The sequence below is a fragment of the Candidatus Anoxymicrobium japonicum genome (assembly GCA_002843005.1).
Classification (GTDB): Bacteria; Actinomycetota; Geothermincolia; order Fen-727; family Anoxymicrobiaceae; genus Anoxymicrobium; species Anoxymicrobium japonicum.
Genome location: PHEX01000005.1, coordinates 1 through 44,798 on the forward strand (window position 1 = coordinate 1; position 44,798 = coordinate 44,798).

40 protein-coding genes and 1 tRNA gene are annotated in these 44,798 nt (G+C 58.5%); 10 read left to right on the forward strand and 31 right to left on the reverse strand.

Translation table 11 applies throughout. From position 1 onward, the window contains the following. Positions 1 to 2: 2 nt before the first annotated feature. Positions 3 to 2,012 (reverse strand): DNA ligase (NAD(+)) LigA, encoded by a 2,010-nt coding sequence (locus CVT63_00880; protein ID PKQ28797.1) that lies wholly within the window; start codon positions 2,010 to 2,012, stop codon positions 3 to 5. A gap of 37 nt (positions 2,013 to 2,049) precedes the next feature. After that, positions 2,050 to 2,703, reverse strand: a complete 654-nt coding sequence (gene lepB, locus CVT63_00885; GenBank protein PKQ28761.1) for a signal peptidase I — start codon at positions 2,701 to 2,703, stop codon at positions 2,050 to 2,052. A 332-nt stretch (positions 2,704 to 3,035) separates the two neighbouring features. On the opposite strand from lepB, the gene CVT63_00890 reads away from it, so the two are divergent. Together CVT63_00890 and CVT63_00895 are read left to right on the forward strand one after the other, a co-directional pair. Next, positions 3,036 to 4,514, forward strand: a complete 1,479-nt coding sequence (locus CVT63_00890) for a hypothetical protein (GenBank protein ID PKQ28762.1) — start codon at positions 3,036 to 3,038, stop codon at positions 4,512 to 4,514. A 125-nt stretch (positions 4,515 to 4,639) separates the two neighbouring features. Then, the gene (locus CVT63_00895; GenBank protein ID PKQ28763.1) at positions 4,640 to 5,605 is read left to right on the forward strand and encodes a hypothetical protein; all 966 of its coding nucleotides are present in this window, start codon (positions 4,640 to 4,642) and stop codon (positions 5,603 to 5,605) included. A gap of 103 nt (positions 5,606 to 5,708) precedes the next feature. On the opposite strand, the gene CVT63_00900 is transcribed toward CVT63_00895, so the two are convergent. The 7 genes from CVT63_00900 to CVT63_00930 form a co-directional block, all read right to left on the reverse strand. Beyond that, the gene (locus CVT63_00900) at positions 5,709 to 6,362 is read right to left on the reverse strand and encodes a histidinol-phosphatase (GenBank protein ID PKQ28764.1); all 654 of its coding nucleotides are present in this window, start codon (positions 6,360 to 6,362) and stop codon (positions 5,709 to 5,711) included. 110 nt (positions 6,363 to 6,472) lie between these two features. Beyond that, a complete protein-coding gene (locus CVT63_00905; GenBank protein ID PKQ28765.1) occupies positions 6,473 to 7,180 on the reverse strand; it encodes a phosphoribosylformylglycinamidine synthase I in 708 nt (235 codons plus the stop codon). Next, positions 7,180 to 7,425: a phosphoribosylformylglycinamidine synthase gene (locus tag CVT63_00910; protein PKQ28766.1), complete on the reverse strand. Its 246-nt coding sequence runs from the start codon at positions 7,423 to 7,425 to the stop codon at positions 7,180 to 7,182. Before CVT63_00910 ends, CVT63_00905 begins: the two co-directional genes overlap by 1 nt. A gap of 30 nt (positions 7,426 to 7,455) precedes the next feature. Further along, entirely contained in the window at positions 7,456 to 8,760 is a 1,305-nt protein-coding gene (locus CVT63_00915) for an adenylosuccinate lyase (protein PKQ28767.1), read from the reverse strand. Then, a complete protein-coding gene (gene purE / locus CVT63_00920) occupies positions 8,757 to 9,224 on the reverse strand; it encodes a 5-(carboxyamino)imidazole ribonucleotide mutase (GenBank protein PKQ28768.1) in 468 nt (155 codons plus the stop codon). The genes CVT63_00915 and purE overlap by 4 nt, the downstream gene beginning before the upstream one ends. 43 nt (positions 9,225 to 9,267) lie before the next feature. After that, on the reverse strand, positions 9,268 to 10,533 hold the full coding sequence (locus CVT63_00925) for a phosphoribosylamine--glycine ligase (GenBank protein PKQ28769.1): 1,266 nt from the start codon (positions 10,531 to 10,533) through the stop codon (positions 9,268 to 9,270). A gap of 18 nt (positions 10,534 to 10,551) precedes the next feature. After that, positions 10,552 to 11,901, reverse strand: coding sequence for an adenylosuccinate synthase (locus tag CVT63_00930; GenBank protein ID PKQ28798.1), 1,350 nt, complete (start codon positions 11,899 to 11,901; stop codon positions 10,552 to 10,554). Positions 11,902 to 12,138: 237 nt separating this feature from the next. Between CVT63_00930 and CVT63_00935 the strand changes: the two genes are divergently transcribed. Both CVT63_00935 and CVT63_00940 read left to right on the forward strand, forming a co-directional pair. Beyond that, positions 12,139 to 14,529 carry a magnesium-transporting ATPase gene (locus CVT63_00935; protein ID PKQ28799.1) on the forward strand — a complete coding sequence of 797 codons (2,391 nt, stop codon included), beginning with the start codon at positions 12,139 to 12,141 and terminating at the stop codon, positions 14,527 to 14,529. A 59-nt stretch (positions 14,530 to 14,588) separates the two neighbouring features. Further along, entirely contained in the window at positions 14,589 to 15,056 is a 468-nt protein-coding gene (locus CVT63_00940; GenBank protein PKQ28770.1) for a hypothetical protein, read from the forward strand. Positions 15,057 to 15,074: 18 nt separating this feature from the next. Here the strand turns inward: CVT63_00940 and CVT63_00945 are convergent, their stop codons facing one another. Then, positions 15,075 to 16,052: a hypothetical protein gene (locus CVT63_00945; GenBank protein PKQ28771.1), complete on the reverse strand. Its 978-nt coding sequence runs from the start codon at positions 16,050 to 16,052 to the stop codon at positions 15,075 to 15,077. 50 nt (positions 16,053 to 16,102) lie between these two features. Here CVT63_00945 and CVT63_00950 point away from each other — a divergent pair, with 50 nt between their 5' ends. Both CVT63_00950 and CVT63_00955 read left to right on the forward strand, forming a co-directional pair. Next, complete coding sequence (locus CVT63_00950) at positions 16,103 to 18,559, forward strand: hypothetical protein (protein PKQ28772.1); 2,457 nt, start codon at positions 16,103 to 16,105, stop codon at positions 18,557 to 18,559. Continuing rightward, positions 18,552 to 19,178 carry a hypothetical protein gene (locus CVT63_00955; GenBank protein PKQ28773.1) on the forward strand — a complete coding sequence of 209 codons (627 nt, stop codon included), beginning with the start codon at positions 18,552 to 18,554 and terminating at the stop codon, positions 19,176 to 19,178. Before CVT63_00950 ends, CVT63_00955 begins: the two co-directional genes overlap by 8 nt. 34 nt (positions 19,179 to 19,212) lie before the next feature. On the opposite strand, the gene CVT63_00960 is transcribed toward CVT63_00955, so the two are convergent. Further along, entirely contained in the window at positions 19,213 to 19,608 is a 396-nt protein-coding gene (locus tag CVT63_00960; protein PKQ28774.1) for a hypothetical protein, read from the reverse strand. Positions 19,609 to 19,617: 9 nt separating this feature from the next. Continuing rightward, entirely contained in the window at positions 19,618 to 20,040 is a 423-nt protein-coding gene (locus tag CVT63_00965; protein ID PKQ28775.1) for a hypothetical protein, read from the reverse strand. Positions 20,041 to 20,188: 148 nt separating this feature from the next. Between CVT63_00965 and CVT63_00970 the strand changes: the two genes are divergently transcribed. Continuing rightward, the gene (locus CVT63_00970; protein ID PKQ28776.1) at positions 20,189 to 21,037 is read left to right on the forward strand and encodes a hypothetical protein; all 849 of its coding nucleotides are present in this window, start codon (positions 20,189 to 20,191) and stop codon (positions 21,035 to 21,037) included. 38 nt (positions 21,038 to 21,075) lie between these two features. On the opposite strand, the gene CVT63_00975 is transcribed toward CVT63_00970, so the two are convergent. From CVT63_00975 to CVT63_01020, 10 genes are all read right to left on the reverse strand, one after another. Further along, positions 21,076 to 21,978, reverse strand: coding sequence for a hypothetical protein (locus CVT63_00975; protein PKQ28777.1), 903 nt, complete (start codon positions 21,976 to 21,978; stop codon positions 21,076 to 21,078). A gap of 46 nt (positions 21,979 to 22,024) precedes the next feature. Beyond that, the gene (locus CVT63_00980; GenBank protein PKQ28778.1) at positions 22,025 to 23,605 is read right to left on the reverse strand and encodes a hypothetical protein; all 1,581 of its coding nucleotides are present in this window, start codon (positions 23,603 to 23,605) and stop codon (positions 22,025 to 22,027) included. A gap of 70 nt (positions 23,606 to 23,675) precedes the next feature. Further along, a complete protein-coding gene (locus CVT63_00985) occupies positions 23,676 to 25,463 on the reverse strand; it encodes a long-chain fatty acid--CoA ligase (protein PKQ28779.1) in 1,788 nt (595 codons plus the stop codon). A 45-nt stretch (positions 25,464 to 25,508) separates the two neighbouring features. Beyond that, positions 25,509 to 26,432, reverse strand: coding sequence for a hypothetical protein (locus CVT63_00990; GenBank protein ID PKQ28780.1), 924 nt, complete (start codon positions 26,430 to 26,432; stop codon positions 25,509 to 25,511). Positions 26,433 to 26,549: 117 nt separating this feature from the next. After that, positions 26,550 to 27,281, reverse strand: a complete 732-nt coding sequence (locus CVT63_00995) for an anaerobic ribonucleoside-triphosphate reductase activating protein (protein ID PKQ28781.1) — start codon at positions 27,279 to 27,281, stop codon at positions 26,550 to 26,552. Positions 27,282 to 27,299: 18 nt separating this feature from the next. Next, positions 27,300 to 27,617 (reverse strand): thioredoxin, encoded by a 318-nt coding sequence (trxA, locus tag CVT63_01000; protein PKQ28782.1) that lies wholly within the window; start codon positions 27,615 to 27,617, stop codon positions 27,300 to 27,302. Between the two features lie 92 nt (positions 27,618 to 27,709). Next, positions 27,710 to 27,928 carry a hypothetical protein gene (locus CVT63_01005; protein ID PKQ28783.1) on the reverse strand — a complete coding sequence of 73 codons (219 nt, stop codon included), beginning with the start codon at positions 27,926 to 27,928 and terminating at the stop codon, positions 27,710 to 27,712. Between the two features lie 31 nt (positions 27,929 to 27,959). Continuing rightward, on the reverse strand, positions 27,960 to 30,770 hold the full coding sequence (locus CVT63_01010; GenBank protein PKQ28784.1) for a hypothetical protein: 2,811 nt from the start codon (positions 30,768 to 30,770) through the stop codon (positions 27,960 to 27,962). Between the two features lie 24 nt (positions 30,771 to 30,794). Then, positions 30,795 to 30,870: transfer RNA gene (locus tag CVT63_01015), tRNA-Arg, on the reverse strand. Positions 30,871 to 31,079: 209 nt separating this feature from the next. After that, a complete protein-coding gene (locus CVT63_01020) occupies positions 31,080 to 32,840 on the reverse strand; it encodes a hypothetical protein (GenBank protein PKQ28785.1) in 1,761 nt (586 codons plus the stop codon). Between the two features lie 230 nt (positions 32,841 to 33,070). On the opposite strand from CVT63_01020, the gene CVT63_01025 reads away from it, so the two are divergent. After that, positions 33,071 to 34,141, forward strand: coding sequence for a fructose-bisphosphate aldolase (locus CVT63_01025; GenBank protein PKQ28786.1), 1,071 nt, complete (start codon positions 33,071 to 33,073; stop codon positions 34,139 to 34,141). Between the two features lie 227 nt (positions 34,142 to 34,368). Here CVT63_01025 and CVT63_01030 read toward each other — a convergent pair whose 3' ends face one another. Genes CVT63_01030 through CVT63_01040 form a run of 3 tightly spaced genes read right to left on the reverse strand, consistent with a single transcriptional unit; the run spans position 34,369 to position 39,576 of the window. Beyond that, complete coding sequence (locus tag CVT63_01030; GenBank protein ID PKQ28787.1) at positions 34,369 to 36,411, reverse strand: hypothetical protein; 2,043 nt, start codon at positions 36,409 to 36,411, stop codon at positions 34,369 to 34,371. A 37-nt stretch (positions 36,412 to 36,448) separates the two neighbouring features. Beyond that, positions 36,449 to 38,977, reverse strand: coding sequence for a hypothetical protein (locus tag CVT63_01035; protein PKQ28788.1), 2,529 nt, complete (start codon positions 38,975 to 38,977; stop codon positions 36,449 to 36,451). Further along, on the reverse strand, positions 38,977 to 39,576 hold the full coding sequence (locus CVT63_01040; protein PKQ28789.1) for a hypothetical protein: 600 nt from the start codon (positions 39,574 to 39,576) through the stop codon (positions 38,977 to 38,979). The genes CVT63_01035 and CVT63_01040 overlap by 1 nt, the downstream gene beginning before the upstream one ends. Before the next feature lie 186 nt (positions 39,577 to 39,762). On the opposite strand from CVT63_01040, the gene CVT63_01045 reads away from it, so the two are divergent. Beyond that, positions 39,763 to 40,542 carry a hypothetical protein gene (locus CVT63_01045; protein PKQ28790.1) on the forward strand — a complete coding sequence of 260 codons (780 nt, stop codon included), beginning with the start codon at positions 39,763 to 39,765 and terminating at the stop codon, positions 40,540 to 40,542. Here CVT63_01045 and CVT63_01050 read toward each other — a convergent pair. The 5 genes from CVT63_01050 to CVT63_01070 form a co-directional block, all read right to left on the reverse strand. Next, positions 40,470 to 41,636, reverse strand: coding sequence for a fructose 1,6-bisphosphatase (locus CVT63_01050; GenBank protein ID PKQ28800.1), 1,167 nt, complete (start codon positions 41,634 to 41,636; stop codon positions 40,470 to 40,472). The two genes, CVT63_01045 and CVT63_01050, sit on opposite strands and share 73 nt — an antisense overlap. A gap of 69 nt (positions 41,637 to 41,705) precedes the next feature. Continuing rightward, entirely contained in the window at positions 41,706 to 42,176 is a 471-nt protein-coding gene (locus CVT63_01055; protein ID PKQ28791.1) for a hypothetical protein, read from the reverse strand. A gap of 110 nt (positions 42,177 to 42,286) precedes the next feature. After that, on the reverse strand, positions 42,287 to 42,793 hold the full coding sequence (locus tag CVT63_01060) for a hypothetical protein (protein ID PKQ28792.1): 507 nt from the start codon (positions 42,791 to 42,793) through the stop codon (positions 42,287 to 42,289). Positions 42,794 to 42,824: 31 nt separating this feature from the next. Further along, positions 42,825 to 43,163: a hypothetical protein gene (locus CVT63_01065; protein ID PKQ28793.1), complete on the reverse strand. Its 339-nt coding sequence runs from the start codon at positions 43,161 to 43,163 to the stop codon at positions 42,825 to 42,827. 112 nt (positions 43,164 to 43,275) lie between these two features. Beyond that, positions 43,276 to 43,791, reverse strand: coding sequence for a gamma carbonic anhydrase family protein (locus CVT63_01070; GenBank protein ID PKQ28794.1), 516 nt, complete (start codon positions 43,789 to 43,791; stop codon positions 43,276 to 43,278). Between the two features lie 99 nt (positions 43,792 to 43,890). Between CVT63_01070 and CVT63_01075 the strand changes: the two genes are divergently transcribed. Then, entirely contained in the window at positions 43,891 to 44,316 is a 426-nt protein-coding gene (locus tag CVT63_01075; GenBank protein PKQ28795.1) for a hypothetical protein, read from the forward strand. Positions 44,317 to 44,506: 190 nt separating this feature from the next. Here the strand turns inward: CVT63_01075 and CVT63_01080 are convergent. Further along, positions 44,507 to 44,798 (reverse strand): hypothetical protein (locus tag CVT63_01080; GenBank protein PKQ28796.1); only part of this gene is annotated, 292 nt, incomplete at its 5' end.

Sequence of the window (44,798 nt, forward strand, 5' to 3'; positions counted from 1 at the left end):
ATTTATTTCACAACTGTCATGCGCTTGAACTCTTGCTCGTCTATGACCTGCACGCCCAGACCGATCGCCTTTTCGAGCTTGGATCCCGGATCGGCGCCGGCGAGCAGAAAATCGGTCTTCTTGCTGACGGAGCTCGAGACACGTCCTCCAAGGCCCTCTATTATCGCCGAAGCGCCCTCGCGAGTGAAATCCTCCAAAGCGCCGGTGAGCACAAACGTCTTGCCGGCAAGCGGGCATGCGCCCTCTGCGATCCGCTCGTCTGACATTCGCACACCGGACGCGCGCAACTTCTCTATCAACCGCGCGTTCTCTTCCTGGTGAAAGAAAAAGGCGATGCTCTTTGCGATGCGCGGGCCAATCTCCCTGACGCTCAGCAGATCGCTCTCGTCAGCGGCGGCAAGCGCTTCGATTGAGCGAAAGCGCTCTGTGACGACCTTCGCCACGTGACTGCCGACATGGCGTATTCCCAGCCCGAAAACCAGTCGCCAGAGAGGTCTGTCCCTTGCCGCGTCAATAGCGTTGACAAGGTTATCCGCGGCCCTGTCTTTGAAACCCGGGAGCTCACCGACACGCTCGCGTGTCAGGTTGAAGATGTCGCCGACGTCTTTGACAAAACGTTTCTCGAGGAGCTGCATGACGGTCGCCTCGCCAAGCCCCTCTATATCCATGGCGATGCGGCTGCCGAAATGCAGTATGCGCTCAAACGCCCGCCCGGGGCAGTTGACATTGACACAACGTGTGACAACTTCGACCGCCTCGCGCTCGATGCGCGATCCACAGACAGGGCATCGTTCGGGCATCCTCCAGGACATGGCACCCGCGGGACGGGCGTCCTCTATGACGCTCGCTATCTCGGGGATAACGTCTCCCGCTTTGCGAATAATCACGCGATCGCCCACTCGCACATCTTTTCGGCGAACCTCGTCCTCGTTATGAAGTGTAGCGTGAGTGATCGTCGAGCCAGCCACAAACACCGGCTCGAGCACCGCAACGGGAGTCAGGGCGCCGGTGCGTCCAACGCCGAGTATTATGTCGATAACGGTAGTGGACTTTTCCTCGGGAGGAAACTTGAACGCTATAGCCCAGCGAGGGCTCTTGCTGGTGGCGCCCAGCGCGGACTGCTGATCGAGCGAGTCAACTTTGATGACCACGCCGTCAATCTCGTACGCGAGCGTACGGCGCTTTTCCCGCCACGCGGCGCAAAACGCCATGGCTTCCTCTATATCCGCCACCGTTGCGCTGTGCTCGCCAAGCCTGAACCCCAACTCTCCAAGATAAGACAACATCTCGGAGTGCCTGGCAGGCAACGCCCCGGATGAGTACGTTATCCCGAAGGTCGCCATCGACAGATTTCTTTTTGTCGTAACAGCCGGATCGAGCTGGCGCAGCGAACCAGCGGCCGCGTTCCTGGGATTGGCGAACAGCTTCTCCCCACTCTCGAGGCGCTCTTCGTTCAGTCTCAAAAACGAAGCCTCGGGCATGTAAACTTCGCCCACGACCTCGATCACATCCGGGACCGCTTCCGTCAGTAATCTGAGTGGTATCGCCGGGATCGTCCTGAGGTTCGCCGTGATATCTTCGCCCACCTCTCCATCCCCGCGCGTCGCGCCCCGCGTGAACAGGCCGTTCTCGTAGGTAAGGGCCACCGCCAGGCCATCGAGCTTCAGCTCGCAAACAAACCCGACGTCAGACGCATCGTGGCTCAAGCCTTTACAAACACGCCCGGAGAACGCCTCGAGCTCTGAAGCGGACACGGCATTGTCCAGGCTCATCATGCGGCCCCTGTGCGCCACCGGCTTGAATCCGTCGGCGGGCGGAACGCCGACCCTCTGCGTGGGAGAATCGGACGTGACGATCTCAGGGTGTCGCGTCTCCAGATCGAGAAGTTCCCGGTAAAGCTCGTCGTACTCGGCGTCGCTTACAACGGGGTCGTCCAGCGCGTAGTACCTGTAGATATGGTAGTTGATATCCTTGCGAAGACGCCTGGCATGAGCCTGTACATCATCTGGCAACTGCTCGGTCACGCGCTGCTCCCGGCTGTAGCGTCCACTATAACTTCCTGCAATCTGTTGGAGGCCAGAATATGACAAGGGCCTTGCCGGTCACCTTGCTTTGCGGCACTGACCCAAACGTCCTCGAGTCAAAAGAGTTCTGCTCGTTGTCACCCATTACAAATATATGATCATCCGGGACAAGCGTTGTATACGCTTTCGGCACATATCTGTTCGTGCTCTTGTGAACATACCTGTCGTTGACCACTATCCGGTCGTTTTCTACTCTCACCCGGTCACCGGCAAGCGCGACCACACGTTTGATCAACAAGTCGGGGCTACCCTCAATGTCCTTGAGAACGACCACATCCTCACGACTCGGTGTGGTGTTGCCACGGTACGGAACAATGAAAACCCTGTCGCAATCGTGCAACGTCGGCATCATTGATTCGCCGTGCACGATATACGGCCGCCCTACAAAAGCAATCAAGAGGAACACCGCCAGGAGGATTAAAAATGGAACCAGCATTATGGCGCCGGCCCCGGCGATGCCGAGACGGCGCAATGCCGTTCTTTCAGACGATTCGGAAAGCTGAGCGGGCGGCACCGGTCGACCGGGATAAAAACGCGGCGGCAACTGGCTGCTTGGCGCGGGCGAGCGCCCCTGTTGCCATGACTTGTCTTGCCGGATAGGTTTTTTCGCTTTCCACATCAACTCTCTCAAGATTACCTCATATTCGTCTCGCTAATTCGTGGCTTAGTCCAGCAAGCTGAGGAATGGTACACAACGCCACGTTTCCTGCGCTCGTCCGGCAAGACAGTATCTTCCTGGTGAAAAAATTAATATATCTCCGCCAGGTGGTTGAATTCGTCAGTCATGTGGTATAAATTCTACGATTAGTGGTAAGCATGCGGCTTGCGATGGCGGATATTTGTGATGGGACTGAAAGCCCCCTTTCGAGGGCTTTCTCTTGAAAAAACGCAACACAGGGATCGTACCCCTGTGTTGCGTTTTGCTCTTTTTGTCTTGACAATGGAGAACACATGAAAACCATTCTAATCTCTGATTCGGCGGCGCTGGGCATAATGGAGGTCAGGCCGGAACCAGCCTGGCGGGTGCGGCTGACCGGCCTGCGCAACAAAGATCTCCTTGCGCCGGACTACGGCGCGATGCATGTGGCCGCGTTCCTGAAAGCGAGCGGGCGCCGGATTCATGTCGCCAACTTGATCGCCGATGTGCACGACAGCGCCGCGCTCTTCACCGAGCCAAACACGAAACCAGACGAACTCTCCGGCTCAGGCATAGCGAAGCATGAATCAGCGCATGCTTCCAGGCGTTACCTCTTTGATACACTTGCCGACATCGACCCGGACGTGATCCTGGTTACGCTCTCTACCTACAATCTGGCGCTCTACACACGCAGCCTTCTCGGGGAAATCAAAACCGCGTGCCCTGGCGCCACGCTTGTCACCGGCGGCATCTACTCCACCATGCACCCGGAGGAGATACTCGCAGACGGTCACGCCGACGTGGTCATCCGTGGCGAGGGAGAACTGACCGCATCAGAGCTTCTGGACCGGCTCGCGGGCGGCCGTGACCTCGATGGGCTAAAAGGGGTCAGCTATCGACAGGGTGCGCAAGCGTATCACAACGCGCGCCGATCGCCAATCGCAAACCTGGACGCTCTCCCGCACCCGTACACCGTCAGCGATGAGTTCAACATATCAACTCGCTTCAATATCCTGTCGGAGTTGCTGCCGGAGGGAGACTGGATTCCCGGCGCGGGCTTTCTGACCTCGCGCGGTTGCCCCGAGGGCTGCTCTTTCTGCCTGGATCCGGCGATCAACGGCAGGCGCGCGCGCTTCCACTCGCCCGCATACGTTCGCGAAGTTCTCGAGTTCTGCGCGGACAGGTTCAGCGGCGGGGCAGGCGCTTTCTTTTTTGGGGACGCGGCGTTCACCTTGAACAAAAAACGGCTTGCCCGAATGCTCGAAACGCTGAAAGGCCTGCCGTACACCTACCAGATCCAGACACGCGCCGATTACCTGGACACCCCAACCATCGAACGCCTCGCAGCCAATGGTTTCACCAACGTGGCAATTGGCGCGGAGACGTTCAACGAGGACATATTGCGCACAGTCGTGCGCAAGCGCCTCGAAGTGCGCGACGTGCTCAAGGCCGCGCGCGCCGTATCCAGAGCGGGCATGAAGCCGATCTTGACGTTTATAATCGGGCTGCCCGGTGAGACCCGCGAAAGCGTGATGCGAACCCTCGAGATACTTAGAGAGAATGGCCTTTACGACGCCACGTTCTTCCCGCTCGTGGTGTTCAAGGGCACGGCGCTGTTTGATGAGTTCAAGGCGCGTGTGACGCCAGAGGAGATGGAGAACCTGCGGCTGAATCCATCCAGCGAAGAGTTTATATCCGTGAGCGATGAGTTCCCGAGGGCGCAGGAGCTCATGGATTTCACGGAGCAGGTGAACACTGAACTGCTGTCGTCGCGCCCAACCGCATTACCGTGATGTTTCTCGACCAGGCCAAGTTCCGCGCCCAGCGGTAACAGGGCTTCCAGTCGAGTGAGCGCAAAGTTGTATCCAGAAAACCCGATGCGGTATATTAGACTCATGACGCGACACGGGAGAGACGATTGATGTCTGATTCGATGAAGTTTCAGGGGTGCTACCTGCATCCGCAAAGGCCGGCAGATCGAAAATGCGTCAACTGCGAACAGCCTATCTGCGCGCTCTGCGAAGAAGAGAGTTGTGAAGCGCTCTTGTGCCTTCCATGTAAAGAGAAATTGGAAAAACTCAAAAAACCTGGTCTGTCCAAAGCGGTAAAGGACGCTGAAGTCGCTCCCGCGCCGAAGCGCCAGACCCCGTTTGCCGTGGGCGAGCTGACTATCACGGAAGAAGGTCGGGTCTTTGCGCCTTCGGTCGAGCAGAAAGACGAAGAAAAGACGGCGCATGTGAACGGCGCTGAGCCACCGCCCGAGAAAGAGCAACCCGCGACCAAGGAGATCCCGGCCAAACCAAAAAAATCGAGCGCCGCGAAAACCGCCGAAGAAGCCCATGACGTGAAACCCGCGAGAAAGCGCGCCGGTTCCGCGTCCCGCGCCAGGACAAAATCCGAGAAACCGCCTAAACCGCCTAAAGAACACAGGGAGCGAACCGGGCCACTCTACCAGCTCGTTTCCGCAATCCCGTTCGGCGTGGGCGCGGCTGTCGGCGTTTCGTGCGTATGGTTGGTTGTCACGTTCCTTGCGAAGCAGTGGAGCCAGATCTCCGTCCTGACCACCGGCATGGTAGTTCCCTGGGCCCTTTACAAAGGAACGACCATGAGAAAACGGCATGGCAAGCGAGTCTGGGCTTCTCCACTTCGACCTTTGTGGACAGGCGTCACCTCGCTCACTGTCGTTGCAGCCATCACGCCGCTTCTCGAGTTCATCGCCTACAAGATCATCTACGGGACAAACTCGTTGAGACTGCCTTTCAGCGATTTTATGACGAGGTACTTCACTGCGACAGATTGGATCCTGGTTGTCTGCGGCATGGCGCTGGCTTTCATCATGCCTTTCATCCTCGTCTCCGGGGAAGACTGGAAGAAGCCGGATTAGCCAGGGGTCAGGCACCGTCTACCTTTGCGTCTACCGCTACGCGGTAGACGCAAAGTCAAAAGTCCAGGGCGAGGGGCTACTGGCGTATCATGTCTACCCTTTATCACATCCTGAACCGCGTGTACGCGGAAGCGAGGGGATTGTACCGCTTGCCGTGAACCACTCCGCGAGCGAGCTTCTCGAGCAGGTCGCCGGGGCCGTCAAAATCGTCCATCTCCACGTACGCGGCGCCCAGGCGCGTCGGCTCATGGGAGTCGCTGCCCGCCCCGCGCGCAAACTTTTTTCCCACGAGAAATCTTCGAGCCAGCGCGTTGGCTATCGGCAGGCGCGGCTTTCCGTTGAACTCCTCGATGATATCTATCATGTCATCGAGCGCCTCCAGGTCTTTGGCTTTGAGCCTCTTCAACTTGAGCAGGTCAAAGGGGTGCGGCACATAGACTAGCCCGCCCTGCGCGCGGATGCGCTCCATGGTCTCGACCGGGCTCAGGTGGTCGGGAATCCACTCCTTTAGAAACAACCCGCAAATCTCGCCGTCTGTCGTGCGGACTTCCTCGCCCACAAGGATCCGCGGGGCCCACTCGCCACGGGCGCGGGACTCCTCGGCGAGGCGCGAGAACTCGAGCGCACCCTCGATGACATCGTGATCCATTATCGCGACAGCATCCACGCCGCGCTCCCGGCACGATGCGACCAGGCGCTCGAACGTGATGATCGAATCCGGCGAAAAAACTGTGTGGACGTGAAAATCAACTTTCATTTCTTTCTCCGCGGGTGGTCAGGTCTTTTTCTTAAAGTCGGCGGTCCGTCCAGAGAGGCCTACCTCTCCGTCTGCCTTCACTGCGTAAAGGGGTCTGGCACCGTCTACCGCTAAAGCGGTAGACGTTGCCTGACCCCACAGTTAAGCAGCGAGTTCCAGATGACCATGCCGTCCGTGGAACCGAGATCATCCTCCGCCGCGCGCTCCGGGTGCGGCATCAAGCCGAGCACGTTGCCCTCGGCGTTGCATATGCCCGCGATGCTTTCCATCGCCCCGTTTGGGTTGAACTCTTGTGAGATGCTTCCTTCAGGTGAGCAGTAGCGGAAAACAATCTGCCCTTTTCGTTTCATCTCCTCGAGCTCATCGTCTGGCGCCTGATAGCTCCCCTCGTTGTGCGCGATGGGTATCCTGAGCACCTGTCCCTCGCGGGCGGCCGAGGTCCACGGCGTGCCGGTGGTTTCAACCCTGATGTCCACAAAGCGGCAGATGAACTTGAGCTCGACGTTCCGCATTATAGCGCCGGGCAACAGTCCCGCCTCGAGCAGTATCTGAAATCCGTTGCATATCCCGATGACCAGCCCGCCGCCGTCCGCGAACTTCTCGATGGTCTTCATCACCGGCGAGAAACGGGCGATTGCCCCTGTCCTCAAATAATCCCCGTAGGAGAATCCACCAGGCAGCACCAGACAATCGTATCCCGAGACATCCACGTCCTTATGCCAGACGTAACCGGCATCCTGCTTCAACACGCTCTCGAGCACGTAGTGGCAATCACGATCGCAGTTCGACCCGGGAAACACGACAACCCCGAACTTCATCAAACTTCTACCTCCATCCGGTAGTTTTCGATGATCGGATTGGCAAGGAGCCGTTCGCTCATCTCGCCCAACCGCTTCTCGAGCGCGTCTTTGTCGTCGCCGGTCATCTCGAGCTCCATGTACTTGCCCACACGCAGATCGAGCACCTCGTCGTATCCAAGCGACTTCAGCGCGCGAAGCACGATCTTGCCCTGCGGGTCCAGTATGCCTTCCTTGAGCGTGATGTATACCCTGGCGCTTGTCACCTCATGCCTCCTTCAGTCTCGTATTCCTTGCTACCTGACGTCTAAAGATTCCAACCGCGCGAAGACCTCGTCGAGACGCCTCAGCGATCCTGACAGGTCGAAACAGAAATCTATCTCCTCCGGTGAGAGGTACTTGCCTACCTCCGCGTCGTGGATGAGCCCTTGCATGAAATCTTCCTCGCCGCGCGCCGCCCGCATCGCGTTGCGCTGAACCATATTGTAAGCATCCTGCCTCGTGGCGCCCTTGCCGACAAGCGAGAGCAGTATTTTCTCCGAGAAAACCAGGCCCTGTGTAAGCTCGATGTTTTTTTCCATCTTCCACGGATAGACCACGAGCTCCCTCGTCAACACAATAAACTTGTTCAACACATAGTCGAGCAGGATCGTGCTGTCAGGGAGTATCACACGCTCCGCGGAAGAATGACTGATGTCGCGTTCGTGCCAGAGCGGCATGTCCTGCAGCGCGACCTGCGCGTTGGCCCTTATGACACGGGCGCACCCGCACACCCTTTCGCAGATGATCGGGTTGCGCTTGTGTGGCATCGCCGACGAACCTGTCTGGCCCTCGCGGAACGGTTCCTCGACTTCCATCACCTCGGTCTTCTGCAACGCCCTGATTTCAGTCGCGAACTTCTCGAGCGATGACGCGGAGATGGCAAGCGCCATCATGAACTCGGCGTGACGGTCTCGCTGAATTATCTGGTTGGACGCCTCGGCGGGCTTCAGCCCAAGTTGCTCGCACACGTACTTCTCCACGAACGGGTCGATGCTGGCGTAAGTCCCTACCGCGCCTGATAGCTTTCCAACAGAGACGGTTTCCTTCGCCCTCTTTAACCTGTCCAGGTTGCGTCGCGTCTCGAACGCCCATACCGCGAGCTTGAGCCCGAAAGTTATCGGCTCGGCGTGGACTCCGTGGGTACGCCCCATCATTGGCGTGTCGCGGAACTCGAGCGCGCGATTTTTGAGGATCCCCAGGAGATTGCTGGTGTCCTCGATGAGTATGTCCGCGGCGTCGCGCAACTGAACGGCGAGTCCTGTGTCAAGCACGTCCGAGGATGTCATGCCGTAGTGAAGCCACCTGGCCGGCGGGCCTATGTTCATGGCGAGATTTTCGATGAAAGCGACCACGTCATGCCGTGTTCGCTTCTCGATCTCAAGCACCTTCTCGACATCGAAGCTTGCTTTCCGCTTTATCAGCTCGAGGTCGCCCGGCGGGACAATGCCGAATTTCGACATCGCTTCAGCCGCAAGCGTTTCGATCTGCAGCCAGTTGTGCATGCGCGCCCGGTCGCTCCATATATCTTTCATGCCGGGAAGGCTGTATCGCTCTATCATCGGCTGCCTCCTTCAGCAAGCGTCTTCCTGTAATCCTTCAGCTTTTTTCTGATGCCGGGATCTTTGATAGCAAGAATACGGGCGGCAAGCACCGCCGCGTTCTTCGCGCCACCAACCGCGACCGTGGCGACAGGAATGCCCGTTGGCATCTGAACCATCGAGAAGAGGGCGTCTATTCCACCTGGCATCCCCGAGTCGAGAGGAACGCCGATGACCGGCAAATCCGTGTGGGACGCGACCACTCCCGGAAGCGCGGCGCTCATGCCGGCGCCCGCGATGATCACTTCAGCCCCCGCGGCTTCCGCCTCGCGAACCGCGTCGAGCACCTTTTCGGGCGCCCTGTGGGCCGAGGCCACAACGATCTCGCAAGTTATGCCAAGCGCGCCAAGCATCTCAGCGCTCCCGTCCATCATTGGAAGATCGTTCTCGCTTCCCGTAATGATAAGAACATTTATCGCGTTCATCTCGCCTCCAGCCTCACTTTTTTCTCTGCCGCGCGCGCTGTTATTAAAGCGCGCGGAACCCTATGTCGGTCCGGTAGTGCATCCCTTCAAAACTGATCCTTTCGGCGGCCTCGTAAGCCAGGCCGCGCGCCTCGGCGAAGTCCTTGCCAGAAGCGACCACATTCAGCACCCTGCCTCCAGAGGTTACCACCTCTCCGTCCTCCAGCGCGGTTCCGGCATGAAAAATTTCGACCTTTGAATCGGTGGCGGCGGCCACGAGGCCACGGATAGGAATTCCAGTCGAGTATTTTCCCGGATAGCCACCCGAGGCTATGACCACGCACACGCAATACTCCGGCGACCAATCCATCTCGAGGCTCGAAACCGTGCCGTCTATAGTCGCCCGCAACGCGGGAACAAGATCGCTTTTCATCCTCGGCAGCACCGCCTGCGTCTCCGGATCGCCGAACCGCGCGTTGAACTCCAGCACCTTCATGCCGTCAGATGTGAGCATCAATCCCCCGTACAGCACTCCGCGGTACGGAACGCCCTCGTCACGCATGGCGATGACCGTCCCGTTCATGACCTGCTCGTGTATCGCGGCCTCACAAGCCGCGTCGAGCAACGGAACCGGGGAGTAGGCGCCCATGCCACCGGTGTTGGGCCCCTGATCGCCGTCGAACACCCGCTTGTGATCCTGTGACGGAACCATGTGCGCTACAGCCTCGCCATCCGAGAGGGAAAGAATCGACACTTCCGGCCCTTCCATGAACTCCTCGATAAGCACTTTCGCGCCGGACTCGCCGAACACATTCTCAACGAGACAGTCCCGCAACGCCTCCACGGCCACCTCGGCGCTCTTCGCGATAATTACCCCCTTGCCGGCCGCCAGCCCATCCGCCTTGACGACAAGTGGCGTCTGCTGCGATTCGACGTATTCTCTGGCGTCATCAAAGTTATCGAAGACTTTCGCGCGACCGGTTGGGATGCCGTGATCCTCGAGAATCCTCTTCGCGAACTGTTTGCTTCCCTCGAGCCGGGCCGCCTCGCGAGAGGGGCCGAACGCCCTCAAGCCTCGCTCCTCGAAGTGATCCACGATACCGGCTACCAGCGGCGCCTCGGGCCCGACAACAGTCAGATCAATGCCCCACTCCAGAGCTATCTTCGCGACCGCGCGCGCGTCGGCGACGTCGGCGTTGACGCACTCGCCTATTTGCCGCATGCCGCCGTTGCCCGGGACAAAAAGGATGTCGCTAACTAACGGGCTTTGTGAGAGCTTCCAGGCGAGGGCGTGCTCGCGGCCTCCGCTCCCGACAATCATCACCTTCAACGGCATCTCCCGCTTCTTCTAATCAGCCTGGCAGGGAGACTCAAAATCCTCCCGGAAAAGGAAAGGTCCCTCCTCTATCGGCTGCTTGTACTCCTCACGAGCAACTATCGTCTGGCTCCTCTTAGGACCTACCGAGATAATCTCGACCGGGACGCCAACGCCCTGCTCGACAAACTCCACATATCTGCGGGCTTCGGAGGGAAGATCGTCGCGTTCGGTCACGCCCGAGATGTCCGTCCGCCACCCGGGCAACTCTATGTACTCGGGTTCGCACTTGTGAAATATCGTCTGGTGCGGTGGAAACTCGTGGTATATCTTGCCCATGTACGAGTAGCCGACGCATACCTTGATCCGGTCGAACTCCGACAGCACGTCGAGCTTTGTGAGGGCTATCCCTGAAAGGCCGTTCACGCGCGCCGCGTACCGGAGCAGCACCAGATCGAGCCACCCGCAGCGCCGTTTGCGTCCGGTAGTCGTTCCAAACTCGACTCCCTTTGCGACCATTAGCTCGCCAGTCTCGTTGATCTGTTCAGTCGGGAACGGCCCGTATCCCACCCTCGTGACGTACGCCTTGGCAACGCCAATGATCCTGTCGATGTAACGCGGGCCGACTCCCGTCCCCGTGAACGCGCCACCTACCGTCGGCGACGACGAGGTGACAAACGGATAAGTGCCGTGGTCGATGTCGAGCAACACCCCTTGCGCGCCCTCGAAAAGCACTTTCTTGCCGTCGGTCAGCGCGTTGTAAACCAGCAGGGATGTGTCCTCGACGTGCGGCGCCAGCCTCTCCGCGTACCCCATGTACTCGGTGAGGATCTCGTCAACATCGAAAGGCGCCTGCTCGAACGCCCTGGTCAGGATAGCGTTCTTGCGCTCGAGAGATGCATCGAGCTTTGCCCTGAATATTCTCTCGTCGAGAAGGTCCTGGACGCGCATCCCCATGCGGTCGGCTTTGTCCGCGTACGCGGGCCCTATTCCACGGTGCGTCGTTCCCAGCTTCGCCTTGCCCAGGCTGACCTCGCCCAACCGATCAAAAGCGAGATGATACGGCATGACCAGGTGGGCGTTGCAACTGATACGCAGTTTCGCGCACGTGATTCCTCTTTGCGTGAGGCCATCCATCTCCTCGAGCAGGATTTTCGGATTGATGACGACACCGTTCCCGATGACGGCGATAATATGCGGATGGAGTATCCCCGAGGGCATCAGGTGGAGCTTGAACTCATCCTCGCCGCATACCACTGTATGGCCGGCGTTGTTGCCCCCCGCAAAACGGACGACCATGTCCATCCGATCCGCTATGAGGTCGGTTATCTTGCCTTTTCCCTCGTCGCCCCACTGAGCGCCGAGCACCACCGTTCCCGGCACGCGCAAACCCCCATTCGCCTTATAGATTGAAGACGCCTTACTATATCATTCTCGCTATCGCCTTTGCGGAAGCGCCAGATGGACAACTAATTAACTTAGGGGTCAGGCACCGTCTACGAAGTGGACAACTGGCCCGAAAAGCCAATATGGTATGTTTGCTCGATGAAACGCTTTCCGCAAGGGAGCGAGCACGTGCTTAAATGAGCATCCTTTGTCGAGATTGGAGAACGATTGTCCCTGTCCACCAGAGTCGATGAACGCGGCGACGAGCGGCCCGAACTGTTCGGCCTGACGCCGGCTGAAGTCGCCGAGCGCGTCCGCCTCGGGCAGACGAACGCGGTCAAAGAGACGTCCAGCCGCGCCTACCGCAGCATCATCAGGGGCAACATATTCACGAGGTTCAACGCGATTCTCGGCGCGCTGTTTGTCGTGGTGCTCCTGTCTGGCTCCCCGCGAGACGCTCTCTTCGGGATGGTGCTTCTCGCCAACACGCTCATCGGCATCGTCCAGGAAGTGCGCGCCAAGTGGACGCTCGACCGCCTCTCTCTCATCAACGAGACGATGGCGCGGGTCGTGCGCGGAGGCGAGTCACGCGAGATTCCACACGAGCAGATAGTCCTCGGCGATGTGCTCGAGCTCGAGAGCGGCAACCAGATTGCGGCCGACGGGGTCACGCTTTTTTCCTCGGGCCTCGAAATCGATGAATCACTTCTCACGGGTGAATCGGCGCCGGTGGTCAAACGCCCCGGGGACGAGGTTCTCTCCGGCAGCTTCGTTGTGTCCGGCACCGGGTTCTTCCGGGCGGACAAGGTCGGCGCTGACGCCTACGCCCGCAAGCTCGCCTCCGACGCCAGACGGTTCCAGCTCGTGCAGTCCGAGTTGCGCGATGGCATCAACGTGCTTCTTCGCGGCATCACATGGCTTATGCTGCCTGCCGGGATACTGCTGCTGTCCAGCCAGCTCAAGGCTTACGGGACATTTTCTGCGTCCGTGCCCGGGACAGCCGCCGGGTTGGTGGGAATGGTTCCCGAGGGGCTGGTGTTCCTCATCAGTGTCGTCTTCGCGGTCAGCGTAATCAATCTCGGCCGTAGAAACGTGCTCGTCCAGGAATTGCCAGCCGTAGAGTGCCTCGCCCGGGTAGATGTTATATGCCTCGACAAGACCGGCACGCTCACTGATGACAATCTAACTTTCAGCGCTCTCGAACCGCTGGACGAAGGGTTGAAGGACAGCGACGCGCTCAGCAAAATTCTCGGCGCGTTCGGCTCGGACCCCAACTCAAAAAGCGGCACGCTCGATGCCATCGCGAGGTCGTTCGGCGCGCCTGAAGAGCTGGAGATAACAGGTGGAGTCCCGTTCTCGTCCACGCGCAAGTGGAGTTCTCTGTGCCTTGGCGGGGCAGGGACGTGGGTGCTCGGCGCGCCTGAAATCCTGTTTGAGAGCGCCGGCGCCGACGAATCGCTCAAGGCGCGGGTGAACGGAATCGCCGGAAAAGGAGTGCGGGTGCTTCTGCTCGCGCGCGCCGGGAGCGACCTCGAAGGCGAGACGCTGCCCGAGCGGCTCGAGCCGGCCGCGTTGCTGCTCTTCGAAGAGCATGTACGCTCCGACGCGCGCAAGACGCTCGAATATTTCACGGAGCAGGACGTGGCCATAAAGGTTATATCAGGGGACAACCCCGTGACGGTCGCGGCGGTAGCCCGGCGCGCATGTGTTCCCGCGTGCGGCGAGCCGGTAGATGCCCGCGCGCTCCCGGAGGACACGCAAGAACTGGCCGCGATCATGGAAGAAAGAACCGTATTCGGCCGTGTAACGCCTGCCCAGAAAGAAGCAATGGTCGCGTCGCTTCAGAGCCGGGGGCACGTTGTCGCCATGACCGGTGACGGTGTCAACGATGTGCTTGCCCTCAAGAAAGCGAACATCGGAATCGCAATGGGTTCGGGGTCGCCCGCGTCCAGGGCGGTAGCGCAACTGGTGCTGCTGGACGGTCGTTTCGAGACACTACCCGAGGTGGTCGCCGAAGGACGCAGAGTGATCGGCAACATAGAGCGCGTCGCCAAACTGTTTCTTGTGAAAACCGTTTATGCGACACTGCTCTCCATCGCAATCGGGCTCGCGGGCTGGGCTTTCATATTCCTGCCGCGGCACCTGACGCTGGTCGGTGGACTGACCATCGGCGCGCCCGCCTTCATTCTTTCCTTCGCGCCTAACAAAACGCGGTACCGGCCCGGGTTCATAAAACGAGTCCTGCGATTCTCAATCCCCGTCGGCGTCGTGATGGCGCTCGCGGCCTTTGCCGCCGCGCTCTCACACATCTATCCCTGGATCGGACAGAACGAATCGCGGACAACCGCGACTCTTGTGCTGGTCATCCTGGGACTATGGGTGCTGAGCGCCCTCTCCAGACCGTGGACCTGGTGGAAGCAAGGAATGATCGCGGCCCTCGCGACGGGATTCGTCGTCATCTTGATCGTGCCGTGGTTCCGCGACTTCTTCGCGCTCGCTCCGCCACGGTTGACGATAATCCTCCAGACCGCGGCGATCTCCGCCGCCGCGATCGCGCTCATGCAACTCACGTGGAGCTTCGCCGGGTGGCGCCGCGGTCGAGCGCGCCGAAATACGGCGCCTTGACGCGAGTTTCCATATATACTTATTTTCGCCAGACAACTTGGACGCGCAAAGGAGGGGTCATGGATCAAAAAATCGAGATAAAAGAGTACCCGCCGCAACCGGTGCTGTCGATGCGCGGACAGATTCAACTCGCGGAGCTTGCCGGGTTTTTTGGTGACGCTTTCTCGAAGTTGTTGCCTTATCTGGCGGGTCTGAGCGAGTCCCCTGTAGCCCCGCTTTTCGCCGTTTACCACGGCGCGCCCACCGAGCAGGGTGTTGACGTCGAGGTTTGCGTCCCTACCGGCGCGCTGCTTGCCGGCTCTGGCGAGATCAAGGCGTCCGAGTTGCCCGGCGGCGATTTCGCCTCAACAATTCACGCCGGACCGTACGAGCGGATATCAAGCGTTTACGAGGATATCATGAAATGGATGGCCGAGAACGGATACCGTCCCTCAGGCCCCTCCAGGGAGGTATATATCGTTGGCGCGGGCCAGGCCAACCCGGCCGACTACATAACCGAGGTGCTGTTTCCAATAGCAAAAACATAGCCTGAACGCAAAAAGGGGTCAGACTCCTTTTTGCGTTTTTACGCTCAACGCGCGCGGCGCGACGCTTATGTTGAAAACCTCGCCTTTCCCTGCGATGCGAGCCTCCCCGTCCGACTGCGTGTACACTTTCTCCAAGCATTCGATCACGATTTCACGCGCGTCGTACTCGTCCATCTGACGGACCCAGGTGTGCTTGCCCGTAGTTGACATGCCAAACAGCAGCAGGGCCTTCAATCGGTTCATCATTGTGAAGGTGACGAGATTCATGACGCCGTCGTCCATCAACGCCCGCGGCATCATCTTCATGTACCTGCCGTAGCTACCGGCGTTGCCCGCCACGACCAGGAGGAAGTCGCCTTCGATCTTTTCGTCACCAACAGTGATCGCGAGCCGCGAGCGCGGTGGTGGCTCGAACAGCATCGAGAGGCCGTGGTACCAGTACGCCAGAAGGCGCAAATGTTTGCTCTGATAACTTCGGTACGCGATCTCGGCGTCCACGCCCACACCGGCCGTAACACCCACAAACCGGCCGTTGACGCGCAGAAGGTCTATGGCTTTTTCCTCTTCGCCGAGTAGAACCTCGAGGGCTTTCTCCCGATCGCGAGGAATGCCCATGTTGCGGGCGAAGTCGTCGGCTGTTCCGCTCGGAAACACCGCGAGCTTCCTTCCCGGCTGGCTCGAGTTCATGATGCCGTTGATGACTTCGTTGACGGTTCCGTCGCCGCCGACCGCGACCACCACATCCACGGCTTCAGCCCAGTTTGCCACGAGATCTTGCGCGTGCCCGATTTTCTCGGTGAAAAGAGCGTTGTGCTCGATGCCCATCTTTCGAAGTTTGTTGAGCAGCCATATCGCCTGCCGCTGAGCGTGCCCGCCCCGCCCCACAGGATTGACGACTATCAGGTAACGCTCGTCGGTGTCCACCAAAACCTCCGTGCCGCGACCGGCCTGGATACTGTACGCAAAGATATGATAACACCACAGCAGGTCAGGCATTGCCTCGACACCGGCGACATCAGGAAACTTCCTTCTGCTATCATTCGTTTATGATTCACCGAGAAACACGGCTGAAAATAAGCGCTGCTGCAGTACTGGCGATTGCGATCCTGCTGTCCTGGTCGGCATGTTTCGGCGCGGGAGGTTCAGTGGCGCACGGGCGCGCCGTGGCAGCCGCGCGCGGCAAAGTCGTTCTGGTGATCATCGACCGCATAGGAATTGACGACCTGACCAACACCACCGCCCCCAACTTGATGAAGCTCATCGAACGCGGCGGCGTCGGCCTTATGAACGCCCGGGCCAAGTACGACCTGTACGGGCTGGGAAGCTATCTCGTGATCGGCGCCGGCGGGCGAGCGCTCGGTGGAGCGAACGCCGGTCTCTCCTTCAACTCCAGTGAACGCCTGCTGGAACACGATGGCAACGTCATAAAATCGAGCGACATATTCAGGTGGCGCACCGGAAAGCGCGCACCTGCGGGCGGGGTCGTAAACCTTTACATCGAGGAGATGAAAAAGAAGTCTGATACTCCGCAGGCTACCAGTACTCCCGGGCTTTTGGGGCAAATCCTGAAAGTCGGGGGCAAGAGGATCGCGGTTCTCGGCAACGCGGACTCATTGACACCGGCTTCCTCAATTGACATTTCACCGATCGATGAAGCGCGACAGGCGCGAGGCGAGGAGTTCACGTTCACGGATAGCGAAACGGACGGCGAGCCCGGGGCGCCGGATTCTAAAGGATCATCATCTTATCCGCTGATGTCGTCAATCCATCGAGAGGTGGCTTCAATCGCGATGGACGAGTGTGGCGCTGTGCCCGCTGGCGACGTATCGAGAGCCCTGACCGGCAATTTCTCTCATCGCGGCGTGACAACAAACTTCGCCAGGCTCGAGCGGCGGGTCGCCGCGCTGCTGCCCTCGTCGGACGTGATCGTCGTCGATGCCGGCCAGACCTCGAGGGTCGATGAGCAGGCTAACTTCTTCTCGGCGCCGGAGCTGGATCGAGCGCGAGGCGAGGCGCTGCGGGAGTGCGACCGCGCGCTTGGCCGGATTTCAGGCATGCTGGACGCAAAAAAAGACCTGATAATCGTTTGTTCGCCGACCCCTACACGAAAAATGATTGAAGACGGTGAACTCCTGACTCCTCTGGTCGTGGCTGGTCCAGGATTCTCTCCCGGCAATTACCTGCGATCCGGCACGACCAGGAGAACCGGTCTGGTTTCCAACTACGACATCGCGCCCGCAATCATCAAATATCTCGGACTGGAACCGCCGGCCGTCATGGACGGCACTCCGCTATCGACCGGTGATCCGGCGCCGGGTCTTGCGGAATTAAGAGCCTTTCGCGATCGTGCGGTTGGGGCGTTCAATACGCGCAGGGCCATGGTCAGGGTGTACGTCATCGCCGCGATGTGTGTCATCGCCCTTTTATTTCTTGTCATGCTGGCGCGAGAGGACCTCGCGTGCCGCCACCCGTTCTTCATGTCAGCAGCCCTCCTTGCCGTGCTGGTCGGGCCGCTTATCTGGCTTGCGGCGGGCGCGCTCAGCAGGTTCTCATTAGCGACGGTCATAGCGATCTCGGTCGCCGCGAGCGCGCTTTTAGGCCTTGCCTCTCTGATGCTTCGTGCCCGCGACACAAAACCGCACGTTGATATCCAACTCAACGGAAATCTGGCGGACTCAATACTCGCTGTCTCAGGCGTCACCTTGCTGTTGATACTCATTGACACATTGATGGGTTCTCCGTTGATGACTTTCAGCGCTTTCGGCGCCAGCGCGATCATGGGCGACCGCTACTACGGCGTCGGCAACCTCTACATGGGTTTCGCGGTGGCGTCCGCCATTCTTTTCACCTGCCTCGCGATCCAGTTCCACGCGTCAAGCCTCGACAAACCGTGGAAGAGGCGCTTGCTTGCCGGGGTAGTTCTGGGCGTCACTATTTTTGTCATAGGTTTCCCACGCCTCGGCGCCAATGTCGGTGGCCTCATCGCCGCCGCCGCCGCCTCGCTGGTTATTTTTATGAAGTTGGAGAGGAAGCCCATGACTCTCAAGCGCGCGGCAACCGTTTCACTCGCGCTGATGTTGTGTGTTGGAGGACTCTTGCTGATCGACTCGGTCATGCCGGGCTCAGCGTCACACGCGGGGCGGGCTGCCGGCAAGATACAGAGTGGCGGCCTGTCAGCGTTAATCTCGCAAGTCGGCCGCAAGCTGTCCGCCAACTGGGCGCTCACCTGGATGTCGATCTGGCGACTGCTGCTGCTGCTTGGCGCGGTCGCGTGGCTTGTCTTCAACTGGAAGTTCGGCATTCTGAAACGCGCAAGAGATGAATATCCGTATCTCAACGCGGGCCTCATTGGGATGACAGTGGGCGTTGTTGTCGCGTGGATTTCCAATGATTCCGGGATAGAGGCAGCCGCGGCGATGTCCGTGTTTCTCTTTGTGCCATGCTTTCTCATGCTGATACCGTGGTCTAAAAAACAGCCGAGGTCGCCGAAGTTGAATGGATAAGATTAAAGAAGCTGACGAAAACAAGGTTCAGAAGCGCATCGTGAAGGCCGAGAAAAAAGCGATGAAGATCGCGGGCGTCGACCAGGATCTCATCCACCACTTCTGGGAACTCGTAAACATGTTCCCCAAAATATCGACCCCTGAGCTCGAAAGTCGCATCGAGCGCTTCATCATGACGGCGGCGCCGGGACAACTCTTCGTGATGCAACGTGCTATCTTCGCGGAAGCAACGCGTTACTTACTCGAGGATCAGCGCGTGAAGTACGTGATGGGCCGCCTGAGCGGCAAGCGGATAGGTCTTGCGATCGCGGGAGAGTACGAGTCCACCGTGACACTCGACGGCACACGTTTCAAAATCGAGCGCGGCATAAAGGACGGTATTCCCATCATATCCGTGGAATCACGGAAGGATTACGCTGACGCCGTCCTGCTCAAGAAAGATCCAATCAAGATGATCCTCCGGCGACGGATACGGGCCAGCAAAAAATTCACGCTGCTGAGATGGGGGCTGCCGCACGTCGATCTTCTCCGGGATAGAAGCTTGTTTGAGAAGTACCTCACCCATCAACCCGAAATTGAACGCGCAGTAGAAGAGAACCTCGAAAAAATGGGGTATTGAAACGCATAATGGGGTCAAACCATTTTATGCGTTTTTACTCTTTGGCGGGGCGCTTGGGCACCAGTTCGGATAGCGACGGCGGCGCGGGTTTTTTGGCAGGTGGCCGGACCGTAGCTGAAGGCTTCTTTCGAGTCGCGATTTTCTTCTCTATATCCGCGACCCTGCGCTCAACGCTCATGAGATCGGACCTCGTTACAATGCCCGTGTTCTCCAGCGCGCGCTGCACCGTCCTTGCAACAACCTGTGAAAACTCGTCACCCTTTGAGACCAGCCCCTTCTTCTCCCCCGCCATTTTCCTGCGCCCCTCAGGGGTAAGACTCTTGCCCTTTTCGACAAGGCGCTCGGCCGCCTTTTCTATCTCTTCCTGAAGCGCCACGACACCACCAACCATCAGGTAAGGGATTCCGGAGAGCTCTCTCTTCTCTGCCATTGTCTCCTCCTATTTGTCTTTCCCCAGGGCGCGATCTATCTCGTCGATCCGTCGCTGGATCCTGGCCAGATCCGCGCGCGTCACCATGCCGGCCGACGAGAGGATTTTCCTGACTTCGCCGCCGATTGACTGGATGAATTCCTCCTGCCCTTTCTGTCCCCTGGATATCATGTCGGCGACAGTCGGCTTCTCTCGCGTACGCCTTATCAGCTCGGATACCTGCGGGCTTCCGGCCACATCCTCCTGTCCCATCCGCTTCCTGCCCTTGGCGATGAGAGCGTCATAGACTTCGCCATAAAGCCCACCGATGGTACTGGAAACGCCTTCGAACAAGTACTGTACCTCTTTCACTCCCATCTCTATACACTCCTCATGTCGGCGGACATATCTTATGAATATTTGCGAGCCGGCGTCCTTTGAATCGAAGCGCAAGCGCCTTCACTGTACTATCCAATTGGAGTTACAGTCAATGGGAAGATGGGCGACTGAGCATCTCAAGACAGGTCAAAACAAGAAAGAGGCGCTTTCCGCATTGATTTGATATAATCAAAATTAAGATTCTCAATCAGGGAGGTTTGTGATGAAGAAGATCGGTATCGTGTTTGTTGCGGCATTTGTTGTCGCCACACTGTTTGTGGCGGGTTGCGGCGGCAAGAAGCCCGTCGCGTCAAATAACGCCAAAGATCTCTTGAAAAAGAGCCAGACCAAGATGAAGAGCGTCAAGTCGATGAAGATCAACGGGAACTACTCCGTGGAGACGCCGGAGGCGGAGACAAAGAAAGAATCCGCTTCTTTCGTAGCGGAGATCAAGCGCCTCGGCAAAGATGATGCCGATGCGCACATGACGATGACACCGGAATCCGGCAAAGCGGAAGAGATGTTCATGGTTGGCGGTTACGCGTACAACAATGATCCGGCAAGCGGCTGGACCAAAACGAAGGTCGGATCTTCCAGCGACCTTCAGAAGTCGGGAGTGGTAACTCCCGACATGATCTCCGACATGTCCAAATTCGCCCAGAACATGCGGTTGGATCCGGAGGAAGGTGGCAAGTACGTCATCGCTTTTGACGTCGGTTCAATGTTCTTTGAGCAGATGCTCGACCAGGCCGCGAGTAGCGCGACGGCGCAAGGTTCGAGCCCGGATGGGGATGCCACGAAGAAGCAGGCTCAGGCAATGAAAGACATGCTGAAAGGTCTCAAAATGGCGCTCGTTTACAAGATGGACAAGAAATCGCTGCTTGCCGACAGCGCGGTTGTCACCGCTTCTCTGAATGGCTCCGCTTTCGGCAATGTCAAATTTGATATGACCACAACGTTCAGCGATTACAACGCGCCTGTATCGATAACGCTTCCACCTGAAGCGCAAAACGCGAAGGAAATCCAGCCCGGGCCCGGTGGCGTCCCCGGTGTTCCAGGGATGGGATTTTAAAACGCAACACCGGGGGCCTGACCCCATGTGTTGCGTTTTTAACGGGGAAGCACGTACGGGTGGTTATTCGATCTGGTGGGCAGGCGGCTCTTGTCCATGCGACTCGCGCCCAGCATCTGAACGCTTCCCTTCATTAATTTATGCTTCATCGGCACCGAGTACGCCATCTCGATGGCGACCTGCCCCAGCACCCTGTTCTTTGCCAGCTTGTTCACAATAGAAATAAGCGTCTCGGGACTCAGCGAGTCGAGAACCCTTTCGAGAAGTGAAGCAATCTCGTCGACGGCGTCGGCGATGACGGCGGGATCCACCTGGCGGATCAACTGGCTCGCCCAGTCGCCGATAGCGTTCACGGTGTCCGCGATGGCCTTCGGGTCGATCTCGTTTGCCACAGCCGCGAGCCACCCGGCATTGGCGTTGACGCTCGAGGCCACTACCCCGGGGTCGATTTTTGAAAGCATCTCGGTAATCCATGCGGCGTTGTTGTTCGCGACACGGGCGACGAGGTCGGGTGATATTTTTGAGGTGAGCCGTACGACAAACTCGGGATTCTCGTTGACGGCGCGCGCAAGCACTTCCGGGTCGAGCGTCCGCATGAGACCACCTATGAATCCGGGCGTATCGCCTATGACTTCCGCGATCACATCAGGCGACAGCGCGTCTATTGTCCTTATCAGGAAGTCGGGGCTGAGGTTGAGCGCTTCGGCGATCGGCCCGGGATCGATCTCTCTGAGATAATCAACCAGTATCTGCGGGTTGCCGCCCAGCGCCCCCGCGACGACAACCGGATCTACCTGCTCCATAACTTTCGCCAGAAAGTCCGGGTTGTCATTGATGGCGTCCGCCACGACTCTCGGGGGGAGCGAAGCCATTGCGCCCGACAGGAGCTTGCCGTACCCAACCAGGGCGCCCGTCGCGCGGCCAATCATCTCGAGTATCATTCTGTCACCTCGCTATCTGAAAATGGAAACGGGCGCGGACACGCCATTATTTCTTCCATCCCACAGAAACGTGCCCGGCGCCCCTGTTGTGCCAGTACATGGCTCGCTCGGCCATAATCGGCTGCGCGCAGGTCAGCTTCACGGAAACGTCCTTGTCTGGAAGCTCGCTGGCCACGTTGATCGTGATCCTGCTGTTGGCGGGCACTGTTCGCGTCGCTCCCACCACCGGGCCGTCTCCTGTCATGTAAACGACCGAGACCTCTGCGGGATCATCATTCGGATTTTGGACGCAGACGAACGTCTCGAAGCCCCAGGCGGTGGAGCCCTCCGCGAGGTATATCTCACTCGCGGGAGCGGTGAAGCCCACAGTCTCGTGCCCTGCCTTGCCAGTGCCGTTGTCCCAGTACATGGATCGCTCCGCGATCACCTCTTTATCGCTCGCAACCTCGATGGAGGTGTCGCTGTCTTTTACCTCATCGTTTACGTTGATTGTTTGTCTGGAGCCAGGCGGCATAATGATGGGCGGCCGCTTGACAGGGCCGCTTGACGTCATGTAAGTCACATCCACTCTGGCGGCGGCGCTATTCGGGTTCCCAAGGAGGAGCCACGTCTGAAAGCCCCACGCCGTGGTTCCCTCGGCCAGGTACCATGTTTTTGAGGGAGCGGTCACCCCCACTGAATCGTGCCCGCCCCTCCGGCTGTCCCAGTACATAGCGCGCTCGCAAACGACATCTGAGTCGCTGACCACGCGGGCGGACACGTCGCACTCGCCAACGTCCTTCGAGACGTCGATGGTTTTGCGCTGGCCGGCGCCGACAGTAATCATCGGCTTTTCGACAGTTCCTTTGGATGTCATGTAGGTTATCCCCACGTTCGCGTCCGCGACGCGGCTGGGGTTCTGGACGCAGATCCACGTCTCAAATGGCCACTGCGTGCAGCCCTCCGCGAGATACCAGGTCTTCGCGGGCGCAGTAACTCCGATAGAATCGGTCCCCTCAATGCGATTGTTCCAGTAAACCGCTCTCTCACAGACTATCGCCTGGGAGGAGTCGAGCTGAGTCGAAACGTCAACAGCGGGAATGTCGTCGTTCACGCGCAACGTGACACGCGAGCCGGGAGGCACGTTCAGGGGCTGCGTCCTGGGGATCCTGCCGTACTGCGCCGTATTATAAGTAACGTTCACAGTCGCGTCGATGTCGGTCGTGTTCTCCATCAGAATGAACGTCTCAAAGCCCCAGGCGGTGGAGCCCTCCGCGAGATACCATGATTGCGCGGGCGCTGGAAGATCGTTCACGGTGAACTGCGCGCCGTTGCTCGATCCCGCGAGCGTGGTCACCACAACCGGCCCGGATGTCGCCCCATCAGGAACCTGCGCGAGGATCAAGCCGTCCTGCCACAGTGATGGAATGGCCGGCACGCCGTTGAAGGTGACCTCACTCGTTGGAACGGGCAAGCCGAAATTCGTTCCGTTGATCCGCACGGGCATGCCCACAATCCCTTGCGCGGGCAAAATGCTGTCGACATGCGGCGCGGCGACAGGTGCCGCAAGCGCATGGATCGCCCCGATGATCGTAACGCTCGCGGCAAGCAACACCAGAACGACCAACAATCGCGCAGCCTTTTTCACGTCCTACTTCCTGATAATTGATATGTGAATATTACCACGACTTTCCGTCTCTCGTTGACATGACCGTGGGTCAGTCGCTCTCGTACATGCTCTCGATTTCGCTCGCGAACCGCGTTTCGACCTCTCTCCTCTTCACCTTGAGTGTTGGGGTCATCAGACCGGCCGCCTCGGTCATCTCTTCGGGCAGCAGCGTAAACTTCGTCACGCGCTCGTGCCGGTCGAACTCCGAGAGCGCTTCATCGATGCGCAATTTGTACATCTTTTGCGCGCGCTCGTCGGCCAGCAGCGCGGCACTGTCGCTCGCGTCTATGCCTTCCCTTTTCGCCCACTCCTCGAGCTCCGGGAAAGCCGGCACTATGAGCGCGCTCACAAACTTGCGCTTATCGCCGATGACCGCGACCTGCTCGATATACCTGTCCAGCTTCAAAGCGTTTTCGATATTCTGCGGAGCGATGTTCTTGCCGCCCGCGGTGACGATGAGGTCTTTCTTGCGATCGGTGATAAAGAGGTAGCCGTCTTTATCGAGGTGTCCGACGTCCCCCGTGTGGAACCAGCCGCCCTCGAGCGCCGAAGCGGTTGCGCCTGGATTGTTCCAGTAACCGGACATCACATTCGGACCTCTGGCCAGGATCTCTCCGTCGTCCGCTATTCTGATTTCGACGTTGGGCAACGCCTGCCCCACCGAGCCAAACCGCATCGCGCCAGGAAGATTCATTGTCAGCACCGGCGACGTCTCGGTCAGGCCGTACCCCTCGAGAACATTGATCCCCACGGCGCAAAAGAACTCCGCGATCTCTCGCGCGAGCGGCGCGCCGCCAGAAAAGCAGAACCTCAGCCTGCCGCCCATCTTTTCGAGAATCTTCGAGAAAACCAGCTTGTTCGCAACGACGTGCTCGAAGGCGAGGCGCAACGGCACTGGCCTGTTGCTGGTCGTGAGCTGATTGACCTGGCGACCGACTCTGACTGCCCGGTGAAAGATTTTTCGCTTGATCGGCGATTCGCTCTCTATGCTCGCATGAATTCCGGCGTAGATTTTCTCATACAGCCTGGGGACACCTATCATCCAGTGTGGCCTGATGTCCATTATGTCGTTCGCAAGCGTATCAATGCTCTTTGCGTGAGCGATGGTAACGCCGTTGAAGATCGCCGTATAGTAGCCGCTCATCCGCTCGAACACGTGGCTCAACGGCAAAAAAGACAGATAGACGTCCGTGTCGTCCGCGTCAGACAGGCTCGACGCCGCGGTCACGTTAGACATGAAGTTCTTATGGCTCAGCATAACTCCCCTGGGGTTGCCGGTGGTGCCGGACGTATAGACTACGCTGCAAAGATCGTCCGGCTGTATGGCGCCGAGTCTGCGCGGGAACTCGTCCGGGTTCGCGTTCTTCGAGCCAAGATCAATCATGTCCTCGAACGTGATTACGCCATCGGGCCCCGTTGCCGTGTTGTCCATTGTCACTATCTTTTCGAGCCCGGGGAGATTGTCCCGCGCCTCGAGCGCTCTGTTCATGTGATCCTCGCCGCCGACAAAGACGATCTTCGAACCCGAGTCGGAAAGGATGTGCTCCACCTGCTTCGCGGTTATCGTGGCGTAGAGCGGCACGCTCGCCGCGCCGACGGAGAGAATCGCCATGTCCGCCATCTGCCACCGCGGACTGTTCGGCGAGAATATCGCGACGCGGTCGCCCGGCTTTACACCGCTCGAAATGAGCGCGAGGCCAAGGCGCCGGACGTTGTCGAAGAACTCGTTCCAGGAGATCTCTTTCCACGCTTCCCCTGCCACGTGTTTCATCATCACCCTGTCGCCGTACTTCTCAACCCTTTGCGACAGCATGCCGCAAATCGTTTCCTCACCCATCGAACCCCCTTTCTTTCCCGACTTAACTTTGGAGTCAGGCACCGTCTACCTCTCCGCAGTAAAGGTAGACGGTGCCTGACCCTTTTTCAGCAAAAGCGAGACTCCTTCTTTGCAGGCGTTGATCGCGGCCACGGCGGGGCACTTCGCCTGAAACATGAAGAACACCTCGCGGGAACACTCGTCAAGCTCGTCGAGCGTTTCCCAGTTTCCCTGGCCTTTCGAGATGACCAGATCGGCCGCCTCAAAGATCTCGCGGAACTCACGTGTCGTCCGCGCCAGTACCGTCCCCGGCATCTCCGAGCCGCTCGAGATGATCCGCGCTACCGCGTCAATGCCCACCTGGCGCGCCTCGGCCTCGGTTACATCGTTGATGATTGGCGCCGCGCGCACAGCCACGGTGACGTCCAGTTCCCCGGCGCGCAAGCGACGCATCGTTTCTATCAGCACCAGGTCGAACACGATCTCGCCGCTGTTATCCGCCACAAGCAGCACGGTATCCGCGCGGGCTAGGCTCGAAGCGAACGCGTCGAATTGCTCGAGCCCGTTCCGCGGCGCCACAGCCTCTATTACGCTCTTCTCGAGGTCGAAAGACGCCTGCGCCCCCGTGTCAACCACGTTCCCGGCGATTGCGAGCCTCACCGCCATGAGTAGCGGGTCGGCGGCACCGGCGACTGTCTCGCGCAGCCAGGGGAGTATCGCCTCTACCGCCTGGTTCTGCTGCCGTTTTTGTTGCGCGAAAGGGTCTTGAACTTGTGATATCTCGCGGATCATCCGGTAGATTCCCTCGCCAGCCTCGGGTGGCGTTATGTCGCACCGGCTTTCCACCAGCAACCTCGCGGCCTCACGGAGACAGCGGCGCTGGAACTCCTCGCCGTCGCTGATGAGCCTCGCGGCCGAGAGCGCCTGTCTCATAGCGCAAACATAGCAATCTGGAAGTATCTTCAACAGTTTGTTCACTTTCAAACGCAACCAGGTTTCAATAGTTGCACGCTTAACTTTGAGGTCAGGTCTTTTTTCTAAAGTCGATCGTCCGTCCAGACGGCGCCTGACCCCTCTTAAACTTTAAAAAAAGACCTGCTCCCAAAGTTAAGCGGATCTGATTCTGGTTGCACCGCCACGGATTGTCGAGGTCGGCACGTACTGTCGCGCCTGCTTCAGCATGACCTGCATATCTTCGTCGGTAAACGGTCTCAGCGTCGAATACCTGGGGTCCAGTGTGTCCACCGGGCTGAAATGTTGCAAAATGAAGCGGCTCTCGCCCTTTAGATACTCCGCTATCTTCGCGACCTCGGCGGGAGAGTGCATGAGCGGCACGACTGTCGTCCGGAATTCGTGCTGTACTGTCGATGATCTCAGCATGTCAATGCTTTCGCGCACAAAACCTATCAGATCCGGTCGGTCGATCCCCGTCGCGATGCGATAGTGGCCCTCATCGAGGCTCGCCTTCACATCCATGGCCACGTAATCCACCAGCCCGTCCGAAAGAAGCCGCTCGAGGGCGGCTGGAAAGCTGCCGTTGGTGTCGAGTTTGACTTTCACTCCCAGCGATCGCAGATCCGCGCATAGCCCCGGCAGATCCTCGTGCATGCACGGCTCGCCTCCGGTAATACATACTCCCTCTACCCAGCTTATCCGCTCTCTCAGGTAGTCGGCGATGACTGAGAAAGGCAACGTCTCCAATCTCCCGGGCGCGAGAACCAGCTCCGCGTTCTGGCAGAAAGGGCACCTGAAGTTACACCCGGGGAGGAACACGGTCGACGCCAGCATCCCCTCCCAATCGAGCATGGTATTGGGGATGAAGCCTTTTATCTCAAGCAAGAGACACCAGCCGTCCTGTCAAGAATTGAGCTTGCTCTTGATGTCTTCAGTGGATGTCACGCCTATCATTTCGTCAGACTTCTCGCCGCCCTTGAAGATCACGATCGTCGGTATCGCGGTGACGCCGAACCGCTGGGCGAGCCCCTGGTTCTCATCCACGTTGCACCGCGAGATGACGGCTTTGCCGGCGTACTCCTCCGCCAGGCTCTCGATCACCGGGTGCATCATGCGGCACGGCCCGCACCACGGCGCCCAGAAGTCCACGAGCGCCGGCATATCGGCATTTTTTATCTCCGCCTCGAAATTTTGTTCGTTGATTTCAAGCACTTCCACCACTGTTCCCTCCTGCTCGCTCACAAATACCGCGACCCGCCGAGAGTGTCAATGCGCTTTGTCAACCAGGCTCTCAACTGAAGGACGCTATAACTCTATATCATCTTCACCGCGTGATTGGCGCACGCCTTCTCACAGTCGCCACACCGCTTGCACTCCTCGAGATCTATGAGTGGAAACTCCGCGGCCAGGCCGGGCTCATCCATTGACGCCGGCTGCACGTGGAACGCTTTCTTCTTACAGTTCAGAGCCGCCTTGCAATCAAGTTCGCGCTTGCACAGGGCGCGATCTATCCATGGCATCTTTAACTGCAACTGCTAAGCGCTCCATCCCATGCTCGTCAGACTATTTCATCAGGCCGGTCGAAACGTGCCCGCCGCCGCCGTTGTTCCAGTACATCGCGCGCTCGGCAATAACCGGCACGTTCGAGTAAACGCGCGCCGAGGTGTCCACGCCGGGCACATCCTCGTTGACGTGCACACTCACTCTGCTGTTGGCAGGAAGCGTGAACGCGTTCTTCGGAACCAATCCGAACTCGGTCATGTAGTCGATCCCGACGTTCGCGGCCGCCTCGTTCGGGTTCTGCACGAGTATCCACGTCTCAAAGCCCCAGTCGGTCGAGCCCTCCGCGAGGAAACATTGCTGCCGCGGTTGTGGAACCCCGATAGCGACGTGCCCGGCTTTTCCCGTCCCGTTGTTCCAGTACATCGCTCGCTCAGCCACTATCCCACGATCGGCGGTCAACCGCACGGAAACATCCTTCCCCGGGAGCGCGTCGTTTACATGCACGGTCGCTCGCGTCCCGGCGGCAACGCTCACGGCGGGCTCGATAACCGGCCCTGACGGCGTCATATACGTGAGCGTCACGTTCGCGGCCGCCGCGCCAGGGTTCTCTATCAGCACGTACTCGTCGTACCCCCAGTCGGTCGATCCCTCGGCAAGATACCACTGCTCGGCCGGTATCGTCGTGCCGATAGAGTCGTGACCGCCCCGCCGACCATCCCAGTACATGGAGCGCTCGGCGATAACCCTCCTGTCGGCGACGACTTTGAAAGACATCTCTTTTTCGGGCAGATCGTCGGCGACGTTGATGCTGTAACGCGAGTTCGCTTCAATAGTAAATGGTTCCTTCTCGACAGGCCCCTCGGCTGTCATGTACGTCACTTCCACGGTTGTTTCGCTGTCGGTCGGGTTTTGTATCAGCAGGAACGTCTCGAAACCGTAGCTGGTGGCGCCCTCCGCCAGGTACCACGTGTACGAGGGCGACTGCACTCCAATGGAGTCGGTCCCCTCGACTCGCGAGCCCCAGTACATCGAGCGCTCACAGATAATGTCCACATCCGCGGTTATTTTCGCCGATACGTCCGTATCTGTCATGATATCGTTCAACGCTATGGTGAACCTGCTGCTGGCGGGGACTGTCACGTCATACGGCTCGAGCGCGCCGTCGGGCGTCATGAACGTCACGGTAACGTTCGCGATTCCAGAGTTCGGATTCTGAATCAGGAAATACTCCTCGAACCCGTACGCTGTCGAATCCTCGGCTAGGTACCACGTCCTGTTGTTCGCGTTGTCCACCATGAATCCGCCCTCGATTGAGCTGGAGTGAAGGGTCGCGCTCTCCACCACCACGTTCCACAACCCCGGTTGCGCGTTTACGAGTGGCATATCGCAGGTGACCCTTGTGGCGCCTGACACGGCCACACTCGAACTGTTGAGTCCGATCTCGCTCTCTCGCTCGAGAGTAACCTTGACTTTCGAAGAGAAGCCCGCGCCGGTCACGGTCAGATGCGGGGTGGTTCCGGTGGCGGCAAAAGCGGGCGTCACGGAAACGGGCGCCGGCGCAGTCGCTGAAGGCTTCGCCGCGGCGAGAGCGGCGTTCGCGTCGATCAAGCCCCAGCCGAACTGGGAATCCCAGCCCGCGGCGCCGAGATCGTAGCAGGTTGAGGCGATCGCGGCGCGCGCGTCGCTCGCTGTCCATGTCGGGTTGTGCGCTTTCACGAGAGCCGCCACGCCCGCGACGTGAGGAGTGGCCATGGACGTGCCGGCCATTCCTTTGCAGATGATGCCACTCTGCGGTTTTCCTTCGATTTTGAACGTCTGCTGGTAGATCGGCCCGCTACTGTCCCCGCCGGGCGCTGCCACGTCAAGCGCCGCTCCAAAGTTCGAGTAAGAAGCCTTTGCCTTCGTTCTGGTCGTGGCGCCCACCGCGACACACGCGGGATACGCGGCGGGATACTCCACCGCTTCTATCCCGGCGTTGCCCGCCGCCGCGCAGATAACAACGTTTTTCCCGAAAGCGTAGTCGAGGGCGTCCTCGAGCGCCGCGCTGGGATCGGGGCTGCCCAGGCTCAGATTCATGACTTCCACGCCGCGCTCGGCGGCAAACGTTATCCCCTGGATAATCTGAGCGTCGTCGCCGTACCCGGTGTGATCCAGAACCTTCACCGGCATTACCGTCGTCTGGAAAGCGATGCCGGCGCAGCCGATCGCGTTGTTTGTGCTTTGCGCCACGGTCCCGCAAACGTGCGTCCCGTGCCCGTGGTCGTCATCCGCGTAGGAATCGTTATTGATGAAATCGTAACCCTGGACAAAGTGCGTTCCCGCCAGATCGGGGGCTCGAGTGAAACCGCCGCCGGTTCTGTACGCCACGCCGGTATCCAGGATAGCCACGACCACAGTCGTCGAGCCTCCTGTGATATCCCAGGCGTCGGTCATGCCTATGCCACCGCCCGCCGGCGCGTTCTTCATGTTCCACTGCCTGTTGGCAGGCTGACTGAAGTACGGATCGTCCGGGCTGTACTCCGCGGATCGGATATAGTTCGGCTCCGCGTACTCGACGAGAGACGATGCGCGAAGCAGCGCAATAGCGCTCCGGACGTCTGCCGCCGGCACTGTCAACCGCTCGAGCCCGAACCCGGTCAGCGTCTTTCCGGCCGTTGCGGCCACACGCGTTCGCAGAGATTCCACGCTTCGGGCGCCCACCCCGGACTTGAACTTGACAAGGATCTCACCGGGAACGTAGTTTGCGCCATCGGTTGAGGGCGCGCCCTTGCCCGATTGCGCATTCTGTGCCAACGCGCCATTGGCCGCAGGCGCAACTGCTCCCGCCGCGACCAGCGACAGAGACACTATTGCTACGAATAAACGCTTCAATTCATGCCTCCCGACTGTCAATTCTGGAAGCCACGGTCGGATTCGAACCGACGACCTACTGCTTAGGAGGCAGTTGCTCTATCCACTGAGCTACGTGGCCGCTCTCTTTACAGGAAACAATTATAACGCGCAACCACGCTTAACTTTCGGGGGGTCAGGTCTTTTTTCTAAAAGTCGGTACACGTTATCCGAATTGAAGGTCGGCGACTTAATATATCTTCCACGTTATGTCAGATATTCTGATATGCCATGGCAAATTTGTTAAGTTCTACGCGAGCAACTGACCCCGGAGGTTAACGCACGCTGAGGCTAGCGGATCCAGACGTCCAACTTTGCCGGCGTACCCGGAGTTGTCTCATCAGATCCCGGCACGCCAGCCGCAATCTCCGTCTTGACGTACACCAGCGCGCGGGTCGGATCCCCCGGAAGAGGCACGACCTCGTACACCTCGCCGTTTTGAACCTCATACCCCTCTTGCGCCGGGAAAACGCCGGCGAGGCCTCGAACCTCCATCGGGATGCCGAGGACGCTGCTCAGAGAAAAGCCGTCCCCCCGGGCGGCGACCGACATCGCGTGCCTATCCAGTTTTTCGGAGTCGTTCCCGCCGTTCAGGGCAGAGCCGTCGTAGAGCGGAACCGAATGGAAACTGTCGAGGTAGGTGAATCCGCCGACTTTGTCGTCCTTGACGCTCCAGACGCGGTATCCCGGGTAGGAGTCCTTGATCCCGCGCATGTCGTAAGTCACCATCGTCTGGTTGACGTACGCCGTCGCGCCTTTGCCATCTTCCCACTTCGCGCGGCCGATGTAGTCGCTGTGCTCATGCCCTGTCAGCACATAATCCACGCAGTGCTTCGCCATGAGCACCCTGAGGGCCACGCTTCCCTTTCCGCCACCCCCCAGCGCGAACAACGCGCCGAACCGCTCATCCTTCCATGCGCTCGGCTTTCCTCCCGGCCTGAACGGGTCGTGGTGCATAAGGACAAACCTGTTTCGCGAACGTAAGTGCCCCGCCAGGTCGTCCCGCAGCCACGCGAGCTGACTTGTGTAGGTCTTTGGATTGCGCTCGTCGGTCGCGCCCAGCACTTGCCCCTGCCACTTCCTTGGGCCTGGAATCAAGCCAAATTTCTCCATCATCATACGGTCGGTCGCCGGCCACTGGGTCGTATTTACCGCCGTAAAATGGGCGTCGCCAATGTCGAATGAGTAGTGGAGCGGACCGATGTTTTCCTCGAAAACCCTGGCGCCATCAACTTCATTGAAGTACGTATCATGGTTTCCCGGAATAATAAAGACCGGAACCTGAAACCTGGACAGCGCCTTGTAGAACTGCCGGAACTCTACCTGGTAATCTCCCGGGGCGTGCTGCGCCCTGATGTTGTCTCCAAGAATAACCGCGAAGTCAGGCCGGATCAGATTTACCTGGTCGATGACCCGCTCGAAAAACACGGGCGTCCCGTCGGCGGCGATGCCTTTATCCGTCTGCGGCACCCTGAAACCCGCTATGTTGCGCCTGTGCACATGCACATCCGCCAGCGACACGAAGGTAAAATCCTTGTCTGCCGCCGCGGGACGCACGGAAACGGCGTGCCGCTGCGTGTCTTCGATGCGCCTGCCATCAATGACCGCCTCGATAGACAGGTCATACAGCTCGGGAACAGTTTGCCGCGGAACCGTGAACCGGACGCGCCAGACGTTGCCATGTTGCCCAAAGCGCGTGCCTTCTGGCCAGCGCTTAGAGCGACCTTTTGAGACCGCTTCCGCCTTTAATGAGTAAGAGAGACCACTCAGCTCGGAGCGCGCTGGCTTCAATGTCGCGGTGAATTCGCCGCCGGCGCCGCGGTCTCCCGGCGCGACAACTTCCGCGAGCAAAGGCAAACCCGGCGTCACTATCTCGGGATAACCGATCGTCGGCCAGATGAGTTCCTTGATGTTCGGCGCCGGGCGTTTCCCGTTTGTAGGAAAGCGGCCGACCGACGAGTATATGTTTATCGCCAGGACGCCGTAAATGACGATCATTCCCAGCGCGATGATGCCGAGGACGCGAAGCAATCTGTTTCTGCGAGTATTCATGCTGTCAGTATATAGCTTTCTCCACCGGGGAACGAGGTGGAAAGTGACGCCTCACGCAAAGCTTTGACATTTAACATGAGAGTACGGTATGACATGGTAAGAACATTACAAGGTTGGCAATAATTTGGAGTAAGATGATTAACTCAATAGACTGGCGCAGGCCTCGACGGTAGCGGTAGCGCGAAGCGCACGGTAAAATCCAAATTGTGGAATGACAAAGGAGTTTTGAGATGAAGATAGACGAAATTGCTGACCTTCTCGGTGATGAGGCGGGCTACCTGCTCGATTTCGACGCGCCGCGGGTGCCGAAGGATACTCTGCAACTCCCAGGCGCGGAGTGGGTCGACCGGGTCTGTTGTGACTCGGATCGCCCGACGCCTGTTCTGCGCAGCCTGCAATCTCTTTTCAGCAACGGCAGTCTCGGTGGAACCGGATACCTGTCCATCCTTCCCGTGGATCAGGGGATAGAGCACTCGGCCGGCGCTTCTTTCGCCCCGAACCCCATTTACTTCGACCCGGAGAACATCGTGAAACTTGCCGTCGAGGCCGGCTGCAACGCGGTCGCAAGCACCCTTGGGGCGCTCGGCAGCGTTGCCCGCAAGTACGCGCACATCATTCCGTTCATTGTGAAAATCAATCACAATGAGCTTCTCACTTGCCCGAACCACTATGACCAAATTCTTTTCGCGAGCGTCGAGCAGGCGTTCGACATGGGCGCGGTCGCGGTTGGCGCGACCATCTACTTCGGTTCGGAGGAATCCGATCGTCAAATCATGGAAATATCCGAGGCGTTTGAGGCGGCCCACAACCTTGGGATGGCGTGCATACTCTGGTGCTACGTCCGCAACGAAGCTTTCATCGTTGATGGCGCCAACTATGAGGCGTCGGCCGACATCACCGGCCAGGCGAACTATCTCGGCGCCACTATCGGCGCTGACATAATCAAGCAGAAGTCGCCAATCATCAATGGCGGGTACGAGGCCGTGAACAAGGCCGGCGTGAAGTTCGGGAAGTATGACCGGCGGATGTACGACGAACTCTGCTCGGACCACCCGATCGACATGACCCGTTACCAGCTTTTGAACTGTTACATGGGTCGGGTCGGGCTTATCAACTCGGGGGGCGGGTCGGGCAAAAACGACATGGCTGAAGCCGTGCGCACCGCGGTCATCAACAAGCGGGCGGGCGGCATGGGGCTTATCAGCGGCCGAAAGACCTTCCAGAAGCCGCTTGACGAAGGCATCCGGCTCTTCGAGGCGATCCAGAATGTCTATCTCTGCGATGAGGTTACGGTAGCCTGACCATTTGCCAACCACGCTTGAGGACGCCTATCAGGCCGCCCGTGGCCAGATGAAACCGCGCGGTCGAGACGCGACTCAAGAGCTCCCTCTCCCCCTGGGAGAGGGTTGAGGCAGAACCCCCCTAGCCCCCCTTGTCAGGGGGGTACCTCGCCCCCCACCTTAATCCTCCCCCGTCTAAAGGGGAGGAGATCAATAACTCGTCCCGTTTGACAGTAAGACAAGAGAGATTATTCCATCTCGATAGCTGACGATGCCGGAACGGCACCTGTCGCCTGGTCCGGCCTGTAATTGATCTGAAGGTGCGCGTGATTTCCTTCCTCCCCCGTGTACGGGTTCGGCCCGCTGTTGAAGTACGGCACGAGGTCGCGCACGACGCCTATGGGGGTCTTTCCCGCTTCCACCCGCTGGCCGCTCGAAACAGCGAGTTGCGACATGTGCAGGATCGCCATCTGATAATCCGCGTGACCGTCGATGCGGATCTTCACGCGGAGATCCGGGTACCTGCTGTAGAGCATGTAGCTTTCCGCGGCTACGACGGTTCCGCTCACCGGCGCGTACACAGTCGTTCCCGCCTTTGCTTGAACGTCGCACGCGGTAGTCGAGTACGTGCCTCTGCCCCGTGTTTCCTCGACGAAGTAGTACGGGTCGTTGCCTTGATTGTGCACAAGCCCCGGCGCGAGCCGCGCCGGATTATCATCACGCAGGCAAATGCCGGCCGGTTGCAACGCGGGGCAATTGTTGCAACGCCCGTCCCCGCCATCTGCCGACGCCTCGTGGAACACCGGCCCAAGCAGGTCGCAGTACTGGATAGGACTTATTATCTCGATCCCCGCCCATGAGGCTATGGAAAACGGCTCGGGGTCGATTCGTGGAGAGTAGGAAAAATATGTCGGGCGCTCGGCAATCAAATCACGCGTCCCTGTCACCTTGAGCCACGGGTTGCAGATGTTCGCCGACGCCGTGTTGACGTCAAATGTCGCCCGCGCGCGTGGCGCCATGGTCAGCTCTTCACTGTTGTAATCCCCGCCATCACCAAATATCTCGACGAGAACTTTGTTCTCAGACGCGCCAGGGTTGGCGACGCAAAGCCACGACTCGAACCCGGGACCCGAGCACGCCGTGGGGAAAAACCATGTTCTCTCTCCGGACGTCGCCCCTACGATGTTGTGCCCCCCTTCAATGGCGTTGTGATAGCAGAAGTACATCGGCCGCTCACAGAGTACATCCGCATTGGCGCTAACGTTCATGGATACGTCTTTCTCAGAGCCTATCTCCTCGTTCACGAACAGTGTCGTTCGCGAATGCGCCTTGAGGGCATAATCCTTGACGACCGGGCTGCCGTCTTTGAACAGGTACTCAACCCTGGCTGAAGCCTCCGCCCCGGGGTTCATTACGCAGAGCCACTCCTCGAATCCATTGCGCGTTGTCCCCTCGGCAAAGTGCCACTCTCTCGCAAGGCCCGCCGCGCCGGTTGACGTGTGACCGCCTCTCCACGCGTTCTTGTAGTTAAAGTACATCGGGCGCTCGGCAATGATAGGCGTGTCCGCCTTTACCTCGACGGACGCGTCCTGACCGGCCCCCAGCGCGCCGTTGACGTCCACCGTGCCGCGGCTGTTCGCGCGAAGCTTCAGCTCCTGCTTGCGGGTCTCTCCGGTACAGAGCATGTAGGTGAGAGTTGCGGCGACCTCATGGTCCGACGGGTTCAAAAGGCACAGCCACTCCTGGAACCCGGCGCGCGTTGTGCCCTCGGCGAAGTACCACCTGTCCTCTGGCTCGCTGACCGCGCATGCCACGTTCCCGCCCGCCCATACGCCCTTGTAGTTGAAGTAAATCTGCCGTTCCGCGATTATCCCCGGAGTGGCGCTGATAGCCACCGACACATCTTTCCCTTGCCCGATTACGTCGTTCACGCAGATCGACGCGCCAGACCACGCTTTGAGCTCAATCTCTTCCGAGTGCGGCGCCCCGGTCGGGAACAGGTAGTTGATGGTCACGATGGAACTGTCGCCGCCCGTGTTCCTCAAGAGGAGGAACTCCTCGAAGCCGTTGCGCGTCGTACCCTCGGCAAAGTACGCGGTTCCGCTCGGCGCCGAGAAGCCCACCGTGTCGTGCCCGCCTTCCCAGTTATACGACGCGGCGTACGCGCTCAGCGATGGCCCCGCGACAAGCGCGACCACAAAAACGGCCAGCGCGACGCAAATCACCGCCAGCTTCCTCGCCACCCTGATCGAATAAAGCATGGAAACATTGTACCAGAGGAAACGCAACACAGGGGTCAGACCCCTTGTGTTGCGTTTTCAAGAGAAGTCAGATAACGGCGCCGATCGAGTTGGTGCCACCCGTCCTGTTTCCCCAGTAAACGGATCTTTCGCAGATGACCGGATGGTTCGCGGTCACTTTGGTGGAGACGCTCCACTCTCCCGGCAACACATCCGAGATGTTGATCGAGACCCTCCCGTTCGGCGGCAGGGACACGACCGGACCTTGCTTCTCGCCATTCGGTGTCATATAGACCACGTTGGCGGTGGTCTCCTGTTCGCCAGGGTTCTGGATGAGAACCCACGTCTCGAAACCTCCGTTGGTCGAACCTTCGGCCATGTACCACGTGTCATTCGCGCATGTCACGCCGATGGAGTCGTGCCCCTCGACACGTGAGCCCCAGTACACCGCGCGCTCGGCGATGACCGGACGGTCGGCCGTGACTTTCGTGGATATGCTCCACTGGGCCTGTACCGTCTCGCCCACGTCCACGCTCACGCGAGAGTTGGCAGGTATATTGACTGTCGGGCCGGGTGTGGATCCGCTCGGCGTCATGAAGGTCAACGTGGCATTAACGGCCACGTCACCGGAGTTCTGAACGAGAACCCACGTCTCGAAGCCGCCGTTGGTCGAGCCTTCCGCCAGGTACCATACGCTCGAAGCCGTGGTTACTCCGATAGAGTCGTGGCCACCGTTCCTGTTGTTCCAGTAAACCGCGCGCTCCGCTATCACCGGCTGATCCGCGGTTACCTTGGTCGATACGTTCCATTCTCCCGGAACCTTTTCGGCCACATCGACCGACTTCCGCGAGTGCGCCGGGAGATCCACGGTCGGGCCGTCCACCTTGCCCTTGTCCGTCATGTAAGTCAGAACGGCCATGGCCGGCACGTCGCCCGGGTTCTGGATGAGCACCCACGTCTCGAAGCCCCCATTGGTGCAACCTTCGGCCAGATACCAGACCGGGAACGGGGCCGTCACGCCAACGGAATCGTGCCCGGCCTTGCGGTTGTTCCAGTACATGGCCCTCTCGGCGACTATCGGCTGATCGGCGCTGATGACCGTGGACACGCTCCACTCGGACGGCACGCTTTCCGCGACATTTATGCTTTTCCTGCTGTTTGGCGCGAGATCGACGGCCGGTCCTTTCCGCTCTCCCGTTGGAGTCATGTACGTCACCTGCGCCGTGGTTTTCACGCTGTTGGGGTTCTGGATGAGGATCCACGTCTCGAATCCTCCATTGGTGCAGCCTTCGGCCAGATACCAGGTTTTTGACAGCTCCGCCCTGGAGGTGGGGGGCGTCCCCGCCCAGACTTCGCATCCTTGCGTCTCGTTCGTCGTTCCCGCATAAGTCAACCCATCGAAAAATTCGAGCGAGGTGATCCCTTTGTTGTTCGGATTTCCCATGCCGGGATCCGCCGCCGAGAACCAGTCGTTCCCATCGAACGCCTTCAACTTGCCCACGCCGGCGGCGGAAAGGACGCTGAGCAGGAGCATGCTCTTGCCGCCAGCGTTCACCACCTCGAAGCTGTTGGCGCCCATGTCGTCCGTGCTCTCGAATCCTCCACGCACGGACTCGGTAATGCTGGCGCCATTGTATGAATAGACAAACAGGCCGGACGAACTGTAAGTCTCGTCAGACGTCTTCTGCGCGCTGATGTCGTAGATCAGCGACCCATCCCCGTTGGTGGTGCCGACATACAGCTTGCCGCTGTAGGCGCTCATCGCGGATATTCCCGCATTGCGCTTGTCGGTAATGCCGTCCCCCGCGATCTTGGACCGCGCCGCCCACGTCGCGCCGGTCATTTTCCACAGCTCGCAGCCAAGGCTCGTCATTATGACCTTCACATGAGTAAAGTCGACGAACTCGGTCGTCACGCGCACCCGATCCGTTCCGGCGTAGAGCTTCGATCCGTATTCGCACAACGCGGTCACCCCGATGTTCTCGGTGTTGCCGAAGCCGCCCGTCATCTCAGGAGTCCAGGCGGCGCCATCGCCGGTGGAGTATATCTCGGCGCCCGCGCTGCTGACGCCGGAGAAGCTGTAGCTCATGTTGATTGTGCTCGCGTACAACTTTCCGTTGAAAACCACCAGCGCGCCAACGGCTTTATTGCCGGTCTTGCCGAAGCCTCCACTCACGACCCGCGTCCAGTTTGTCTTGCCGGGGCCGTCGAATCGCCAGACCTCGCAGCCGCTCTCGTTTCCGGTGCCCACATACAGCTTTCCATTAAAGGCAGCCATCCTCGCGACGGCCTTGTTATCCGCGTTCCCAAAGCCCGGGTTACTCATCTCCGTCCAGGTGGAACCGTTTTTTACCATCACCAATGAGCCAATGGTTTCGGTAGAGACTCCGGCGTAGAGCTTGCCACCGCATTGCGCGAGGGCCGTCACCGACAGGTTCGCGCTTCCCTTGCCGAACCCGCCACTTGACAGGCGCTGCCACTGTCCGATTCCTGTTCCCGGCCGTGCGGACTCCCCCGCGAAACCCGCCGATAGCGACATAGAGAACGCGACGGCAACCGTCAAAACAACAAGAACCACTATGTACGCCAGATGCTTCCGCATGATCTTTCCCTTCATTAGTCGATGTTCAGCTTTTCAGCCAGATCAGCCGCTTCCTCGTTTAACTCTTTGATCTGCCCGGTTATTTTATCGCGTTCTTCGCTCAACGGGACACTCTGTTTTTGAACGAGCGCTTCGTCGATTGTCTGGCCGTTCATAGCCTGATCGACCGTCATTTCGTAAACGGCGGCGATCTGCTTGGTGAGTTCTGCCTGTCTCTTTATTAGATCGATCAAATCAATTCGGTTGTGAGCGTATTTCTTGAACTCCATGACGCCGTTGAGGTCAAGAATATTGTTATATTCGACGCGCGTGTCCTGTGCCGCCGCGCTGATCGCTTCAACCAAATCCACGGTGTCACCAAAAAACTTTTTCACCGTCGCGGCGATGTCCGGTGTAATATTCGGCGGGAGCGCGGCTAAAAACTTCAGAAACTCCTCTCCTTTTTTTCGGAGCTTCTTCTCAACGAGCATTATTTTTTTACTTTTTTCCTGCGCGGACTCTATATACTTACGGGCTTTGCCCTCGTCGCCGCCGCAACCAGCCAGCGTGCCGGCGAAGAGCGCCGCCGCCAGAAGCGCCGCGGTGATAAGCAAAGGGATTCTGTTCTTTCTCAATTCCTTCCTTCCCTTAAATCAGGGCGAACCGCCCACCATGTCTATTCTAGCCGTTTGTTCTTCAAATGGAAGTAACTAATTAGGGGTCAGGCTGAATATGGTCTGATACTATTGTTCAAGGCAAACCGCGCCGCCGCCGATTGAAAAACAGGATGGACGCATCGATGTTCGAATGCCAGGATATACATGGGATGGAGCGCTGACTTGGACATCAAAAGCATGCTCTTCACAGAAAGTCTCAGGCTCTTTCTTGGGCCTCTTTACTCTTTTCACCTGCGGTTGCGCTGTGAGGGCGAAGACAACATTCCACAGTCGGGTGGCGCAGTGATAGTCGCGAACCATCGCTGTTACGCCGACCCGATCATTCTCGGATACAGCGTCGAGCGTTTTATCAACATCGCCGCCGGCTCACACCTCTACGCGATTCCGGGCGCCAGCCATCTCTTCAAGATGGTCGGCTTTTTCAAGATGAACCTCTATGGCGGCGACGCCGGGGATCACAGCATTGACGAAGGCGCGCGCCTTCTCGAGAACGGCGAGCTTGTCGGGATATTCCCCGAAGGCGTCGAGTCGTTCATGCACGTCTATAGCGCCAGCAAGATTTCGACATTCAAGACAGGCTTCGTCAAGCTCGCTTTGGAGAACCACATGCCGGTCATCCCCGTGGCTATTGTCGCGGCTGAGGAAAAGAAAATCATCAAATTGCCCGGGTCGCTCGTGTCTATGTTTGTCAAACACCCTACCGCCAAAAAAGGCGTCGAGCTTATAACGTACCGTCACGTGACCTGCAGGATCGGCAAGCCGATCGATCTGGCGTCCTACTACAGCGAAGATGAGACAAAGTTCGTTATCGACCGGATTGCCGCGAAAGTCAGGCGGATTGTGACAAAGCTCTACGACGGCGATGATCTGGACAGATTCATGACCGGAGAGACACCCTTCGATTTCGCGCGCGACAAGGTATAAGGGGCATAACCCCCCTCGCCCCCCTTATCAGGGGGGAGGGAGGGCATCGTAGTGTACTCCATCTCCTCCAACGGCAACCTGTGCGGCTCGAACGGGCCGTGCCGGCGCAAGTAATCCGCCGCGTCAAGGGCCTGCTGCCTCGCGTTGTCGAAGGATTTATCGGCGAACATGTCGCGAGGACCTATCAGCTTTCCATCTTTTAGCTGAAACCCCAAGGCGACCACACGCGGTGGCCCGTCAAAACGGGTTGGCGTATCATCTTCCGTGCCGACCGGCATGAGCGGCCCATGGTGTGAGCCCCTCATCCATCCCGCTACCGAGTGGGGAAACGAGAACGGCTCAAGAACCTCGCCCACCGCGGGAAGGCCACTCTGGCAACGAACCGCCATGACCGGGTCATCCTTGCCGACGTAGCGGCCAGCCATCAGGAAAAGCCTCTGCGTGGAAGTCGCCGCGACAGGTTCGTCCGAACTCTTGCGGAAGATGTGCTTGATGACGTATCGCGAAGGCGAACCTATAAGGACGAGCATGTCATAGATTTCCTCCGGAGTGTTGAAGATGACGTTGCGCTCGCCGATGAGGTCGAGAACCTCGAAGCGGAAGCCGTCGTGCATGCTCGGGTCGATGACGAGCCCGATTGTGTTGAACGGATCCGCGAACATCTTGTAAAGTGGCATGTTCCACGCGCCGGGCTCGGTCTTGTCCGCGAGAAAGATGATGATTGGCTCGGATGGGCGCTCTTCGATGGTCATCTCCGCGAAGCCCGGCCCCATGCCCTTGAGGTTTCCGCTGAACGCGTCTACCAGAAGATCCTGCCCGGCCCCGTACTGCCCGTACTCCTTTGCGACCTCGGTCATTGCCGTAAAGGTGTTCCATGCGAACTTGTGTATCTCTTCGTTTTCGATTCCTTTCTCATGGGTCATGATAAGCGCGATGTCGTCGCCGACTTCCCCGCGGCAGAAATCGATGATGAGGCCATCCTTCTTCGCCCGGGCAAGCTGCTCAACCGCTTTCTCGCGGAGCTTCGGGTGCACGTCCGAGTGCCCGACCCATCCGCCGACGTCGGCCTTGATAATACTCAATGTGACCTGCATATCTACCTCTTCGTCTTCAAGAACCTGGTCTCTTCGCCAAAAGTCTGACAAAACAACGGACACTCGTGGCTACCCCAGTTTCGTATCCACGTACCAGGCGCCGTTCATCCTCACGACATCGAAGGTGGGCCTGTCCCTCGAGTCCATCTTCGTGATGTCCTGAGTATCCGTCTTCTTTTTCCCGAGGATAGTCGCCGTGTATATTGCCTTCCCACTTACAATCGTCACAGTCGCCCTGTTTTTGTCCTTCGGATCTAAACCGGTCTGCATCTTCAGATCCTGAAACTTGACCTGTATTTGCTTGAACTTCTGCTTTGCAAGCTCTTCCTGATCTTTTGTGAGTTTCTTCTCGGGGTTGACCGTCTTCTTGTACGCTTCCCAATTTAGCGACTGCCAGGCGTTGAGATGCCCCCGCACTGCCCCCTCGGGTGTGTTGCCTCCACAGCCCGCGAGCAAGACGAGCGCTGGCACTAGAATAGCAAGCATGAGAAGGACACAGGTCGCGCGCGCCGCCGCTTCGCGTTGACTGTTGGTGTTCATTGACCGCCCCCTGAATGTTCTAAAACACTGGATATAGTATATCAACAAAAAGACGGGCCCGTTTAGAGCCCATCCATCACTAAGCGAATTTGACCCGCGCCTGACCCTGTTCACATCCCCGATGGTTGCTGCGTGTCCTTTGCGGCCAGTGGAATATCCACATACCAGCATCCCTTGAACTTTACTGTTTTGAGCGCCGGGGCACGACCCATCTGTTTTTTGATCTTCGACACGTTGGTCGTTTCTTCTTTGCCGGTCTGCGAATTCTTGACCTTGAAGCTGCCTGACGTCAACTCGACATCAGCTTTGTTCTTGTTTTTCTTGTCGTACTTCGCATTGAGCTTGAGACCCCCGTACTTGAAGCTATTGCCGAGGAAGCCTTTTTTCTGCTCGCGAGTGTCCGTGTCTGTCATGCGACGAACATTGTTCGGCAGGATCGCGGACAAATACCCATTCCAGTTGTGGTTCTCTATAGCCGCGAAAAAGTTTCGCACCGCGCTCTCAGGCGTCTGGGCTCCGCACCCTGCCGCCAGCAACGACAGTGCCAGCGCAAGCGTCAATACGACCGCGATCGCTATTCCGGTTGTTCTCTTTTGTGAATCTGTTTTCCCTGACACTGCGCCTCCTGTCTCCGTGTTTATCAGTACGTTACTCCTCGCTCGGGCCTGCCGGAGGTGGAGGAGGTGGAGGTGGCGGCGCGGCTGGCGCGCAACTCTCTGGCGCTGATGGCGCAGCCGATTGCGGCTTCGCGGCCTGCGCGGATGCACTGGCTTCCTCCAGCTTCCGGTCGAGGTCGGCTATCTCCTGGCACGCCGGCGCAAACTCCTGATTCGCAAGTTGCCCACTCACGTAGAGGTTGTAAACTTGCTCTCCCAACTGTGTCAGTTTTTGACCTTTCTCGCGCTTGATCTGGGCATCGCCGACCATCGTCTTGGTCTGCTCGGTAGCGCTGGAAATCGTTTCCTGTATCTTGTCAAAGAATCCCACCTGTCGCCTCCTTTGTAAAATCTCACGTCTAAAATAATCATATCAGTGAAATGGCGCGACAACAACAGCACGCAACGCTTGCCATGTGTCCTTGCCGTTTTCTTAAGAAGAACTACCCGATGTCCCTCGAAAGATACATTTCCCCAAGGATTACGTACGCGTCCTTCCCCACCCTGAAACCCTCCTTAGCCCTGGGAGAAAGCTCCTTGATCGGTTTTGAGGGAACGCCTCCGACAAGCCAGCCCGGCTCGACTCTGGTTCTTGGAGTAACTGTCGAACCCGCGGACACAACCGCTTCTTCGCCAATGACCGCGCCGTCCAGCACAGTGGAATTGATCCCGACCAGCGCGCCATCTTCTATGACGCAGCCGTGCAAGACAGCTCCGTGCCCGACTGTCACGTCCGCGCCTACCGTAACGCCGTCCCTCACTGTGCAGTGAATAACGCAATTGTCCTGGACGTTGGAACGCGCTCCGATTTTGATCGCGTTCAAGTCGCCCCTCAAAACCGCGCCCCACCAGATACTTGCCTTGCTCTCTACAGTTACGTCTCCTACAAGGACAGATGTCGGCGCGACAAAAGCGTCCGGCGCGACTGTCGGCTTCTTGCCGTTCATCTCAACTAACATTGCCACCTCCGCGATTTTATTGATTGATACATATCATTTGCTTCTTGTTTCAAAGTTTATAGAATAAATCGATATTTGGAAATCTAGGAGTTGTTTCAAATGAATGAGGGGAATGCCCGCAATGGGCGATCCCAAAAAGTAAGCTGTTACACGCTCGCGCCTTTCGTGCCCGCGCTTACAACCCTGAGGGAATTCATGAAGGCCACGCTCATCTCGTATCCAGGCGTCGAGCCTTACATTCAGGACATAATCACCGCGACCCATGAGGCCGCCAAGAACGCTGTTGTCCACAACCCAGGCAGCAGCAAGCCTATCGATGTAATCTGCGAGATTCGCGACCGCGCGGTGTTGGTCGAAGTCTCTGATCGTGGTCACGGATTCAAGCCAACCGGGAAATCGCCCTGCCCGCCCGACATTGACGCGCTATCGGGCCGGGGATTCTTCATCATGCACTCGCTCATGGATGAGGTTCAAATCAAAAGCAACCGGCACGGATCCTGCGTCCGGATGCTGAAGCGCCTTTAACTTTTTCCTGTCAGTCCCCCATGGCGCGCGGACACGAAAACGCATAATGGGGTCAAACCAAATTATGCGTTTTTATGGGCGCTCCTATCATTTATCTGTTGCAAAACGCATAATTTGGTTTGACCCCATTATGCGTTTTCATCCAGATAACGTGTACCGACTTTTAGAAAAAAGACCTGACCCCCGGAAGTTAAGGCTGGAGAACCTCGTCCGCGGGCTTTCCGTCTACGGTTATAATTACGGTCTTGATCGTCTTGTTGTTGTTCATGATTGTGTTGTCTATCTGACTTCTGATCGCCTGGACGCGCGACGACCCTCCATCGTAATTGAGCATCTCTTTAGAGAAACCGACGGTCGCGTGGTCATCCGCGACAGAATAGGATCGTAACTTTGTTCCTTCAGGAATCGCGGTGCTATAGCCCTGTTTCTTTTCAGTTGCGGTTGGACCTTTCAACATCTCGGAAAGCGCCTCCTCGACGGAC

What these genes read in the sequence shown, in the direction of transcription:
- CVT63_01025 (PKQ28786.1), top strand. Translation starts at nt 33,071, where the DNA reads ATGAAGATAGACGAAATTGCTGACCTTCTCGGTGATGAGGCGGGCTAC.
- CVT63_00945 (PKQ28771.1), bottom strand. Translation starts at nt 16,052, where the DNA reads ATGCCTGACCTGCTGTGGTGTTATCATATCTTTGCGTACAGTATCCAG.
- CVT63_00940 (PKQ28770.1), top strand. Translation starts at nt 14,589, where the DNA reads ATGGATCAAAAAATCGAGATAAAAGAGTACCCGCCGCAACCGGTGCTG.
- CVT63_00975 (PKQ28777.1), bottom strand. Translation starts at nt 21,978, where the DNA reads ATGATACTCGAGATGATTGGCCGCGCGACGGGCGCCCTGGTTGGGTAC.
- CVT63_01070 (PKQ28794.1), bottom strand. Translation starts at nt 43,791, where the DNA reads ATGTTAGTTGAGATGAACGGCAAGAAGCCGACAGTCGCGCCGGACGCT.
- purE (PKQ28768.1), bottom strand. Translation starts at nt 9,224, where the DNA reads ATGAACGCGATAAATGTTCTTATCATTACGGGAAGCGAGAACGATCTT.
- CVT63_00970 (PKQ28776.1), top strand. Translation starts at nt 20,189, where the DNA reads ATGAAGAAGATCGGTATCGTGTTTGTTGCGGCATTTGTTGTCGCCACA.
- CVT63_00960 (PKQ28774.1), bottom strand. Translation starts at nt 19,608, where the DNA reads ATGGCAGAGAAGAGAGAGCTCTCCGGAATCCCTTACCTGATGGTTGGT.
- lepB (PKQ28761.1), bottom strand. Translation starts at nt 2,703, where the DNA reads ATGTGGAAAGCGAAAAAACCTATCCGGCAAGACAAGTCATGGCAACAG.
- CVT63_01020 (PKQ28785.1), bottom strand. Translation starts at nt 32,840, where the DNA reads ATGAATACTCGCAGAAACAGATTGCTTCGCGTCCTCGGCATCATCGCG.
- CVT63_01055 (PKQ28791.1), bottom strand. Translation starts at nt 42,176, where the DNA reads ATGAACACCAACAGTCAACGCGAAGCGGCGGCGCGCGCGACCTGTGTC.
- CVT63_00955 (PKQ28773.1), top strand. Translation starts at nt 18,552, where the DNA reads ATGGATAAGATTAAAGAAGCTGACGAAAACAAGGTTCAGAAGCGCATC.
- CVT63_01075 (PKQ28795.1), top strand. Translation starts at nt 43,891, where the DNA reads ATGAATGAGGGGAATGCCCGCAATGGGCGATCCCAAAAAGTAAGCTGT.
- CVT63_01035 (PKQ28788.1), bottom strand. Translation starts at nt 38,977, where the DNA reads ATGAAGGGAAAGATCATGCGGAAGCATCTGGCGTACATAGTGGTTCTT.
- CVT63_01050 (PKQ28800.1), bottom strand. Translation starts at nt 41,636, where the DNA reads ATGCAGGTCACATTGAGTATTATCAAGGCCGACGTCGGCGGATGGGTC.
- CVT63_00890 (PKQ28762.1), top strand. Translation starts at nt 3,036, where the DNA reads ATGAAAACCATTCTAATCTCTGATTCGGCGGCGCTGGGCATAATGGAG.
- CVT63_01045 (PKQ28790.1), top strand. Translation starts at nt 39,763, where the DNA reads ATGGGATGGAGCGCTGACTTGGACATCAAAAGCATGCTCTTCACAGAA.
- CVT63_00950 (PKQ28772.1), top strand. Translation starts at nt 16,103, where the DNA reads ATGATTCACCGAGAAACACGGCTGAAAATAAGCGCTGCTGCAGTACTG.
- CVT63_00900 (PKQ28764.1), bottom strand. Translation starts at nt 6,362, where the DNA reads ATGAAAGTTGATTTTCACGTCCACACAGTTTTTTCGCCGGATTCGATC.
- CVT63_00915 (PKQ28767.1), bottom strand. Translation starts at nt 8,760, where the DNA reads ATGATAGAGCGATACAGCCTTCCCGGCATGAAAGATATATGGAGCGAC.
- CVT63_00905 (PKQ28765.1), bottom strand. Translation starts at nt 7,180, where the DNA reads ATGAAGTTCGGGGTTGTCGTGTTTCCCGGGTCGAACTGCGATCGTGAT.
- CVT63_00985 (PKQ28779.1), bottom strand. Translation starts at nt 25,463, where the DNA reads ATGGGTGAGGAAACGATTTGCGGCATGCTGTCGCAAAGGGTTGAGAAG.